The organism is Kluyvera sp., assembly GCF_047971185.1.
In the GTDB taxonomy this organism is placed as follows: Bacteria; Pseudomonadota; Gammaproteobacteria; order Enterobacterales; family Enterobacteriaceae; genus Kluyvera.
The window spans coordinates 57,672-103,597 of record NZ_JBKDZH010000052.1; the positions used below are offsets into that span (position 1 = coordinate 57,672).

Genomic DNA, 45,926 nt, shown 5'->3' on the forward strand with positions numbered 1-45,926 from the left:
GGCCATTTTTGCGGCCTGGGCGCGTACAGCGGCTTCATCAAATTTTTCTGCGGTGACAAGGCGATGCATTGCCTCCTCTTCGCTAACATTAACGGGTGGGCGATCGTGTCGCGCCCGTTGCATCAAATCGCGCATTTGCTGGCGTTGATGTTCGGTTAAACTAATACCGTCGAACATATGGCCCTGGCCACTTCGCAGCGAAGTATCTTCCGCTGGGTGCCAGTTAACGCTGGTGACGACTTCATCGGCCTGGCTTAGTGCACTGAATGCCAGCGTTGAGGCCATGACGGCAGCGATAACATTGCGCATCACATGCTCCCAAAAACTTTTGTGTCGCGATTCAACGAGAGACAGTTTACGATTCAGGCTGCAAACATGCGTCAGGGGGTGTAAAACAACGTAAAGTCATGGATTAGCTGGCTCTGATGACGTAATTTCTGCCTCGGAGGGATTAAAATATGAATAAAATTTTGTTAGTTGATGATGACCGAGAGCTGACTTCCTTACTTAAGGAACTGCTTGATATGGAAGGCTTTAATGTCCTGGTTGCCCACGATGGCGAGCAGGCGCTGGCGCTTCTCGATGACAGCATCGACCTACTTTTACTCGACGTGATGATGCCGAAAAAGAACGGTATCGATACGCTGAAAGAATTGCGACAAACACACCAGACTCCCGTCATTATGCTGACCGCCCGCGGAAGCGAGCTGGATCGCGTTCTGGGCCTTGAACTGGGCGCAGATGACTATTTACCTAAGCCATTTAACGATCGCGAGCTGGTCGCGCGTATCCGCGCTATTTTGCGCCGTTCGCACTGGAGCGAACAGCAGCAAAGTAGCGATACCAGTTCGCCAACCGTAGAAGTCGACTCCCTGAGCCTGAATCCAGGTCGCCAGGAAGCCAGCTTCGACGGCCAGACTCTGGAGCTTACCGGCACTGAATTCACCCTGCTTTATCTGCTGGCGCAGCATTTAGGTCAGGTGGTGTCGCGTGAACATTTAAGCCAGGAAGTGCTGGGCAAACGCTTAACGCCGTTCGATCGCGCGATCGATATGCACATTTCCAACCTGCGTCGGAAGCTGCCGGAGCGCAAAGACGGTCATCCGTGGTTTAAAACCCTGCGTGGGCGCGGCTATCTGATGGTCTCCGCTTCATGATAGGAAGTTTAACCGCCCGCATCTTCGCCATCTTCTGGTTAACCCTGGCGCTGGTGTTGATGCTGGTTTTGATGTTACCCAAGCTCGACTCGCGCCAGATGACCGAACTGCTGGAAAGCGAGCAGCGTCAGGGCATCATGATTGAGCAGCACGTTGAAGAAGAGCTGGCCAACGATCCCCCCAACGATTTGATGTGGTGGCGTCGGCTGTTCCGCGCAATTGATAAATGGGCACCGCCGGGCCAGCGTCTGCTGCTGGTGACCAGCGAAGGCCGCGTGATTGGCGCAGAACGCAACGAAATGCAGATTATCCGTAACTTTATCGGGCAGTCGGATAACGCCGACCATCCGCAGAAGAAAAAATACGGGCGCGTGGAGTTAGTCGGGCCATTTTCGATTCGCGACGGTGAAGATAACTATCAGTTATACCTGATCCGTCCGGCCAGCAGTTCACAGTCTGATTTTATCAACCTGCTGTTCGACCGGCCGCTGTTGCTGCTGATCGTCACCATGCTGGTCAGCGCCCCGCTGCTGCTGTGGCTGGCGTGGAGCCTGGCAAAACCGGCGCGTAAGTTGAAGAATGCGGCGGATGAAGTGGCCCAGGGCAACCTGCGTCAGCATCCCGAGCTGGAGTCCGGGCCGCAGGAGTTTCTGGCCGCCGGCGCCAGCTTTAACCAGATGGTGATGGCGCTGGAGCGCATGATGACCTCGCAGCAGCGTCTGCTTTCCGATATCTCCCACGAGCTGCGCACGCCGTTAACGCGCCTGCAGCTGGGCACCGCGCTGCTGCGTCGCCGCAGCGGTGAAAGTAAGGAGCTGGAGCGTATCGAAACCGAAGCGCAGCGTCTGGATAGCATGATCAACGACATGCTAGTGATGTCGCGCAATCAGCAGAAAATCGCGCTGGTCAGTGAAACGCTAAAAGCCAATCAGCTGTGGGGCGAGGTGCTGGATAACGCCGCGTTCGAAGCCGAGCAGATGGGCAAATCGTTTAGCGTGGATTACCCGCCGGGGCCATGGCCGCTGTACGGTAACCCGAACACGCTGGAGAGCGCGCTGGAGAACATCGTACGTAACGCGCTGCGCTACTCGCATACCAAAATCGCCGTGAGCTTCTCGGTGGATAAAGACGGCGTGACCGTTCATGTGGACGATGACGGCCCGGGCGTTAGCCCGGAAGATCGCGAGCAGATTTTCCGTCCGTTCTACCGCACCGACGAGGCGCGCGACCGCGAATCTGGCGGCACCGGGCTGGGGCTGGCGATTGTCGAAAGCGCCATGCAGCAGCACCGCGGCTGGGTGAAGGCGGATGATAGCCCGCTCGGCGGCTTACGGCTGACGCTGTGGCTACCGCTTTACAAGCGCACCTAAAACACCCTCGGCCTGCCTCTGCAGGCCGATTTTTTTGGCAATGTAAGAACTGCGTGTAGCCCGGCCAAGCGAAGCGCCGCCGGGGACGGTGACGAAGCCTGAGTTCAGAGCCAACCCGCGGCCCTCGCCCGGGCTACTTGCCCCACAACCTTCTGCTGTTATCTTCAATTTTGCCGCTCAGACGCCGCTTCTGCATCGTGCGGCTCCAGCTCGCCGACAGCCCGGCGGCGCTCAGCAGCCGATGATATTGCTCATCATCAAACGGCATCGACCAGGCGATAACGCCAGCTTCATGAACCGAGACATCGCTCAGACGCGACGCCAGCTCTAGCGGCGCATCGCTGAAAACGTTGCCCGGCGCAATCACCCGATACAGCCAGCCGGTTTTGCCGCTGCTCTGCATTACAGAGGCCATATCGCTGATGGCAAAGTGAAAATTGAGTTTAAAACACGGAGAGCGCGGCTGGGTGACCTGGATCAGCGTCTCGCCCCAGCGGTAGATATCGCCGATAAACACGTTGTGTTCGGTCATACCGTCCGTCGACAGATTCTCGCCAAACGCCGGGGCGCAAAACAGCGCCGCCTGCTCGGGGAACTGGCGCACCCAGTCAGCATAATGTTCGCGGGGATAGTGGCACAGCGCGCGGTCGGGGCCGCCGTGGATTTTCTTTTCGGCCTGTTCATCGCCGAGCAGTCCCCGCTCGGTCAGCTCCAGCTCGCCGTCTACCTGGACCTTAGCAATCGCGCTAGGGCGGCTGCCGTCGTAGTCGCGGATTTTGCCAATAAACACGTCAACCGGATAATGCATCTGCTGCTCCTTACGCGGATACAAAAAAAGCGAGTCATCAGACTCGCTTCTACAGACGTGCAATGCAAATTATTTTTTAGCGGCGAAACGCGCGGCAGCTTCGTCCCAGTTCACCACGTTCCAGAACTCTTTGATGTAGTCCGGGCGGCGGTTCTGGAATTTCAGGTAGTAAGCGTGCTCCCACACGTCAAGGCCCACAATCGGGAAGCCAGACGCGCCAGAAACGGCTTCACCCATCAGCGGGGAGTCCTGGTTAGCGGTAGAAACCACGGCCAGTTTGTCGCCTTTCAGCACCAGCCACGCCCAGCCGGAGCCGAAGCGGGTCGCTGCTGCTTTTTCGAATTCAGCTTTGAAGTTGTCTACGGAACCGAAGTCACGCTCGATAGCCGCTTTCAGGTCGCCCTGCAGGGTGGTGCCCTTTTTCAGGCCTTTCCAGAAGAAGCTGTGGTTAGCGTGGCCACCTGCGTTGTTACGCAGAACAGTTTTTTTATCAGCCGGCAGCTGATCCAGTTTCGCGATCAGTTCTTCCGCAGACAGGGAAGCAAACTCCGGCAGGCTTTCCAGCGCTGCGTTAGCGTTGTTGACGTAAGCCTGGTGGTGTTTGCTGTGATGGATTTCCATCGTCTGTTTGTCGAAGTGCGGTTCCAGGGCATCGTACGCATAAGGCAGTGATGGCAGGGTATAGCTCATAATCATCTCCATTATTGTCGGGCGGCAAACCTGTAAACGCCGCGTAATCAGTTGGTTCATTATAGTTAATTAAATGATATTGAAAATGATTATCAATGCCGTAGTTTTTATAAGGTTATAACGAATTGTTATGTTCCTGAAATTCTGAAGGGTTTACGTTAACTAATTTGATGAATTCTGAAAAATTCACAGTTTGACATAGCCCGATACAAGTACGTTTTTTTTGCCATCTGAAGCCATACCCTGGCAATAACCACAAGGTCTTTATGCATATTAAGCGGTAATTTCGCCCCGGAACTATCAAACGTTGAGGGCTATATGAAATTACTACGGACAGTCAAAATGCTTTTGCTGTGCTGCCTGTCGCTGCCTGCGCTGTCGCATGCCGAGACGGTGCTTCGCCTCGCCTATGCAGAAAACAGCCAGCCGGTGAAAGACGCGCTGCGCTTTCTGGGCGATCGGATAGAAGAACAAACCCATGGCGACATCAAAGTCATGTACTTCCCGGACGGCCAGCTGGGTGGCGAGCGTGAGCTGGTCGAACTGACTCAGGTTGGGGTGGTGGACATCACCAAAGTGTCATCCGGGCTGATGGAAAGCTTTTCCCCCATGTACGGCGTCTTCTCCCTTCCCTACCTTTTCGCCGATCGCGACGAATACTACAAAGTCATGGATAACCCCGACGTAATGACGCCGGTTTATCAGTCTACCCAGGCGCAGGGCTTTGTCGGCGTTGGCTGGTACGATTCCGGCGCGCGCAACTTCTATATGAGTAAAGCGCCGGTACGCAGCATTGACGATCTGAAAGGCAAAAAAATCCGCGTCATGCAGAGTGACACCGCTATCCGTACCCTGAAGCTGCTCGGCGCCTCACCGATCGCCATGAGCCAGGCCGAAGTCTACACCTCATTGCAGCAGGGCATTCTGGACGGCGCGGAGAACAACGAATTTGCGCTCACCATCGCCCGCCACGGTGAAGTCGCACGCTTTTACACCTACGACATGCACACCCGTATCCCCGACATTCTGCTGATGAGTTCGCTGACGCTGGAAAAACTCAGCCCCGAACAGCAGCGTATCGTTCAGGACGCGATTAAAGCGTCGATTGAGTTTGAGAAGTCCGCGTGGGACGCCGAAATCGAAAAGACCAAACAGCAGGCGGTGAAAGACTTCAACGTCGAGTTTTTTGATATTGATATCAAGCCGTTCCAGCAGGCCGTGCAGCCCATTTACGCCGATCTGAAGAGCAAACCGCAACTGGATACGCTGTATCAAAGAATCCAGGCTGCGAAACATTGATACGTAAGGATAAAAAATGGAAATAATCAGAAAAGGACTCGATCGGCTGCTGGAAGCCGTCTGTTGCCTGGTTCTGGCAATGATGGTCGCCGTTTCATGCTGGCAGGTGATCAGCCGCTATATCGTCGGCCAGCCCAGCACCATCACCGAAGAGCTGCTGCGCTTCTCACTGGTGTGGATCTCCATGCTCGGCATGGCCTACGTGGCGGGCAAGCAGCAGCATATCAGCCTGACGATTCTGGTCGATAAGGTTTCGGCGCAGGTTCGCCACGCGTGGATGATCATCCTGCAGCTCACCTTTATGGCCTTCTCCACGTGGATTTTGATTATCGGCGGCCTGAAAATCTCCGCTATTTCAATGCTGCAAATCTCACCGGCGCTGGGCATTCCGATGGGCCAGGTGTACTACGCGCTGCCGATTGCGGGCGTGCTGATCATTATCTACAGCATCCTGAATATCATTGATTCGCTGCGCGCCATGCAGCACGTGGAGAAATAACATGATTGATCCGATTACCGCTTCGTTAACGCTGATCGGCGTTTTTGTCGTCCTGCTTGCTATGGGCGCACCGATTGGTATCTGTATCGTCATCGCCTCCTGTAGCACGATGATGCTGGTGCTGCCGTTCGATATCTCGATGTTCGCCACCGCCCAAAAGATGTTCTCCAGCCTCGATAGCTTTGCCCTGCTGGCAGTACCGTTCTTTGTCTTGTCAGGGGTGATTATGAACAGCGGCGGTATCGCCGCCAGGCTGGTGAACTTCGCCAAGCTGTTTACCGGCCGCCTGCCCGGCTCGCTCTCCTACACCAATATCGTCGGCAACATGATGTTCGGCGCAATTTCCGGTTCGGCCATTGCCGCCTCAACTTCCATCGGCGGCGTGCTGGTTCCCATGAGCGCGAAAGAGGGCTACAACCGCAACTTCGCCGCGGCGGTCAACATCGCCTCGGCGCCAACCGGCATGCTGATCCCACCAACCACCGCCTTTATTCTGTACGCGTTAGCCAGCGGCGGCACCTCCATTGCGGCGCTGTTTGCCGGTGGGATGGTCGCGGGCGTGCTGTGGGGCATCGGCTGTATGGCGGTGACCTGGGTGGTGGCAAAACGCAATAACTACCGCGTGTTTTTCGCCCTGCAAAAAGGGATGGCGCTGAAGGTGACGCTGGAAGCGGTGCCGAGCCTGCTGCTGATTGTGATTATCGTCGGCGGTATCGTGAAGGGCATCTTTACGGCGATTGAGGCCTCGGCGATAGCGGTGGTTTACACGCTGTTCCTGACCTTAGTGTGCTATAAGACGCTGAAGTTGAAGGACATGCCGTCGGTGTTCATCCAGACGGTGGTGATGACCGGGGTCATTATGTTCCTGCTGGCCACCTCATCGGCGATGTCGTTCTCGATGTCGATCACCAATATTCCGACCGCGCTGAGCGAGATGATTCTCGGGATTTCAGAAAGCAAGGCAATGATTTTGCTGGTGATTACCCTGTTCCTGCTGATTATCGGCGCATTTATGGATATCGGCCCGGCGATCCTGATTTTCACCCCGATTCTGCTGCCGATTATGACCAAGCTGGGCGTGGATCCGGTGCATTTCGGCATCATCATGATCTACAACCTGGCCATCGGCACCATCACACCGCCGGTGGGTAGCGGCCTGTACGTCGGTGCCAGCGTCGGGAAAGTAAAGGTGGAAGACGTGCTGAAACCGCTGATGCCGTTCTATATCGCGATTATCACCGTGCTGCTGTTTATCACCTACGTACCAGAGCTGACGCTGTTCCTGCCGCGCCTGCTTGGGGTGATGTAAGCCACACCAGACCTATCGGTTACCTGCAAAGGTAACCGATAACCCTTATCAGGCTATACCGGGATCCGGCTGCGCTGCCGCCACTGCCCCGGCGTCATGCCAATCTCGCGGTTGAACACCACGGAAAAGTAGTTACTGTCCTCAAACCCGCACCGCATCGCCACTTCGCCAATCAGCAGCTCGGTGTGCTGCAGCAGGTATTGCGCATGGCAGATGCGCAGCTGGCGCAGATAGTGGTTGACGGTCATCCCGGTCTGGCTGCGGAACTGCTGGCGGAGCGCACGTTCGCTGCATCCCTGTTGCTCACAGAAGGTATCCAGCACGAAAGGCCGATTCAGGCTCCCCGCCAGCGCGGTAAGCAGCTTGTCCAGCAGGGCTTCGCTTTCCGTCGCCGCCAGGTTGTCAGTGGCGTAACGATGGCGTTTCAGGCAGACCACCAGCTGGGCAAACAGCAGCTCTGACATCTGATTGGCCAAAGCGTCGTCCTTGCGGCTCTCGTGCTCCAGCTGAGTCATAATCTGCCGCGCCTGCGTCATGCCGGTGCTGCCAATGCGCCAGTGCGGCACCCAGGGCGAGCCGTGCAGTCCAGGGATGTGGTTCACCCAGTCGAGATTGAGCTTCAGCCGCTCGGGACAGTAGATAATATTCTGCAAAACCAGATCGTTAACCGACGCGTAAGAATGCTTATCTTCGGCGCGGATGTAGAAGAGATCGCCGCGGGTAATGCGGTAGGGACGGTCATTGAGGATATGCAGGCCATTGCCGCGCCAGACCATCACCAGCTCGCAGAATTCGTGCGTATGTTCAGCGAAAACGTTCTGCGGATAGCGATCCGCCACCGCGACGGCCTGCGCCGGGCTGGCGAAAAAATCGGCTTTTCGAAGGATTAACTGGCCTGACACGCTGATACCTCAACGACTAACAACTCACTATTATTAGCCGTTTTCCGGTAAAAAACGGTGACTCCCTTCGCGTTACTGAAGCATCGTATCCCGCCCCTGGCGGATATCGCGCGGCGACCAGTTAAACTCGCGGCGGAACAGCGTGGAGAAGTGGTTACTGTCGCCAAAACCACAGTGATAGGCGATATCGGTGACGCTTTCATCGCTGTGACGCAGCAGATGGCGCGCTTTAATCAGGCGCAGGCGGTTCAGATAGCGCTGCGGCGTCAGCCCGGTGCAGTGCTTCAGCTGGCGATGCAGGGTGCGCAGCGACAGCGAGAACCGATCGGCCAGCCCTTCCCAGCACACGTCCTCCGCGAAGTGGTCTTCCAGCCACGCCATCAGTTGGTTTAACCGCGCGTCGTTGTCCACCGCGCCCTGCTCCTGGCTGCTTTTACGCAGCAGCACCAGCAGCTGCATAAACAGAATTTCGCGGTTGGCCAGCGACATCATATCGGTGCTGTCATTGGCTTCTTCCATCTGGCCAACAATCGCCCGCACCTGCTGGAGCGTGTTCTGGTTAACGCGCCAGTGAGAAGGATAGTGACCGTCCTGCTCCTGCGGCAGCAGTTTGTTAAGACCTGACAAGAACTGGAAAGCATCCGGTGCACGATATAACACATTGGTCAGGCATAGATTATCGGTATGTTCATACAGATGGCGATCGAAGTCGCGCACGAAGCAGACCGTGCCGCCGCAAATGGTATGCGGCTGACCATTGAACACATGAATGCCCGTACCGTGCTCAACGATAACAATCTCATTAAAATCATGATGATGCTCAGGAAATGCCGCCTGAGGAAGTCGGGGTTCGATCGCAACGGGCAACTTACCGGAAGAGAAGAAATCCACGCTGTGTAATACGGTCATAACGACTCCCGCCAGATGAGAAATGTTATCAGAATAGTAATATCCGCTGAGACATATCACCTTGACGTTTTGACAGCAAAGCGCGCAAACCCGGTCGTTTTTTCAAGAAACAGCCGGAAAGATCGGGAAATGCGGTCAGTATCACACCCCCATCCACCTGCATTATCGCGGGAATATGTGAACTCTCTCACGTTCATCTTTGCTTTCTTGCCAGTGCCCAATCGCGCCTGTCAGTAACGAGAAGGTAGCGGCGGTGTCCTTTTTTTAGACTGAGCGGTAATGACTCTAAGAAGGACTTTTGCCATGACTTTTCGCCATTGTGTGGCCGTCGATTTAGGCGCCTCCAGCGGACGCGTAATGCTGGCGCGCTACGACGCCGAGCCGCGTTCGCTTTCACTGCGCGAAATCCACCGTTTCACCAACAGCCTGCATCAGCAGCAGGGGTTTGATACCTGGGATATCGACAGCCTGGAAGCGGAAATCCGCACCGGTCTCAACAAGGTGTGCGACGAAGGGATCTGCATCGATAGCATCGGTATCGACACCTGGGGCGTTGACTACGTGCTGCTGGATAAGAACGGCCAGCGCGTTGGCCTGCCGGTCGCCTACCGCGACAGCCGCACCGACGGCGTGATGGCGATGGCGATGGAGCAGCTGGGCAAAGAGACGATTTACCGTCGTAGCGGCATTCAGTTCCTGCCGTTCAATACGCTGTATCAGCTGCGCGCGCTGGTTGAACAGCAGCCGGAACTGGTCGCCCAGGCCGCCCACGCGCTGCTGATCCCCGACTATTTCAGCTATCGCCTGACCGGCAAGATGAACTGGGAGTACACCAACGCCACCACCACGCAACTGGTGAATATCGACAGCGACAACTGGGATGAAGACCTGCTGAACTGGACCGGCGCGCCCGCCGCCTGGTTCGGTACACCGACGCATCCGGGCAACGTTATCGGCCACTGGATCTGCCCGCAGGGCAATCAGATTCCGGTGGTGGCAGTCGCCAGCCACGACACTGCCAGCGCGGTGATCGCCTCACCGTTGGCCAGCGCCGACGCCGCCTATCTCTCTTCCGGCACCTGGTCGCTGATGGGCTTTGAGAGCAAAACCCCCTACACCAGCGAGCTGGCGCAGCGCGCCAACATCACCAATGAAGGCGGCGCGGAAGGCCGCTACCGGGTGCTGAAAAACATTATGGGCCTGTGGCTGCTGCAACGGGTGCTGAAAGAGCAGAACGTCAGCGACCTGCCGGCGCTTATCGCCGAAACCGGCCAGCTGCCCGCCTGCCGCTGGCTGATCAACCCGAACGACGATCGCTTTATCAACCCGCATAACATGAGCGCTGAAATTCAGGCCGCCTGCCGCGAGGCCGCGCAGCCGGTGCCGTCTACCGTCGCCGAGCTGGCACGCTGCATCTTCGACAGCCTGGCGCTGCTGTATGCCGACGTGCTTAACGAGCTGGCACAGGTGCGCGGCAAACCATTCAGCCAGCTGCACATTGTGGGTGGTGGCTGCCAGAACCAGCTGCTGAATCAGCTGTGCGCCGACGCCTGCGGCATCACCGTGGTGGCGGGCCCGATTGAGGCCTCAACCCTCGGCAATATCGGCATCCAATTAATGACGCTGGATGAACTCACCAACGTCGATGATTTCCGCAAGGTGGTGACCCATAACTACGGTCTGACTACCTTCACCCCTAATCCTGACCATGAAATTGCCCGCTACGTTGCGCAGTTTCAGCAACAACGACAGACAAAGGAGCTTTGCGCATGACCACTCAACTTGACCAGGCCTGGGAACTCGCGAAACAGCGCTACGCCGCCGTCGGCATCGACGTCGAAGAAGCCCTGCGCCAGCTGGACCGTTTACCTGTTTCTATGCACTGCTGGCAGGGCGATGACGTCGCGGGTTTTGAAAACCCGGAAGGCAACTTAACGGGTGGGATCCAGGCAACCGGTAACTATCCGGGCAAGGCGCGTAATGCGACCGAGCTACGTGCCGACCTTGAGCAGGCGCTGAGCCTGATCCCAGGGCCGAAGCGCCTGAACCTGCACGCTATCTATCTGGAGTCTGATACCCCGGTCGCGCGCGATGAAATCAAACCTGAGCACTTCAAAAACTGGGTTGAGTGGGCGAAGAAACACCAGCTGGGTCTCGATTTTAACCCGTCCTGCTTCTCGCACCCGCTGAGCGCCGACGGTTTTACCCTGTCTCACGCCAACCCGAAAATCCGCCAGTTCTGGATTGACCACTGCAAGGCCAGCCGCCGCGTTTCCGCCTACTTCGGCGAACAGCTGGGCACGCCGTCGGTGATGAACATCTGGATCCCGGACGGCATGAAAGACGTCACCGTTGACCGTCTGGCGCCGCGCCAGCGTCTGGCCACCGCGCTGGATGAAGTGATCAGCGAAAAACTGGACCCGGCGCACCATATTGACGCCGTGGAGAGCAAGCTGTTCGGTATTGGCGCCGAAAGCTACACCGTGGGCTCCAACGAATTCTACATGGGCTACGCCACCAGCCGTCAGACCGCGCTGTGTCTGGATGCCGGTCACTTCCATCCGACCGAAGTGATCTCCGACAAAATTTCCGCCGCCATGCTGTACGTGCCGCGCCTGCTGCTGCACGTGAGCCGCCCGGTTCGTTGGGATAGCGACCACGTGGTGCTGCTGGATGACGAAACTCAGGCCATCGCCAGCGAAATCATTCGCCACGATCTGTTCGACCGCGTGCATATCGGCCTCGACTTCTTCGATGCCTCCATCAACCGCATTGCGGCATGGGTTATTGGCACCCGCAACATGAAGAAAGCGCTGCTGCGCGCGCTGCTGGAGCCAACCGCCGAGCTGCGCAAGCTGGAAGCCGAAGGCGACTACACCGCGCGTCTGGCGCTGCTGGAAGAGCAGAAGTGTCTGCCGTGGCAGGCGGTATGGGAAATGTACTGCCAGCGTAACGACACCCCGGCGGGTAGCCAGTGGCTGGAAAACGTACGCAGCTATGAGAAAGAGATTCTGAGCAAGCGCGGGTGATTGACCCTCATCCGGCACCGAACAGTCCCCTCTCCCCTCCGGGGAGAGGGCTAGGGTGAGGGGAAACACCTCACCAATACAACAGGAACCACAAGACTATGCAGACTATTATCGACTCCTGGTTCGTCCAGGGCATGATCAAAGCCACCTCCGACGCCTGGTTAAAAGGCTGGGACGAACGTAACGGCGGCAACCTGACCCTGCGTCTGGACGAAGCCGATATCGCCCCGTTCACCGCCGATTTCCACGCCGAGCCGCGCTATATCGCCCTGAGCCAGCCGATGCCGATGCTGGCGAACACCCCGTTTATCGTCACCGGTTCCGGCAAATTCTTCCGCAACGTGCAGCTCGACCCGTCCGCCAACCTTGGCGTGGTGAAAGTCGATAGCGACGGCGCGGGCTATCACATTTTGTGGGGCCTGACTCACGAAGCGGTGCCGACTTCCGAGCTGCCGGCGCATTTCCTGTCACACTGTGAACGTATCAAGCTGACCGGCGGTAAAGACCGCGTCATCATGCACTGCCACGCGACCAACCTGATCGCCCTGACCTACGTGCTGGAAAACGACAGCGCGCTGATCACCCGCAAACTGTGGGAAGGCAGCACCGAGTGTCTGGTGGTCTTCCCGGACGGCGTCGGCATTCTGCCGTGGATGGTGCCGGGCACCGACGAGATCGGCCAGGCCACCGCCGTGGCGATGCAGCAGCATTCACTGGTGCTGTGGCCGTTCCACGGCGTCTTCGGCAGCGGCCCGACGCTCGACGAAGCCTTTGGCCTGATTGATACCGCCGAAAAATCAGCAGAAGTGCTGGTGAAGGTGTACTCGATGGGCGGCATGAAGCAGACCATCACCCAGCAAGAACTGATCGCCCTCGGCCAGCGTTTCGGCGTGACTCCGATGGCCAGCGCATTAAATCTGTACAAGTAAGAACATCGCATAACCCCTGCGGGCAACGATCCGCAGGGGAAAAAATTCTGTTACCTGCAAACCTACTAACTCAAAAACCGTGGAGTACAAGCAATGAAAATAAAAGCAAGCTTTATCCTCACCGTTGCCGCCCTGGCGTTGTCCGGTTCCGCATTAGCTGAAGTGAAAATTGCCCTCGTGGCGAAGTCCTTAGGTAATGGCTTCTTTGAAGCTGCGAACGTTGGCGCACAGGAGGCTGCCAAAGAGTTAGGCGATGTCAAAGTCATCTATACCGGCCCCACCACCACCACGGCTGAAGCGCAGATCGAAGTGCTCAACGGGCTGATCGCCCAGGGCGTCGATGCGATCGCGATTTCCGCCAACGATCCCGACGCGGTGGTGCCGGTGCTGAAAAAAGCCATGCAGCGCGGCATTAAGGTCGTCTCATGGGATTCCGGCGTGGCCGCCGGCGGGCGTCAGATTCACCTGAACCCGTCGAACAACCAACTGATTGGCGAGACCAACGTCAAGCTGGCCGCCGACGCATTGAAAGCGCTGAACGTCGAGAAAGGCGACGTCGCTATTCTCAGCGCCACGCCAACCTCGACCAACCAGAACATCTGGATTGGCGAGATGAAAAAAGTGCTGCCGAACTACCCGTCCATCAATCTGGTGACCGTCGCTTACGGCGACGACCTTTCCGATAAGAGCTACCGCGAAGCGGTGGCCCTGCTGAAATCCTACCCGGACCTGAAAGTGATCGTCTCCCCGTCATCCGTCGGCATTGTCGCCGCCGCGCAGGCGGTGAAGGATCAGGGCAAAATCGGCAAGGTCTACGTGACCGGGCTGGGGCTGCCGTCGGAAATGGCCGGGGCGATTAAGTCCGGTGCCAGCAAGAGCTTCGCCATCTGGAACCCGATCGATCTGGGCTATGCGGCGACCTATCTGGCCGACGATCTGGTGAAGGGCACCGCAACAAAAACCGAAGCCAGCATGGGTAAGCTGGGTAAAGTGAAGCTGGATGCCGACGGTAGCGGCGCAATGGCCGAGCCGTTCGTTTACGATGCCAGCAATATTGATAAGTTCTCGAAGATTTTCTAATCCATCGACCCTCACCCGCCCTCTTCCTGATAGGAAGAGGGCGAATGCGAGAGGCGGTGAGGGGAAATTCTCCGGAGAACTATCATGACCGCATCCACTCCGCTGCTGCAGCTTAAGGGGATCACCAAAGTCTTCCCCGGCGTGCGCGCCCTTGAAAACGTACAGCTCGATCTCTGGCCCGGCAAAGTCACCGCCTTAATTGGCGAAAACGGCGCGGGCAAGTCCACGCTGGTTAAAGTGATGACCGGCATCTATCAGCCCGAAGCGGGCGAGATCCTCTACAAAGCCATCCCCATTTCCCTGCCGACGCCGGACTCCGCGCACAAGGTCGGGATCACCGCCATCCATCAGGAGACCGTGCTGTTCGACGAACTGTCGGTCACCGAGAATATTTTTGTCGGCCAGTACCTCTACAAAGGCTGGCTGAAGAAGCTTGACTGGCCCGCTATGCACCAGAAGGCGCAGGCGATCCTGACCCGCCTCGACGTGCAGATTGACCCGCGCGCGGTGCTGAAAACGCTGAGTATCGCCCAGCGCCATATGGTCGCTATCGCCCGCGCGCTGTCGTTCGAGGCGCAGGTGGTGATCCTCGATGAACCGACCGCGGCCCTCTCTCAGCATGAAATTATGGAGTTTTATCAAATTGTTGAGCGCTTAAAGCAGGAAGGCAAAGCCATTCTGTTTATCTCGCACAAGTTTGATGAAATCTTCGAGCTGGCGGACCACTACACCATTTTGCGCGACGGCGTGTACGTTGGCTCCGGTGAGATTAGCGACATCACCGAAGAACGCATCTTCTCCATGATGGTGGGCCGGGCGATCACTCAAACCTACCCGAAAGTCGACTGCGATAAAGGCGCGGTGGTGCTGGAGGTGAACGACCTGTGCCACCCCACCGAGTTCGCCCATATCAACTTCAGCCTGCGCAAAGGAGAAATCCTCGGCTTCTATGGCCTGGTCGGCGCCGGGCGTACCGAGCTGATGCAGGCGCTCTCCGGCGTCTCGCATCCTTCATCCGGCGAGATCATTCTGAACGGCCAGGCGATGCATTTCCGCCAGCCCGCCGACGCGATTCAGGCCGGGATTGTCTGCGTGCCGGAAGAGCGACAAAAGCAGGGGGCGATTATCGAACTGCCGATCGCCCAAAACATCAGCCTGCCGCAGCTTAGCAAACTTAACCCAGGCGGCGTGCTGAACGACGCGCGGGAATGGCAGCTGGCTGACGAGTATGCCCGCCGCTTGCAGGTGAAGGCCTTTAGCTGGCGTCAGCCGGTGGAGACGCTCTCCGGCGGCAACCAGCAGAAGGTGGTGATCGGCAAATGGCTGGCAACGCATCCGGACGTCATCATTCTCGATGAGCCGACGAAAGGCATTGATATCGGCTCTAAGGCCGCGGTGCACCAGTTTATGTCCGAGCTGGTCGCGCAGGGGCTGGCGGTGATTATGGTGTCGTCGGAGCTGCCGGAAGTGATGGGCATGGCCGACCGCATTATCGTCATGCATGAAGGGTTAATGGTCGCCGAATATCAGGCCGGTGAAGCCACCGCGGAAACCATCGTCAGCGCCGCCAGCGGCGCGGGTAAGGAGGCAGCATAAATGTGGCAATCCTTATTTAAACATCGTGAAGCGCTGCTCGCGGGCGTCATTATCGTGATGGTGGCGGCAATCGGTAGCCGCGTGCCGTCGTTTGTGTCGCCGGGCAACCTGGTGGAAATGTTTAACGATACCGCCATCTTAATCATCCTCGCGCTGGGGCAGATGATGGTGCTGCTGACCAAAGGTATCGACCTCTCCATGGCCGCCAACCTGGCGCTCACCGGGATGATCGTCGCCCTGCTTAACTTCCACTATCCGGCGATTCCGGTCTGGGCGCTGCTGCTGCTGGCCACCGTGCTGGGCTTGGTGATGGGAATGATTAACGGCCTGCTGGTGTGGAAGCTCGGTATTCCGGCGATTGTGGTGACGCTTGGCACCATGAGCATCTATCGCGGGATTATCTTCCTGCTCTCCGACGGCGGCTGGGTGAACTCGCACCAGATGGGCGCGGATTTCCTTGGCCTACCGCGCACGTCGCTGCTGGGCCTGCCGGTGCTGAGCTGGTTCGCCGTCGCCGCGCTGCTGCTGGTCGGCTACTTCCTGCGCTTTAGCCGCACCGGGCGCGCACTGTACACCGCCGGGGGCAACGCCACCGCCGCGTACTACACCGGCATCAACGCCGGGAAAATGCAGTTCGTCAGCTTCTGCCTCTCCGGCGCGCTGGCCGGGTTCTGCGGCTATTTGTGGATCTCGCGCTTCGCCGTCGCCTATGTCGACGTGGCTAACGGCTTCGAATTGCAGGTGGTCGCCGCCTGCGTGATTGGCGGCATCAGCACCATGGGCGGCACCGGGCGGGTGCTCGGCTGCCTGTGCGGCGCGCTGTTCCTCGGCATCATCAACAACGCGCTGCCGGTGATCGGCATTTCGCCGTTCTGGCAAATGGCGATTTCCGGGGCGGTGATTGTGATCGCCGTGCTGCTCAACGAACGCGGTAATAAACGCAAAGGCCGACTGATTCTGCGCGACGCCGCGCTGGCCCGACAAAAACAGGCGGTGCGCTCATGAGTAAAATACTGATGCCTGAAGAGATTAATGCGCAAGCCGCAGCGCCGTCGATGTTTAAACGGCTGCTGTGCTGGGAAGGCTTTCTGCTGGCGGTCACCCTGCTGGTGTTTGTGATCAACGCGCTGGCCTCGCCCTATTTCCTCAATATCTGGAACCTGTCGGACGCCACCTTCAACTTCACCGAGAAGGCGATCATCGTGCTGCCGATGGCGATGCTGATTATCGCCCGGGAAATCGACCTTTCCGTCGCCTCCACCATCGCCCTGAGCTCGACGCTGATGGGCTTCTGCGCCGTCGCCGGCGTGGATACGCCGCTGCTGGTGTGCGTCGGGCTGGGCGTCGGGCTGCTGTGCGGGCTATTCAACGGCTGGCTGGTGACGCGTTTTAACCTGTCGTCCATCGTGATCACCATCGGCACCATGAGCCTGTACCGCGGCATTACCTATATTTTGCTCGGCGACCAGGCGTTGAATAAATACCCGGAGAGCTTCGCCTGGTTCGGCCAGGGCTACGTGTGGGGGGCGCTATCGTTTGAGTTCGCACTGTTCATCGTGCTGGCCGCGCTGTTTGCCTTCCTGCTGCACAAAACCAACTTTGGCCGCCGTACCTACGCCATCGGCAATAACCCGACCGGCGCCTGGTATTCCGGCATTAACGTCAAGCGCCACAACCTGATGCTGTTCGCGCTGGTCGGGCTGATGTCCGGTCTGGCGGCGGTGCTGCTGACCTCGCGCCTTGGCAGTACCCGTCCGACGATCGCCATGGGCTGGGAGCTGGCGGTGGTCACCATGGCGGTGCTCGGCGGCATCAATATTCTGGGCGGCTCCGGCAGCATGGTCGGCGTAATTATCGCGGCCTTTCTGATGGGACTGGTCACCTTCGGCCTGAGCCTGCTTAACGTCCCCGGCATCGTGATGTCGATCATCATCGGCGCGATGCTGATCGTGGTGATCTCGCTGCCGATTATAACTCGCCGGCTGATCCAGCGACGACGCATTTGAATTCGCCCCTCCCCCACAGGATGAGGGGCAAACAGGATTAAACAAAATAGGTATCAAGGAGATACACCATGAGCTTTATGTTAGCACTGCCAAAAATCAGCCTGCACGGCGCGGGCGCCATTGGGGATATGGTTAACCTGGTTGCCGGTAAGCAATGGGGCAAGGCGCTGATCGTCACCGACGGCCAGCTGGTAAAACTGGGTCTGCTGGACAGCCTGTTTACCGCGCTTGACGCGCATAACATGTCTTATCACCTGTTCGATGAAGTGTTCCCGAACCCGACCGAAGAGCTGGTGCAGAAAGGCTATGCGGCGTACCAGGCCGAAGCCTGCGATTACATCATCGCCTTCGGCGGCGGCAGCCCGATCGACACCGCGAAAGCGATCAAAATTCTGACCGCTAACCCTGGCCCGTCTACCGCATACTCCGGCGTCGGCAAAGTGCTGAACGCTGGCGTGCATCTGGTTGCGATCAACACCACCGCGGGCACCGCGGCGGAGATGACCAGCAACGCAGTGATCATCGACTCCGCGCGTCAGGTGAAAGAGGTCATTATCGATTCCAACATCATCCCGGATATCGCCGTTGACGATGCCAGCGTGATGCTGGATATCCCGGCCTCCGTCACCGCGGCGACCGGGATGGACGCGCTGACCCACGCGGTGGAAGCCTACGTTTCCGTCGGGGCGCATCCGTTGACCGACGCTAACGCGCTGGAAGCCATTCGTCTGATTACCCTGTGGCTGCCAAAAGCGGTCGACGACGGCCACAACCTGGAAGCGCGCGAGCAGATGGCTTTCGGCCAGTATCTGGCGGGCATGGCGTTCAACAGTGCCGGTCTGGGCCTGGTCCACGCGCTGGCGCATCAGCCGGGTGCGACCCACAATCTGCCGCACGGCGTGTGCAACGCCATCCTGCTGCCGATCATCGAAAACTTTAACCGCCCGAACGCGGTAGCGCGTTTTGCCCGCGTCGCGCAGGCGATGGGCGTCGATACCCGCGGTATGAGCGACGAAGCGGCCAGTATGGAAGCCATCAACGCCATCCGTAAACTGAGCGCCCGCGTTGGCATTCCGGAAGGATTCAGTAAACTGGGCGTCACCAAAGAAGACATCGAAGGGTGGCTGGATAAAGCGCTGGCTGACCCCTGCGCACCGTGCAACCCGCGTACCGCCAGCCGCGATGAAGTTCGCGAGCTGTACCTGGAGGCATTATGATCCGTAAAGCCTTTGTGATGCAGGTTAACGCCAACGCACACGAAGAGTACCAGCGTCGCCACAGCCCTATCTGGCCGGAGCTGGAAGCCGTACTGAAATCTCACGGCGCGCATCATTACGCGATTTATCTCGATGAAGCGCGCAATCTGCTGTTCGCTACGGTAGAAATTGAGTCTGAAGAGCGCTGGAACGCGGTGGCGAATACCGACGTGTGCCAGCGTTGGTGGAAACACATGACCGACGTGATGCCGTCAAATCCGGATAACAGCCCGGTAAGCGCAGAGCTGAAAGAAGTGTTTTACCTGGAATAAATAATGATTGTCCTGTAGGCCGGATGCTCCGGCCTACAATCAAAAAAGGCCTCTGTTTACAGAGGCCTTTCGTATTTTTAGAAGTAGTATTTGAAGCGAACGCGCGCGCCGTAGCGATCGTCGTCAGAGGAAATTTTCTGATCGCTCTGGATTTTAGAGTAGTAGGTACCCAGATAAATATTAAAGTTTTCCATATTCATTACGTTCTTAATCCAGTATGAAGCATGAACGGTATGAATATCGTAGGTGCCTTCTTCCTGAATAATGCAGTCGTTTTCGCAGACAACATCCTCGAATTCACTAATTTTGTTATGCGCGTAAATATAACCCAGCTCGATATTTCTCCACCAGATATTGGTAGCAGCGGTGAAGTCATCTTCGTTATTCGCGTCTAAATAGGCGGTATTCAGGTTAAATACCACACCATTTTCCGGATCGGTTTTGGTGTTATCCCAGGTCATGGTTAAGCCATAGCCGGTACGGTCGGACTGATCGACAAACTCACCTTTGCTATTGGTATAACCGTAAGCATTGTTGACCACGTTAGATTCCATCGCCGCGGAGAAGGAGAGCTCAGACGTTGGCTTCCAGTTCACTACCGGGCGCAGATAAACAACGTTCTTCTCTTTTTCCATCTCGCGACCGTGGTAAGCACGGCCGTTAATATTGTCGTTATCACTATCAGAAAATAGCGTCGTACCATCTTCAATCAGCGAGTTCAGCTCGAAGTACCAGTTATCAATCTGCTTACTCATCAGGAAGTTGCCGCCCGCATCGGAACGACCACGACCTTCTTTCATCATATAGATATAACCCTGGCCGTCGGTGTACAGATCGTTAGCGGTATTACCCGAGTGCTCAACGAAGGTATCCTGATTCAGCGGGAACATATCAGCGGCTTCAAAACGGCCCACTTCAATTTTCCAGTCATTTTCCTGGCCGAAGTTAAAGCGCGCATCATCGAGGTTCATGGTGCCATACATATCGGCCAGCGGCTGGATGGAGAAACCGGCAAACTGGCCGTTATCCATCTTACGGATACCGTCAAAGCCAATCAGGATACGACCGTCCATATCCCACTGTTCGGTAGAACGATCTTCATTAAGCTTGGTCAGCGTACCGCGACGACTTTCAGCATCCATGTTGAATTCTACGTCGCCGTAGATTTTCAGATCGCCATACCCCGACAACACCAGGTTAGGCGTGGTGAGGTTCTTTTTGGTTTCTTCCGCTGGGGTTTGGCCATTCACCGGCGTATTACCCTGGGCAGCTTTCATTTCTTTAATTTCAGCAGCCTGCTGTACCTGCAGATCCTGAACTTTTTGCTCCGCCTGGTCGGCGCGACTTTCTGCCGCTTCCAGACGCGATTCTAACTGTTCCAGCCGCTGTTCCAACGTCATTTTTGTTGTTTTAGCAAAACCGGTATTGGCCACTAATAATAATCCAATAGCAATCGCTAACGTCGATTTCTTCATTATTCGCTTTCCTTGAAATAAAGAATAACCTGGAAACCTCAAAAGAGATTTCGTGCGCATTTGTATAGCAGCGATGAATATATTTTTATACTTTACCTATTCAACGGAATAACAAGCTAAAAAAAGATACATTCCCTTACAGGCAGAAGAACACTAGCTAATAATGTTTAGCGCGTAAATCGTCGTTGTTTAAAGATCGTGAGCGAGGTAACACTGAAAGGTGATAAAACGGAAATTAGCCCGAAAGATATAAATGAAATTAATTAAATAAAAAGACCAATACAAATATAATATTATGAAGACAATATAGAAATTAAAGAAAGATGCAGTAGCGTATATATTACTGCATCTTTTAACGTTTAATTTTGCTCAGCCACCAGAATCGCCATGGTATCCGGCTCAAGTGCTTTAAACAGATGTGGTTCATCGGCGGGGTAACAAATGTAATCCCCGGCGTTCAGCTCTTCCGGTGCGGAGGTGAGACCGACCAGCGCTCTCCCCTGGGTCACAATAATATGCTCAACGGAACCGGGCGGATGCGGTTCCGAGAGGCGATCGGCGCCCGGCTGCGTCGTCAGCAGGTAGATATCGCGACGTGCGCCCGGTGGGCAAGCGGCGAGCAGCGTCGCCTGATAGTGCGCCAGCTCGGCGATCACTTTGGTGCCCTCACCCAAGCGAATGACCTGCGTTTTATTCGGCTGCGGCTCCAGCAGACGCGCAAAAGGGATATCCAGCGCAACGCAAAGCGCCCACAGGGTCTCCAGGCTCGGGTTACCGTTACCCGCTTCAAGCTGTGACAGCGTCGATTTAGCAATCCCGGCACGGCGGGCGATTTCGGCCAGAGAGAGGCCGGTTCTCGCCCGCTCGCGCACCAGGCTTTTGGCAATCACGCTGATTGGCTGTGTCATACACAACTCCATCGTTTTATATATCGAACGTATCGTTCGCCTTGAACTACCACACTGATTCGTTCATTATAATGGATATAGTGTTCGATCTGGTAAATTTACATGTCTCTGAAAATGTTCTCCTGCCTGAAAGGAAGCACGATTAAGGCTATCTTTCTGGTTTGCCTGGCGGTGGGCGTCGTGGCGGTATCCTACGGCTCGCTGGCGATGGCGTACGGTTTCCCGCTGTGGGTGCCGCTGCTGCTTTCTATTTCCGTGCTGGCGGGTGCCTCTGAATTTATGTTTATCGGTATCGTCGCCAGCGGCGGTAACCCGTTAGCGGCGGCGGCGGCAGGTCTGCTGGTTAACGCGCGACATATTCCTTTCGGGGTCACTGTACGCGACCTGGTGGGCCACCGCGCGGCCAGTTTTCTCGGTTGCCATATCATGAATGATGAGAGCGTGGTGTTTGGCCTTTCGCAGCCTACCCCAGAGCAGCGGAAAGCCGCATTCTGGCTGTGCGGTATGGGTGTAGCCCTTTTCTGGCCGCTGGGAACGCTGCTCGGTGCAGCGGTCGGCAAACTGCTTCCCGCACCGGAAACGATTGGCCTCGATGCCGTATTCCCGGCCATTCTGCTGGCATTAGTGATCCCTGCGTTTAAGAACCGCACCACGCTGATGCGTGCCTGCAGCGGCGCGGCGCTGTCGCTGGCTTCGGTGCCTTTTGCACCGGTCGGCCTGCCGGTGCTGCTTTCCCTGTTTGGCCTGCTGGCGAGGAAAAAATAATGGGTAATATGACGCTGTTTCTCGCCGGGATTGCCATTCTCTCCATCGGTACCTACCTGATGCGCCTGGGCGGCGCAAAACTAGGAAACCGGCTGGCGTTTTCCGAACGCTCACAGGCGCTGCTTTCCGATGCCGCGACGGTGCTTCTCTTTTCCGTCGCGCTGGCCACGACGTTTTATGAAGGTGAACATTTCGCCGGGATGGCGCGAGTGCTGGGCGTGGGTTTTGCGGTTTTTCTTGCCTGGCGCAAGGCACCGTTAATCGTCGTGATTATTGCCGCCGCGATCGTTACCGCATTACTACGCCTGGCCGGCATAAACTAAAAAAGCGCCCCTTGGGCGCTGCTTCAGCGTGTAACGCGGTTAGTCGTACATGGCGTTGAACCAATTTACCATAAGGTTATACATTGCCATCACGTTCTCATAACGACCATCAACCATCTGTGGAGCACCTTCCATATCCCCCGTATAAGGAACATTATCCCGGACATGGCGAATGCGTTTTTTCACCGCAAGCTGATATTTTTCCGCAGCCTCTATGAAGGTGGGCATCCGTAGCAACCGCATCCGGGGTCCTTTCTCCGCCTCTTCTTTCTTCGTACCTAACTGGGTGATTTGATCGCTAAGGGCCTGTACTTCTTTCATGGCGCTATCGGTATCAAATTTTTCCGACTCGAGAATTCTGTTCAATTTTTTGCTGGTTAACATAATCGAGAGCGCGTAATAATCATACGACTTGCCCTCTTTTGCTTCTATATTCTTCAGTTGTTCGGCCTGACGACGATCATTTATTTCATGAATAGCATCAGCATACGCATCTGATGCGGGCTTAAATTCGCTAAATGCGGCCATAAATTGAGTATGTAACGCTTTCGCTTTGACAAAATTATCATCTTTATAATCCTGCTGCTCATAATATTTATTCATTTCATTTATTATATTAGCCATAACAACAGAAGAATTAATATAAGACACCGCGAGTTTATCAATAGGTTCAAGTGCGGGCTTTAACGAAGCAACCTTTGCTATTCTGGCTTTGCATTCTGCAACATTAGCCGTCACAGCCGATATGCCATCGTCCGCATCCTCTTCAGTTCCCGTTGGACCGTTTTCCATATCCTCAACCCAGTCGGCATAACCATCAACAGCACGATAAATATCAGCATCGACTTCGTTATAACATTCGATATAAACACTCATCTTAGTTTGTTCGGTATCGCCCTGAGCTATCTCATCACGGCTTTCCGTTGATGAAGCCGGCTGTACTTGAGATTGTTCGGCCTGTTGTGATGCCGTTTTATCTTCTGCTGGTTTCTTATCATCACAAGCTGAAAGTGAAAGTAATAATGAACAACCAATTAACACAGATAATAAATTCCTTTTCATGCATTTATTCCCTATATATTAACAACCGAAGTTAAAACATTATAGAATAACTCCCCATGGTCAGAAATAGAAAAAAGCGCCCCTGGGGCGCTCAGATGGCTGAAAAAAAATAAATTCACGTGTATACCGCCGTGTAACAGCAACGACTCGCCTGAAAAATAAATATGAGTTATTAATAAATAAAGTCGATTGATAAGCGAAGCGACATCAGACAGCAGCGCGGCCAGTTCTGGGGGAATGTCATTCCACACCTCCAGGGCTTTCTCTATCCCCGCCTGTTGTACCAGGCACGGCAGCATTTCCCGCGGCTGAAAGCCAAACCAGGCATCAATCCGCCAGACGCAACTGGCGGGGGATTGCCCGACTATCGACCAAACGAAAAAAGCGCCCCTTGGGCGCTCTTTCGACAGTAACGGCTGGCTTATTTGGTCAGTTCAGCGGTCATATGTACGCGGTTACCGGTGTAAGCCTGGGTAATTTTGTAAGAACTGGCACCCGCCTGTTCCGCCTGGGCGGCAATTTTCGCTTCGGCGCCGTCAATCGTCGCGGCGGTTGCGGTCACGGTCTGAGCAGCGAATGAACCGAAAGAAGCGGCGAGAGTCATAACTGCGACAAAAGTTTTGATGCTTTTCATGATATAAACCCTTTAATTTAGTTGTCTGGATAAGGCGATTTGCCTTGATGTGATAAATAACAGGTCACATCTCGATCAGCTAAAAGCGGACAAATTTGTCGTCATTAGTCAAATTTTCTGAATTACATTTACCCCATTCATTACGGCCATTTCCCTAAACTTTTCCGCAATAAAAACAACGGTCGATCGCGATCACATTCCGATTAAAACAGGGTTTTACTTTGCTGAATAAGCGAGGAAAGTATTAAGTGTCTAATAATATTATTAGTGTCTAGTGTCCAATTAATTTCGACGCTATTTTCTACTCTATGCAGGACATTGAAAAATGGCGCTGTCAGCAAAAGAAAAACTGTTCCATAAAATACTGACCCATTATGCGGAAAGCCCTTCTGGATTCACGGCTCAGGACTGCGCAGACTTCATGCAGGTAAACCGCAGTGTCATTAGTCATTATCTGAACAGGCTCTGCGATGACGGTCGCCTGAGTAAGGAAAATACCCGACCAGTACGCTTTTTTGTGCAGCGTAACGGCACGCCAACGTCACCGCCGTCCCGGCTAGTGTCGAAAATGGCCGATGCGTTTATGCATTTGATCGGCGCACAGGGTAGCCTGAGCGAAGCCGTCGCGCTGTGCCGCTCGGCGGTTGACTACCCGGGAGACGGATTGCCCATTTTACTCTCGGGGGAAAGCGGCGTCGGTAAAAGCCATCTCGCCTCGCTTATCTATCAATACGCCTTAGAGCGCGGCGCCATCGCCGCCGATAAACCTTTCGTCGAGCTTAACTGCGCCGACTATGCCAATAACCCCGAGCTGCTTTCCGCCACGCTTTTTGGCTATACCCGCGGCGCATTCACCGGTGCCGATCGCGATAAACGCGGCGCGTTTGACGACGCCGACGGAGGTTTTCTGTTCCTGGATGAAGTGCATCGACTCTCCGCAGAGAATCAGGAGAAGCTGTTCCTGTTTATGGATAAAGGCTATTTCTACCGGCTGGGCGATAACCGCACCCGCCACCCGGCTTCGCTGCGTTTTATCTTTGCCACCACGGAAAATATCGACACGGTACTGCTCAACACTTTCCGCCGCCGTATACCGGTGCGGGTGACGCTCCCCAATTTTATTTCACGTCCGTTGACCGAGCGAATTGACCAGGTGAATCAGTTTCTGCGTCAGGAGGCGATAAGCCTGCGCAGGGATATTCATCTGGATAATCAACTCATGCACCAGCTTGTTACCTCACCGGTGCGCGGCAATATTGGCGAGCTGAAAAATCAGGTCAAAGTGATGTGCGCCAGCGCGTGGAGCGATAACCGCGAGGCGGATGTCATCACGTTACATGGCGCGCATCCCGGCGGGGAAACGCTGGTTGTTTCAGCCACTAAGCAGGCAAGCGAGCCGGATATTCACGCGCTGCTGCCCAAAGCCATGCATGACGACGTCATTTTTCGCGAGTTTTGCCATAGCGGCAATATCATGCTGCTGAATCGGAAAATGGAACACCTGCTCACCACCGTGAACGGCGTCGTCTCTCAGGAGAAGCTGTATAGCGGCTACCTCTGGCAGAACACCATGCACGCCGTCAATGAGCTGGAAAACCTGACCGGCGTGCCCTGCGGGCAGGAAATCCGCAAGGCTATCTGGCTGTGCCTGACCTACGCGCTGCACACCCCGCAGCAGTCTGAACAAGTCGATGAGCTCCAGACCATCGCCGACTATGTCTCCGGCAAGGCGCGCCTGCTGGCGGAAGAGTGTATCAGTCTGCTGGCGAAACACGTGGTCCATACGCCTTTGCCGCTGCTGCTTCCTTTACTGAGCTGCACCTTCCATTCGCTGGCCGGAGAAGACTCGCCCATTCAGGGCATTATCGTCTCACACGGGCGTTCGACCGCGTCCAGCATCGCCGGCATTGCTAACCAGCTAACCGGCGGTTACTACTTCAAAGCCTTTGATATGCCCAACGCCACCTCCACGCGCGAGATTATCGATCTGCTGATCGCCCATCTATCTCGCCTCAAGCAAGGGGCCGGGCTGATCATCCTGGTGGATATGGGCTCGCTCAAGGAGATCTACGAGGAGATTAAGCTGCATCTCCACGGCGAGCTGCTGGTGATTAACAACGTCAGCACCGCCATGGCGCTGGATATCGCGGCAAAAATCCAGGATAAGCTGCCGATGGAGGCGATTATCGAGGGCGCAAAGGGGGCGTATGACGTCGAAACGCGCTATTACGCCGGCATGTTACCGGGCAATAAAATCATCATCTCCTGCATTTCTGGCGAAGGGATATCGCGCAAGCTGAAGGACATTGTCCAGCGCTACCTGGCACAGGAAGAGATCGACATCCTTACAATGGAATATGACGATCTGAAGTGGAAAATCGCCCGCGCCGACCCGGCGCTGAACGGCACGCGGCTGATCATCACCACCACGGATCTTGAAGCGGGCTATATCCCGCTGATTAGCGTTGAACAGCTGATCAAAGAAAAAACCCAGGTGCTGAAGCGCGACTACTTCAACGGCCTGTTGATGGAGGGCGGGCTGGAGCCAATGGTCGAAGAAGTGGTGAAACTGTTTACCGTCGAGGGCGTCGCCAGCCGCCTGAACTTCCTCAACCCGGTGGTGATTATCGACGAGGTGGAGGCGGTGATTAAACAGTACGAGGCGTTCTACAAAATTCATTTTGAGAGCTACCTGCGTATCAACCTGTTTATGCATATTGCGCTGATGATTGAACGCGTGATGGTCAACAACGGCGTCCGTCATCGCGAAGAGGCGGAACTCACGCTCGATCAGCAGGCTTTTGTCGCGGTCCATGACACCTTCTTCCAGGCGCTCAACCGTAAGTACAACATCACGCTACCGCTCACCGAGGTGCTGATGATCTATGAAATTATGGAACCGTGGATTGCCGCCGATCCCCGCAACTAAACGCTCTGCCAGCACCGGCTGGCAGACGCTTCGACACTTGCCTTATTGCCGCTTCCAACACAACAAACAGGTACAGACACTACATTATTTATCATTTAAATCATGTAGATAAAAACATGGCACGGCGGTTGCAATATCCCCAACAGTTACCGAAAAAATGAAGGAATGTGCAATGCGAGAGATGTACATCGCAACCCACGGCCGTTACGCGGAAGGGATTATCTCAGCGCTGAATCTGTTGGTTGGCGACGATCACGGCATAACGCCCATCTGCGCCTACTGCGGCGAGATTGGCTCCACGGCCGAACTGGCGGTGCGCTTTGAGGCCATCGCCCAACAGGCGGCCAGCCGGGGAAAAGAGCTGGTGCTGTTTACCGATATGCCCGGCGGGAGCGTCAACAACACCGCCGTACAGATGCTGATCAAATACCCGCATGTTCATGTTATTAGCGGCGCCAATCTGATTATGCTGATGGAGTTCTGTCTCTCGGAGCATACCGATACTCCATCACGCCTGCAGGATGCCATCACCGCCGCCAGCGGCGCGATGCAGTACATGAACGTGCAGCCAGAAATTATCGCCGCTCGCCAGACCATACAGCCAGCCGTTGACGATGATATCGACGACTTTTTTGCCGCGGAGACACAGCCATGACCGTTGCGCTGGAAACGCTCGACAGCCGCTATCTTGCGCCACAGCCGGGTTTAGACTCGCGCTGGCTGAGCGAAGCACTCCGCGAAGTGCTTGCCAAAGTTGACGAGATGATGCCGCGTTTTACCATGACTTTTCCCGCAGCCAGCGCGACTGATGGTCACTACCCGGCAGTAGAGAAGGTCGACTGGACCGAAGGATTCTGGACCGGCATGCTGTGGCTGGCCTGGGAAGTCACCGGCGATGATAAATACCGCACGGTGGCAGAGGGTCTGCTCGACAGTTTTGAAGAGCGCCTTGATAAGCAAATTAAAGTCGATACCCACGACCTGGGTTTTCTCTATTTGCTCTCCTGCGTTAACGCGTGGAAGCTCACCGGCAACCTGCGCGCTCGCGGTCTGGCTCTACGCGCCGCAGAGCTGCTGTATCGTCGCTTTAACGCCACCGCGGGCGTCATTCAGGCCTGGGGCGATCTTAACGACCCGGCGCGTCAGGGGCGCATGATTATCGACTGCAATCTCAACGTCCCGCTGCTGTTCTGGGCCGCCGACGAAACGGGCAACGCCGCGTGGCGCGAAGCGGCGATGCAGCATCTGGCGCAGGCGGCACGCTATCTGGTACGCGACGATGGCTCCAGCTTCCATACCTTCTACATGGACGTGCACAGCGGCCAGCCGCTGCGTGGCGATACTCATCAGGGCTTTAGCGATAGCTCCTGCTGGGCACGCGGCCAGGCCTGGGGGATTTACGGCTTTGCGCTGGGCTTCCGCCATACCGGCGATATTACCCAGCCCGAGCTGGCACGCAAGCTGGCGCACTATTTTCTCAACCGTCTGCCGGAAGATTTTGTCTGCTACTGGGATCTGATATTCACCCCGCAGGACAACGCCCTGCACGATACCTCCGCTGCGGCGGTCGCCGCCTGTGGCCTCGCGGAGCTGCTGACGCTGCTGCCGCTGACCGACCCGCTACGTCCCGCTTACGGCAACGCTATCGAACTGATGATGCGTAATTTGCGCGAGCACTATTTTGCCCACACGCAGGACGGCCTGCTGCGTGAAGGCGTTTATAACTTTGGCCGCAACATGGGCATTAACGAACCCAACCTCTGGGGCGATTACTTCTATTTCGAAGCCCTGGTTCGCCTTTCCCGCGTCTGGACACCCTACTTTTGCTAACTGGAGCTACACATGATTTCTTTAGTACGAATTGACGACCGCCTGATTCACGGCCAGGTAGCCGTAGTCTGGACCAAGCATCTCGGCGTAAACCGCATTCTGGTCGCCAACGATCAGATAGTGAATAACGAAGTGCAGAAGATGTCGCTGCGTATGGCGGCACCCGATACCGCGAAGTGCGCCATCATGGCGGTTACAGACGCGGGCGATATCCTCAACGACCCGCGCTCCGAGGCCATGAAAATTATGGTGATCGTTAACAACGCCGCCGACGCGCGTCGTCTGGTTGAGCAGGTTCCCGGTATTAAGACGCTGAACGTCGCTAACTTCGGGCGTATTACCGACAACCTGGCGGCGAAAAAGCGCATCAGCGACACCGTCTATGTTACGCCGGAAGATGTGGCTGATTTTCATGCCATCGCCGATCGCGGCGTGAAGGTCGAATACCAGGTCCTACCGTCTCATCCGGTGAAAAACCTGATTGAGATGCTGGATAATGCCGCCAGCTAAGCGAGGTCGCTATGTTAACGTCTGCATTACTTGTCGCATTGGTGATGTATATCGCCAAGTTCGCCGACCATACGCTCGGCCAACCATTAATCGAACGCCCGCTGATCTGCGGCGCGATGGTTGGCTTCGTGCTGGGCGATTTTCAGCAGGGCATCATTATTGGCGCCACGCTGGAGCTGATTTTCCTTGGCACCATCACCATTGGCGGCTCGGTGCCTGCCGATCTGGCGGTGGGTTCGGTTCTGGCAACCGCCTTTACTATTTTGACGAAAGCGGAACCGGCTGTCGCCGTCGCGCTGGCGCTGCCGATCAGCCTGCTGGCGGTGTTTGTTTACCAGGTGCTGAAGCTGGTTTATACCGCGCTGGTCGAAAAATATGATGCCTTGCTTGAGGAAGGGCGCGATCGCGCCGCGCTCGGCATCACGCTCGGGATGACGATGTTTTACGGCGTGCCGTTCGCGGTGCTGGCCTTCTTCGGCATTCTATTCGGCACCGACGTGATCCGCAGCCTGGTGGAGAGCATTCCGGATACCGTCATGCGCGGGATGACGGCGGTAGGCGGCATTCTGCCTGCGCTGGGCTTCGCCATCTTGTTGAAAGCGCTGTGGAACCGAAATATTGCCGCGTTCTTCTTTATCGGCTTCGCTATGGCGGCCTATCTGCAACTGCCGATTATGGGTATCGCGATTATTGCCGCTTCCGTTGCCGTTTACCTCTGCTTCAACGAATTCAACCAGTTGAAAGCCAATAAAAATGCCGCAACGCCGGCAACCGCATCGGTTGACGATAAGGATGGATTCTTCAATGACTGATATCCACAACAGCGCGGCGAGCGCGCATGACGACAGCAAGGGCGAGAAAAAGATGTTCCGCCAACTGTTCTTCCGCCAGTTCCAGCTGCTGGGCTCGATGAACTTCACCCGCATGGAGGGCCTGAGCTATGGCTGGATTCTGGCGCCGCTGCTCAAGAAAATTTATACTGGCAACCCGCACGGCTATCTTGAGTCGCTGAAGCGCAACAGCCAGTTCTTTAATACCAACCAGCATCTGGCGCCGTTTATTATGGGCCTGACGCTGTCGATGGAAAAAGAGAACGCTACCAACCCAAATTTTGATACCTCCAGTATTAACGGTATCAAAGTGGCCTTAATGGGGCCGTTTGCAGGCGTCGGCGACTCGTTCTTCTACGGCGTGCTACGCATTATCGCCACCGGGATTGCCATTGGCCTGGCATCACAGGGGAACCCACTGGGGCCGCTGCTGTTCCTGCTGATTTACAACATCCCAAGCTACCTGTTGCGCTACTACGGCGGGGTCATGGGCTACCGACTGGGCTCGAAGTACATCGCCGAAGCCACGCAGTCTGGCCTGCTCTCCTGCATCACCAAAGCCTCGGCCATGATGGGCCTGATGATGGTGGGCGCGATGAGCGCCAGCATGGTGAAATTTACCACCACCTTTAAAACCACCATCGCCGGGCAACCGTTCGTGTTGCAGGAAATCCTCGACAAAATCTGCGTCGGGCTGATTCCGCTGCTGCTGGTGTTGGGCTGCCTGAAGCTGTTGAATAAAAAGGTAAGTCCCAACAAGGTGCTGATTATGCTGATTGTCTTTGGCTTTGCGGCTGCAGGCGTTGGGATTATTTAACCGCGGCCCCCATTATTGGGGGCCTGTTAACAACAGGATATCCAATGAAGAAAGCGCTCACCTGTTGTGCGTTAGCGTTGGCTCTCACAAGCCTGAGCAGCATGGCAAAGCAAGACAAAATGGCAGTAATCGATCATCAAATCGCGTCCTGGGTCGCCCAACACAACTACTCAGGCGCGGCGATTATTATCGTTAAAGATGATAAGCCCATTTTTGAGAAATATTACGGCGGCTACACATCACAGACTGAGGTTCATATTGCTTCGGCAGGGAAATGGCTGGCTGCCGCAACTATCGCCTCTCTCGTTGATGACGGCGTTCTTTCCTGGGACGATCCGGTCAGAAAGTGGTTACCTGCTTTTACCGATTCCAAAGGTGATGCCACCCTACGCCAACTCTTTTCACATACCTCAGGCTACCCAGACTATCAGCCTGCCAATAAGCCAGAAGATCACTATCAAACACTAAAAGAATCCGTTGCTCATATTTTACCCCTGCCATCCATGAACCCACCAGGCACGACATTCAATTATGGTGGACTCGCGATGCAGGTGGCTGGGCGCATGGCTGAAGTCGCCAGCGGAAAATCGTGGGAATCTCTGTTTCAGGAACGTATTGCCCAACCACTCGGTATGACCCACACCGGATTCACCCCGGTGAGCGAGGAGCAAGGATTTAGCCCAATGCTCGCCGGCGGCGCAAGAACAACGCTTGCAGACTATCGACGCTTTCTCCAGATGATTGCCCATAATGGGCAATTTGAAGGTCGGCGAATTCTGAGCACAGCAGCGATTACCATGATGCAGAGCGATCAGATCCAGGGCGCTAAAATATTGCCTGGCGCGGTCAATCGCTATGTGCAGGATGTTCGGGGACAAGCCCGGAATGATATCTATGGACTTGGCGAATGGCGGGAACAGGTCGACAACCAGGGCCGTCCGCTACTCATCAGTAGCCCAGGTTGGGCGGGCAGCTATCCCTGGATTGATAAGACCAATAATAGCTATGGCGTAATATTGGCAAAAGTGAATCTGTCGGTGGCACACAAAACAGGTTTTAATAGTTTTTATGCTGGACCGCAGCTTATTCCAGCTATTCGCGAGGCGCTCGCGACCCAGTAACGAAAAAAGCGCCCCAAGGGCGCTCTTTCGACAGTAGCAGATAGCTTATTTGGTCAGTTCTGCGGTCATATGCACGCGGTTACCGGTGTAAGCCTGGGTAATTTTGTAGGAGCTGGCGCCCGCTTGCTCAGCCTGTGCGGCGATTTTCGCTTCCGCGCCGTCAATGGTTGAGGCGGTGGCGGTGACTGTCTGAGCGGCGAAGGAACCGAAAGAAGCGGAAAAAGCGATAACTGCGACAAAAGTTTTGATGCTTTTCATGATGTAAACCCTTTAACTTAGTTGTTTGGATAAGGCGAGTTGCCTTGATGTGATAAATATTAGGTCACATCTCCATCAACTAAAAGCGGAATGATTTGCATTTGTCTTTCAATTTTTTTGAGATAAAAATATGCAGCTTAAGCAGAGGTTACAGGCGAGTCATAAGAAGCCGCTGCCCGCAGGAGCCTGGCTGCTGCATCAAGGCGAGATACAAAGCCAGTTTTACTATTTGCATCATGGCGTTGTGCGCGCCGTTTATCATTCCGCGCGGGGTACGGAGCGCGTGAAAGAGTTCTATTTTCCCGGTGAGTGCTGCTTTCTCTATCTGAACTGGCTAACGGCAACCCCGGCGGATTACAGCCTGCAGATGGTCACGGCAGGCGAGATAAGCGAAATTCCGCTCGCCTTTCTGGATGCCGCTGACAATCAGGATCTCAAAATGCAGTTGCTGATTCAGCAAGTTATCTACAAAGAAAAAAAGGAACAGATGCTGCTGCTCAATACACCAGAGCAGCGCTATCAGTATGTCCAGACTCAGTTCCCGGACTGGGAAGCGCAGCTCACGCAGCGGGATCTCGCCAGCTATATCGGAATTACGCCCGTCAGCCTCTCACGAATTCGCCAGCGTCTTAACAAAGGTTAACGCCAGCACCGAGTGCTTCGCCTATTGTTCCGTCATTCATTCGCGTATGGCGTCCGTTATGACTGCATTTCTGATTTCCCAGGTCCTCGCAGGTATCAGCTTTATGCTGGATATTTCCGCCTTCCACTTCCGCCGCCGGGCGATAACCTTAAGCGTGCTCGCTTGCTCAACCAGCCTGCTGGCGCTCCATTTTTATCTTTTACAGCAGCCCGTTGCCGCCGGATTGATGGCGATTGCCGCCTGTCGCTTTGCGGTGGCCATCCTGACGCGGCATCGATGGGTAATGTGGTTATTTATGGCGGTATCGGTAATCTGCAGCGCCTATTACTGGCAGGGGCTGAGCAACCTGTTACCGCTGGCCGGCAGCCTGCTGATGACCTTCGCCTCTTTTCAGGGGAAAACCGGTAAACTGCGCGTATACACGCTGTGCGGCAGCCTTTGCTGGGTGCTGAACAATATGATTGTCGGCTCGCCGGTGGCCATTGTTATGGAGATAGCGTTTTCAGGCAGCATTGCGCTGGCCGCCTGGCGCCATCACGCTACCACCAGACGCTCAGGATGGGTATAAATCGTCGCTCTTCCCGGCTTACAGAACCCCACCAGCGTGAGGTTGCAGCGATCGGCCACTTCAACCGCCAGCGTTGTGGCGGCAGAGACGGCGAACAGAATTTCGACGCCGCACATCGCGGACTTCTGCACCATTTCATAGCTGGCGCGGCTGGAAACCAGCGCGGCCCCCTGCTGCCACAGCGCGCCTTCTTTCGCGCGGCGCCCCAGCAGTTTATCCAGCGCCACGTGACGACCGACATCTTCATGGCCGCCCACCAGCTCGCCGGAGGGCATAATCCATGCCGCCGCGTGCGTACAGCCCGTTTCACGGCCAACAGGCTGGACGTCATCTAAATGCCTGAGCGCGTAATCGAGATGAGCCAGATCGAACGTCTGGCTAAAGGGCAGCGGTTTTATCGGCCTGCCAATATCGTTAAGCTGCTCAACGCCGCACACGCCGCAGCCCGTGCGCCCAGCCAGCGCGCGACGACGCTCTTTTAGCCCCATAAAGCGGCGGCTGGAAAGCTCGATGCGAACCTCCATACCGTTACAGGCGGGAACGACATCCATCCCGAAGATTTCCCGGGGATGTTCAATGATGCCTTCCGACAGAGAAAAGCCGATGGCAAACGCTTCCAGATCTTTTGGCGTCGCCATCATCACCACGTGCGAAATGCCGTTGTAGACCAGCGCAACGGGAACTTCTTCAGCAAGAATATCCTGTGTCGGTTGCATAATCTGTGGCCTTCTGAAGACGGTACGCTCCGCTGCGCCAACCAGCTGCAACGAGGGCTCGGCTTCATCTTTAACATTAAACACGGCAAATACTCTGAACGGCGTAAAAAATAAGGGACGTCTATTCCATCACAACATGAGGGAATTGAGGCTTATTATGGATCAAGTTTGTGGTGCAATAACGCACAACCACCATTTATTTCGCCACTATGGCTACAAATCGGCGGCTAAAACCATAAGTAACCCTTAATGGTTAAACTCATAAACGCCGCGACAAACCGGGATTTCATTTAGCTGTAATTGTGATCGATATCACGGTTCGATGTTAATGCATACAAAATCAATTCACCTGCCGTTAACCGCGTTGGAACAAGCCTACCGATATTGTGGTATTCTGATTCAAAGCCCTCCAGGAATTGAGGGCATCGCATTATTCAGCATCTTTGCCAGGCTTTGGCGAAGAACAACTACAAGCAATGACAATGTCGAAACAAGGAGTGAACCATGCAGGTCAGCAGAAGGCAGTTCTTTAAGATCTGCGCTGGCGGTATGGCAGGAACCACGGCGGCAGCACTGGGCTTTGCCCCGAGCATCGCACTCGCGGAAACACGGCAGTATAAATTGCTGCGCACCCGTGAGACCCGTAACACCTGCACTTACTGCTCTGTCGGCTGTGGGCTTTTAATGTATAGCCTCGGCGACGGCGCAAAAAACGCGAAAGCCTCGATTTTCCACATCGAAGGGGATCCGGATCACCCGGTTAACCGCGGCGCACTGTGCCCGAAAGGCGCTGGTCTGGTGGACTTTATCCACTCAGAGAGCCGTCTTAAGTATCCTGAATACCGCGCGCCAGGCTCCGATAAATGGCAGCAAATCAGCTGGGATGAAGCGTTTGATCGCATCGCGAAGCTGATGAAGGCCGACCGTGACGCCAACTTCATCGAGAAAAACGATGCCGGCACCACCGTTAACCGCTGGCTGACGACAGGTATGCTGTGCGCTTCGGCGTCCAGTAACGAAACCGGTTTTTTAACGCAAAAATTCACTCGCGCGCTCGGTATGCTCGCGGTCGACAACCAGGCGCGTGTCTGACACGGACCAACGGTAGCAAGTCTTGCTCCAACATTTGGTCGCGGTGCGATGACCAACCACTGGGTCGACATCAAGAACGCCAACCTCATCGTTGTGATGGGTGGGAACGCGGCAGAAGCGCATCCGGTGGGATTCCGCTGGGCGATGGAAGCCAAAATCCATAACGGCGCGAAGCTGATTGTTATCGATCCCCGCTTTACGCGTACCGCGTCGGTGGCGGATTTCTACGCCCCTATTCGCTCCGGTACTGACATTACCTTCCTGTCAGGCGTCATGCTGTACCTGTTGAACAACGAAAAGTTCAACCGCGAGTACACCGAAGCCTACACTAACGCCAGTCTGATCGTTCGTGAAGATTTTAGCTTCGACGACGGCCTGTTTAGCGGCTATGACCCGGAAGCACGCAAGTACGATAAGACCTCCTGGAACTACGAGCTGGATGAGAACGGTCACGCCAAACGCGATACCACCCTCACCCATCCACGCTGCGTGTGGAATCTGCTGAAGCAGCATATTTCCCGCTACACGCCGGAGATGGTTGAGAAAATTTGCGGTACGCCGAAGGCCGACTTCCTCAAAGTCTGCGAATACATCGCCGAAACCAGCGCGCACGACAAAACCGCGTCGTTCCTCTATGCACTGGGCTGGACACAGCACTCCATCGGTTCGCAAAACATCCGTACCATGGCGATGATTCAGCTGCTGCTCGGCAACATGGGCATGGCGGGCGGCGGCGTTAACGCCCTGCGCGGCCACTCCAACATCCAGGGTCTGACCGACCTCGGCCTGCTGTCCACCAGCCTGCCGGGCTATATGACGCTGCCCAGCGAGAAACAGGCCGATCTGCAAACCTATCTGACCGCCAACACGCCAAAACCGCTGCTGGAAGGCCAGGTTAACTACTGGGGTAACTACCCGAAATTCTTCGTCTCGATGATGAAGACCTTCTACGGCGATAAAGCGACGGCGGAAAACAGCTGGGGCTTTGACTGGCTGCCGAAGTGGGATAAAGGGTACGACGTCCTGCAGTACTTCGAGATGATGAACGAGGGCAAGGTCAACGGCTATATCTGCCAGGGCTTTAACCCGGTGGCCTCATTCCCGAACAAAAACAAAACGGTCGCCGCGCTTTCTAAGCTGAAGTACCTGGTGACCATCGATCCGCTGAATACCGAAACGGCAACCTTCTGGCAGAACCACGGCGAGTCGAACGATGTCGATCCGTCAAAAATCCAGACCGAAGTGTTCCGTTTACCGTCCACCTGCTTCGCGGAAGAGAACGGTTCTATCGTTAACTCTGGGCGCTGGCTGCAGTGGCACTGGAAAGGCGCGGACGCCCCGGGGCATGCGGTCACCGATGGCGAAATCCTTGCCGGTATCTTCCTGCGCCTGCGCAAGATGTATGCCGAAGAGGGTGGCCCGGTGCCTGAAGCGGTGCTGAACATGAGCTGGAACTACTCAACGCCGGATGAACCCGCGTCTGAGGAAGTGGCGATGGAAAACAACGGTAAAGCGCTGGCCGATATCATCGACCCGGCCACCGGTGCGGTTCTCGTCAAGAAAGGCCAGCAGCTCAGCTCGTTTGCTCAACTGCGCGACGACGGCACCACCGCCAGCGGCTGCTGGATCTTCGCCGGTAGCTGGACGCCGGAAGGCAACCAGATGGCGCGTCGTGATAACGCCGATCCATCCGGCCTGGGCAATACGCTGGGCTGGGCCTGGGCGTGGCCGCTCAACCGCCGCATTCTGTATAACCGTGCTTCCGCAGACCCGCAGGGCAACCCGTGGGATCCGAAGCGTCAGCTCCTGAAATGGGACGGCGCGAAATGGGGCGGCGTGGATATACCAGACTACAGCACCGCCGCGCCGGGCACCAACGTCGGGCCGTTTATCATGCAGCCGGAAGGGATGGGTCGCCTGTTTGCCCTCGATAAGATGGCGGAAGGTCCATTCCCGGAACACTACGAGCCGTTTGAAACGCCATTGGGTACCAACCCGCTGCACCCGAACGTCATCTCCAACCCTGCCGCCCGTATCTTTAAAGGCGACAAGGAAGCGTTGGGTAAAGCAGATAAGTTCCCGTACGTCGGTACCACCTACCGTCTGACCGAGCACTTCCACTACTGGACCAAGCATGCGCTGCTTAACGCCATCGCCCAGCCGGAACAGTTTGTGGAGATCGGTGAGAAGCTGGCGGATAAGCTCGGCATCGCCCATGGCGATACCGTGAAGGTCTCCTCTAATCGCGGCTATATCAAGGCCAAGGCGGTGGTGACTAAGCGTATCCGCACGCTGAAAGTAGACGGCAAGGATATCGATACCATCGGCATTCCAATTCACTGGGGCTATGAAGGCGTGGCGAAGAAAGGGTTTATTGCCAATACCCTGACACCGTCCGTCGGCGATGCGAACTCGCAGACGCCGGAATTCAAGTCCTTCCTCGTGAACGTGGAAAAGGTGTAACGGAGACGACCTATGGCTTATCAATCGCAAGACATCATCCGTCGTTCCGCCACTAACGGTTTCACCCCCGCGCCTCAGGCGCGGGATCACCAGGAAGAGGTGGCGAAGCTCATCGACGTCACCACCTGTATCGGCTGTAAAGCCTGTCAGGTGGCGTGTTCGGAGTGGAACGACATCCGTGATGAAATCGGCAGCAACGTCGGGGTGTACGACAACCCCGCCGATCTGACCGCCAAATCCTGGACGGTGATGCGTTTCTCGGAAGTGGAGCAGAACGACAAACTGGAGTGGCTGATCCGTAAGGATGGCTGCATGCACTGCGCCGATCCGGGCTGCCTGAAGGCTTGCCCGGCAGAAGGGGCAATCATTCAGTATGCGAACGGTATCGTCGACTGCCAGTCCGTGCAGTGCATCGGCTGCGGCTACTGCATCGCCGGCTGTCCGTTCAACGTGCCGCGCCTCAACCCGGAAGACAACCGCGTCTACAAATGTACGCTGTGCGTCGACCGCGTCAACGTCGGGCAGGAACCGGCGTGCGTGAAAACCTGCCCTACCGGCGCTATCCACTTTGGTTCTAAAGAGGATATGAAAGTGCTGGCGGGAGAGCGCGTGGCCGAGCTGAAAACCCGCGGTTACGACAATGCGGGCCTGTACGATCCGGCAGGCGTTGGCGGTACGCACGTGATGTACGTGCTGCACCATGCCGACAAGCCGAATCTGTACCACGGTCTGCCGGAGAACCCGGAAATCAGTGCCACCGTGAAGTTCTGGAAAGGCATCTGGAAACCGCTGGCAGCGGTTGGCTTTGCTGCCACCTTCGCCGCGAGCATCTTCCACTACGTCGGGGTCGGTCCGAACCGCGCGGAAGAGGAAGAAGACAACCTGGATGAAGAGAAAGACGAGGTGCGCAAATGAAAAGACGTGACACCATCGTGCGCTACACCGCGCCGGAACGCATTAACCACTGGGTCACCGACTTCTGCTTCATGCTGGCGGCGATAAGCGGGCTGGGATTTTTCTTCCCATCCTTCAACTGGTTAATGCAAATCCTGGGCACTCCACAGCTGGCGCGTATTATGCACCCGTTTGTTGGCGTGATCATGTTTGCGTAATTTATCATCATGTTTTTCCGCTACTGGCACCACAATCTAATCAATCGGGATGATATCTTTTGGGCGAAGAATATTCGTAAGATCGTCGTCAACGAGGAAGTAGGTGACACCGGGCGTTATAACTTCGGCCAGAAATGCGTATTCTGGGCGGCGAGTATCTTCCTGGTGCTGCTGCTGGTGAGCGGTGTGATTATCTGGCGTCCGTACTTTGCGCCTGCTTTCTCAATCCCGGTGATCCGATTTGCGCTGATGCTGCATTCATTTGCCGCAGTGGCGTTAATTGTGGTTATCATGGTGCATATCTACGCCGCCCTTTGGGTGAAAGGCACCATTACCGCGATGGTGGAGGGATGGGTTACCAAATCGTGGGCGAAGAAACATCACCCGCGCTGGTACCGTGAAGTCCGCCAGAAACAGGAAAAGTCATCTGAATGAGTATTCGCATAATCCCGCAAGATGAGCTGGGTTCGAGCGAAAAACGTACGGCGGAAGTCATTCCGCCGTTGTTGTTCCCCAGACTCAAGAACCTCTACAACCGCCGCGCCGAACGTCTGCGCGAGCTGGCAGAGAACAACCCGCTGGGTGATTACCTGCGCTTCGCCGCGCTGATCGCCCACGCACAGGAAGTGGTGCTGTACGATCATCCGCTGCGGATGGACCTCACCGCGCGCATTAAAGACGCGAACGATCAGGGCAAACCGCCGCTGGATATTCACGTTCTGCCGCGCGACAAGCACTGGCATACGCTGCTGCACTCGATGATTGCTGAACTGAAGCCGGAAATGAGCGGCCCGGCGCTGGCGGTTATCGAAAACCTGGAGAAAGCCTCCGAGCAGGAACTGGAGCAAATGGCGAGCGCGCTGTTTGAATCCGACTTCTCTTCCGTCAGCAGCGATAAAGCGCCGTTCATCTGGGCCGCGCTGTCGCTCTATTGGGCGCAGATGGCCAGCCTGATCCCCGGTAAAGCGCGCGCGGAGTACGGCGAACAGCGTCAGTTCTGCCCGGTATGCGGCTCTATGCCGGTTTCCAGCATGGTGCAAATTGGTACCACGCAGGGGCTGCGCTACCTGCACTGCAACCTGTGTGAAACCGAGTGGCACGTGGTGCGCGTGAAGTGCAGCAACTGCGAACAGAGCCGTGACCTGCATTACTGGTCGCTGGACAACGAGCAGGCGGCGATTAAAGCCGAAAGCTGCGGCGACTGCGGCACCTACCTGAAGATTCTCTATCAGGAAAAAGACCCGAAAGTCGAAGCCGTAGCCGATGACCTCGCCTCGCTGGTACTGGACGCGCGGATGGAGCAAGAAGGGTTCGCCCGCAGCTCGATCAACCCGTTCCTGTTCCCGGGGGAAGGGGAGTAAGGTTGTGTGATAAACCGGGTGGCATCCCCGCCCGGTTTACAATGCGTAGGGTACAATGACGCCCGGAAGCTCGGCGAAATCCTTTGTATTGCGCGTAACCAATGCTCGTCGGTGTACATGCGCGGTAGCCAGAATGATGGCGTCTGGCAGCTTCATGCCATATTCCTGCCTCAAATTAACACTTTGTTCGGCAATCTCAGGCGATATCGCGATGACCTGAAAGGCATTCAAAGCCATTCTTGTACGTTGTTCCTGATGAAATCGCTTTGCGCCAACCATCACCTCCATCCAGGTAATCAGGCTAATAGCATGCTGAGATGGATACAAATCCAGCGTTTTTTTAGCTTCAACCCGCCCACTAAACAGATCGATTAAAATATTCGTATCAAAGACGACCGGGCCGTTCATCGCGTCCACTCCTCACGGAGCTTTCTTTCAAACTCAACGCCATCTTCTTCACACGCTTGCCAAATCCCCAGCGCGCCGGCAATCGCCTGCTCTGCCTGATTTTGCTTCTCCAGATACATTTCTACCGCTTCGCGCAACAGCTCCGCCCGTGGCTGATTCCGCTGCTGCTTGAGTTCATCGAGACGCCTGATCGCGTCATCCGACAAATCGAGAAGTATTCTGCCCATATCCCTTTCCGCCACCATGCTCATATATACCTCCAGTATATCATCCGTGTTCAATAAGCGAACAAAATACACGCAGTTCGCTAAATGTGACATGCTCATTTTGTAGAAAACGTCATTTTTGCGAGCGGCTATCCAGAATAATGCTGCAACTTTATTTACCCGTTTCTCTTCTCATTAAACCAGGTTATAAACTGTACATCCATACAGCTTAAGGAGCGTAACATGCCGCTGGAAAAAGGAATTGCCCAACTGGTCGCCGGGTTTATCGCCGCGGGCCGCCCCTCTGCGCGTGAGCAGAATATTGATGACCGGAGGGCGGGCTACATCGCCAGCACGGCGCTGGCGGGCGAGAAAGAAATTCGTGTGAAATCGGAAGATATCGTGCTGGAAGGGATGACGTTTCGCGTCGTTTCGCCGCTGAACGCTGCCGGTTCGCTGCCCTGCATCATCTACTATCACGGCGGCTGTTTTGTTAGCGGCGGCTTTCTCACCCACGACCCGCAGCTGCGGCAGCTGGCCTGGAACAGCGGCTGTCGGGTGATAGCCATTCAGTATCGTCTGGCACCAGAGCACCCTTTCCCCGCGGCGCATGACGACGCCGAACGCGGGGCCAATCTCGTTCATCAATATGCGGAACAGTTGGGTATCGATCGCGAGCGTATTACGCTTGCGGGTGACAGCGCGGGCGGGCATTTGGCCCTGGTTAGCGCACTACGCCTGAAATCCACGGGCCAATGGTCTCCGGCGAAGCTACTGCTAATCTACCCAATGCTTGACGCTACCGCCAGCTTCCCTAGCTATGCCAGCAACGGGCAGGATTACATCATCACCCGCGATACGCTGCTCTCGGGCTTTGAAATGTATCTCCAGGAGACTGACTCCCGTCACGAGGAAGCCAGCCCGCTGTGGCGCAACGATTTCGCCGGTTTGCCGCCGGTGCACATTATCACCGCTGAATTCGACCCATTGCGCGATGAAGGCGAAGCGTTATATCACCGTCTGCTCGACCAGGGCGTAGACTGTACCTGCCAGCGCTATCTCGGCGTCATCCACGGGTTTTTCCAGCTGGGCGGTGTGAGTCAGGCGGCTCGGGATGCCATGCGCGATGTGGCCTGGCGTGCGACCACTCGCGAATAAATAGCGTCAGGCGTTGCGGGCTGGCGCTACTCCTCTTCGTTGCCGCCTTCTTCGAAGGCGCCAAACGGCTTAGCCGGAAGCACGATATAAGTGCCTTCAAATACCACGCCCGCTTTCTCATCACCGAACAGCTCAACCTGCAGCTGGACGCGGGCTTTACGGCCGCGGGCCAGACGGTCGAGATCGCCGCTCAGCGACCCCAGATCGGCGATAGCCGTTGGTCTGCCGGTGATCGGCCGGCTGTAGCGAATATGCGCGTCGGCGAGGATAATCGTGCCGCCCAGATGGCGTTCACGCAGCATCAGCCAGATAAGCCCCCAGCCGGTCAGCGTCGCAAGTGAGAACAGGCTACCGGCGAACAGCGTATGGTGTGGGTTCTGGTTGCCGGTTTCCGGCATGGTGGTGATAAATTTTTGCCCAGTATACTGCTGAATGCGTACGCCCATTTTCTCGCTGAGCGGAATATGATCGTACCAGGCCTGTTGCAGCTGGGCACACCAGTCGCCACGATGCAGAATGTCATCCAGCGAGGCGACCGGTTTAATCATCAGGAAGTGGCGCACCGGCGTGGTCTGCGGGGTGGTGATCTCCCCCTGGTTCACGAAGCCGAGCTTGGCGAAGAACGGCACGGCGTCCTCGCGCGCGCTACAGGTCACGCGCTTCACGCCTTCCTGGCGCGCAACGGACTCGAGGGTCATGGCAATGAGTGTTCCCAGGCCTTTGTCCTGCACGTCGGGATGGACGGCCATAAAACGCATAGACGCTTCGTTATCGGCGTTGATGTACAGCCGCCCAACGGCGACCAGCTTTCCCTGTTCATCCACCACCATCTGATGGTGCGCCATCGCGTCCCAGGCGTCTCGCTCGGAGCCCTTTGGCTGATGCAGCGGCTTACGCAGCATTTCCCAGCGAAACTGATAATATTCCTCTAACTCTTCTGCCGTTTGCGGTACTCGGAGATGGTACATAATTGCGCTCTCTTTTGCCCCCCGCGTTCTACCGGGAAGTGGATTCATACCTGTAACCAGAATGTCACGGGGCCATCATTGACCAGCGACACCTGCATATCCGCAGCAAATCGTCCCGTTTGGGTGTTCATCTCCTGCTGCCGACAGCGCTGCACAAAATATTCATACAGCGCTTCAGCGCGATCCGGCGCGGCGCCTTTGGAGAAGCTCGGGCGCATCCCGCGTTCAGTATCGGCCGCCAGCGTAAACTGCGAGACCACCAGTACGCTGCCGCCAGCCTGCTGTACGTTCAGGTTCATTTTCCCGTCAGCATCGCTGAAGATGCGGTAGCCAAGCACGCGCTCGCACAGGCGATTCGCTTTCTGTTCGTCATCATCTTTCTCTACGCCCAGCAGTACCAGTAGCCCTGGGCCGATTTCCCCGGTAACCTCATCCGCCACGCTCACGCTGGCGCGGGTTACGCGCTGAATTAATGCAATCATGATTCTTCTGCTTCTTGTTCTGTTTTCAATTTTCGGTATTCACCGAGAGTGACAGTAATTTCTGCGCCAAGCAAGACGATACACCACGTCCAGTAGACCCAGACAAACAAAATGGGGATCACCGCCAGCACGCCGTAAATCAGCTGGTAGGAAGGGAACGCGGTGATGTAAAGGGAGAAGGCTTTCTTGCCAAGTTCATGCAGCAGCGCGGCGACTAGCGCCCCAACAATCGCATCGCGGTTCGGCACCTGCGTTGTCGGCACGATGCTGTAGAGCAGCCAGAAAGAGAGCCAGGAGAGCAGCAGCGGGAACACCCGCAGCAGGTTATCAATCGCGCCATGAAGCTCGCTGGCCCAGCGCAGCGAAAGCAGATAAGAGCTAATTGCCATGCTCACCCCCGCCAGCAGTGGACCGAGGGTCAGAATCATCCAGTAGACCGCAAACGAGTAAAGATGCGGGCGCACGCGCTTGCTGCGCCAGATCGTGTTCAGAGCGCTATCGATGGAGTACATCAACAGCAGCGAGGTGATGATCAAGCCGCAGGCGCCAAAGGCGGTCATTTTATTGGAGTTGGCGACAAACTGCTCGATATAGCGCTGAATAACGTCGCCGGTTGCGGGCAGGAAGTTGGCAAAAACGAAGTGGCGAATCTGTAGACTCACTTCCGAAAACATCGGAAAGGCCGCGAACAGGGCGAAAATGACCGCCACCAGCGGCACGAGTGAAAGCAGCGACACGTAGGCCAGGTTGCCCGCCAGCGTCGTCATATTGTCTTCATCAATGCGCCGCCAGAGTATTTTGAACCACACCACCAGCGGCCGGGTATATTTTTGATGACCGGTTTTTAGCATAACGTCTTCATAAAATAGTCGGGTAGGGTTTCACGCCCCGTCACCAGCACGCTGGTTATCCCCAACCGGCTAGCACCCTCTATATTATCGGCGTTATCGTCAAAAAAGACCGCATCGGCGGCGGAAAAACCTTCCAGTTCAAGTACACGCTGGTAAATACGCGCTTCCGGTTTGCGCATGCCCATCTCTTGAGAAAGGTAGACGTGGTCGGCTGCGGCATGGATTTGCGGATATTCGCTCGGCCAGAAGGTGGTATGCAGCGCGTTAGTATTGGAGAGCACCACCACGCGATGCCCCTGCTCGCGCAGCTTGCTCATGATGTCGATGACTTCCAGGCGCAGCTCAACAAAAATTGCCTGCCAGCCGTGGGCAAACTGCTCATAGCTGAGCGGCAGATCCATGTCGTGACACATCGCTTTAGCGAACGCTTCATCCGATATTTCACCGCGCTCGTGCTGATGGAAGGCCTCGCCCATGGTGAAGCTTTGCTTTAGCTGAGCGAGCGGTACGCGGGCCAGATCGCTCCACGTCCCCAGGACGCGGTTAAAATCAATGTCGACAATCACATTACCTAAATCAAAGATATAGAGCATTTGTGCCTCCTTTCGCGCGGTGGAGATTTCACTGTAGCGGGAAAGGGGGAATTTGACTATGAACAAACGCGCGCTATTTCAAAAGAAAAAACCCCGCCATAAGGCAGGGTTTTAGAGGATAAGAAGAGCGTAAATTACTCTTCTTTCGCACCACGCATCGCGCGACGACGGTCGTTTTCCGTCAGGTGACGCTTACGGATACGGATAGACTGCGGAGTCACTTCTACCAGTTCGTCATCATCGATGAACTCCAGAGCTTGTTCCAGAGTCATGCGGATAGGCGGAACCAGAATAACTGCTTCATCCGTACCAGATGCACGCATGTTGGTCAGTTTCTTACCGGTCAGGCAGTTTACGGTCAGGTCGTTAGAACGGCTGTGAATACCGATGATCTGGCCTTCGTAAACTTCTGCGCCGTGGCCCAGGAACAGCTTACCGCGGTCCTGCAGGCTGAACAGTGCAAACGCAACCGCTTTACCCTGACCGTTGGAGATCAGTACGCCGTTCTGACGCTGGCCCACATCGCCCTGACGGATATCGTCGTAGTGGCTGAAGGTGGAGTACAGCAGACCGGTGCCGGAGGTCATGGTCATGAATTCTGAACGGAAGCCGATCAGACCACGGCTTGGGATCACGTAGTCGAGACGTACGCGGCCTTTACCGTCCGGATTCATGTTTTTCAGGTCGCCTTTACGCTCGCACAGTGCCTGCATGACAGAACCCTGGTGCTGC

General features: G+C 55.7%; 46 protein-coding genes and 3 pseudogenes (1 of these 49 only partly in view). 30 read left to right on the plus strand and 19 right to left on the minus strand.

Annotation, left to right across the window (positions count from 1 at the left end; translation table 11 throughout):
- Positions 1 to 309, minus strand: the 5' portion of a protein-coding gene (gene cpxP, locus ACK5JN_RS15185) for a cell-envelope stress modulator CpxP (RefSeq protein ID WP_416870936.1). The gene continues 192 nt to the left of window position 1, outside the view; the window shows 309 of its 501 coding nt (coding positions 1–309); it begins with the start codon at positions 307 to 309; its stop codon lies beyond the left edge, outside the window.
- Positions 310 to 458: 149 nt separating this feature from the next.
- On the opposite strand from cpxP, the gene cpxR reads away from it, so the two are divergent.
- Positions 459 to 1,157: an envelope stress response regulator transcription factor CpxR gene (cpxR, locus tag ACK5JN_RS15190; RefSeq protein WP_416870937.1), complete on the plus strand. Its 699-nt coding sequence runs from the start codon at positions 459 to 461 to the stop codon at positions 1,155 to 1,157.
- Positions 1,154 to 2,527, plus strand: a complete 1,374-nt coding sequence (gene cpxA, locus ACK5JN_RS15195; RefSeq protein ID WP_416870938.1) for an envelope stress sensor histidine kinase CpxA — start codon at positions 1,154 to 1,156, stop codon at positions 2,525 to 2,527. Before cpxR ends, cpxA begins: the two co-directional genes overlap by 4 nt.
- Before the next feature lie 133 nt (positions 2,528 to 2,660).
- Here cpxA and yiiM read toward each other — a convergent pair whose 3' ends face one another.
- Positions 2,661 to 3,398, minus strand: coding sequence for a 6-hydroxyaminopurine reductase (gene yiiM / locus ACK5JN_RS15200; RefSeq protein ID WP_416870939.1), 738 nt, complete (start codon positions 3,396 to 3,398; stop codon positions 2,661 to 2,663).
- 6 nt (positions 3,399 to 3,404) lie between these two features.
- Complete coding sequence (gene sodA / locus ACK5JN_RS15205; RefSeq protein ID WP_052284210.1) at positions 3,405 to 4,025, minus strand: superoxide dismutase [Mn]; 621 nt, start codon at positions 4,023 to 4,025, stop codon at positions 3,405 to 3,407.
- A gap of 318 nt (positions 4,026 to 4,343) precedes the next feature.
- Between sodA and ACK5JN_RS15210 the strand changes: the two genes are divergently transcribed.
- The 3 genes from ACK5JN_RS15210 to ACK5JN_RS15220 are packed head-to-tail and all read left to right on the plus strand — an operon-like array spanning position 4,344 to position 7,132.
- On the plus strand, positions 4,344 to 5,324 hold the full coding sequence (locus ACK5JN_RS15210) for a TRAP transporter substrate-binding protein (protein WP_416870940.1): 981 nt from the start codon (positions 4,344 to 4,346) through the stop codon (positions 5,322 to 5,324).
- Between the two features lie 16 nt (positions 5,325 to 5,340).
- Positions 5,341 to 5,823, plus strand: coding sequence for a TRAP transporter small permease (locus tag ACK5JN_RS15215; RefSeq protein ID WP_416870941.1), 483 nt, complete (start codon positions 5,341 to 5,343; stop codon positions 5,821 to 5,823).
- A gap of 1 nt (position 5,824) precedes the next feature.
- The gene (locus tag ACK5JN_RS15220; RefSeq protein ID WP_416870942.1) at positions 5,825 to 7,132 is read left to right on the plus strand and encodes a TRAP transporter large permease; all 1,308 of its coding nucleotides are present in this window, start codon (positions 5,825 to 5,827) and stop codon (positions 7,130 to 7,132) included.
- A 53-nt stretch (positions 7,133 to 7,185) separates the two neighbouring features.
- Here the strand turns inward: ACK5JN_RS15220 and rhaR are convergent, their stop codons facing one another.
- Positions 7,186 to 8,034, minus strand: coding sequence for an HTH-type transcriptional activator RhaR (rhaR, locus tag ACK5JN_RS15225; protein ID WP_416870943.1), 849 nt, complete (start codon positions 8,032 to 8,034; stop codon positions 7,186 to 7,188).
- 72 nt (positions 8,035 to 8,106) lie between these two features.
- Positions 8,107 to 8,943, minus strand: coding sequence for an HTH-type transcriptional activator RhaS (rhaS, locus tag ACK5JN_RS15230; protein ID WP_416870944.1), 837 nt, complete (start codon positions 8,941 to 8,943; stop codon positions 8,107 to 8,109).
- Positions 8,944 to 9,246: 303 nt separating this feature from the next.
- On the opposite strand from rhaS (ACK5JN_RS15230), the gene rhaB reads away from it, so the two are divergent.
- From rhaB to rhaM, 9 genes are all read left to right on the plus strand, one after another.
- Positions 9,247 to 10,716 carry a rhamnulokinase gene (gene rhaB / locus ACK5JN_RS15235; RefSeq protein ID WP_416870945.1) on the plus strand — a complete coding sequence of 490 codons (1,470 nt, stop codon included), beginning with the start codon at positions 9,247 to 9,249 and terminating at the stop codon, positions 10,714 to 10,716.
- Positions 10,713 to 11,972, plus strand: coding sequence for an L-rhamnose isomerase (gene rhaA, locus ACK5JN_RS15240; protein WP_416870946.1), 1,260 nt, complete (start codon positions 10,713 to 10,715; stop codon positions 11,970 to 11,972). The genes rhaB and rhaA overlap by 4 nt, the downstream gene beginning before the upstream one ends.
- A 98-nt stretch (positions 11,973 to 12,070) precedes the next feature.
- Positions 12,071 to 12,901, plus strand: coding sequence for a rhamnulose-1-phosphate aldolase (gene rhaD / locus ACK5JN_RS15245; protein ID WP_416870947.1), 831 nt, complete (start codon positions 12,071 to 12,073; stop codon positions 12,899 to 12,901).
- Positions 12,902 to 12,994: 93 nt separating this feature from the next.
- Entirely contained in the window at positions 12,995 to 13,981 is a 987-nt protein-coding gene (gene rhaS, locus ACK5JN_RS15250; protein WP_416870948.1) for a rhamnose ABC transporter substrate-binding protein, read from the plus strand.
- An 84-nt stretch (positions 13,982 to 14,065) separates the two neighbouring features.
- The gene (locus ACK5JN_RS15255; RefSeq protein WP_416870949.1) at positions 14,066 to 15,577 is read left to right on the plus strand and encodes a sugar ABC transporter ATP-binding protein; all 1,512 of its coding nucleotides are present in this window, start codon (positions 14,066 to 14,068) and stop codon (positions 15,575 to 15,577) included.
- Positions 15,578 to 16,582, plus strand: coding sequence for an ABC transporter permease (locus tag ACK5JN_RS15260; RefSeq protein ID WP_416870950.1), 1,005 nt, complete (start codon positions 15,578 to 15,580; stop codon positions 16,580 to 16,582). It abuts the gene before it with no gap.
- Positions 16,579 to 17,583: an ABC transporter permease gene (locus tag ACK5JN_RS15265; RefSeq protein ID WP_416870951.1), complete on the plus strand. Its 1,005-nt coding sequence runs from the start codon at positions 16,579 to 16,581 to the stop codon at positions 17,581 to 17,583. Before ACK5JN_RS15260 ends, ACK5JN_RS15265 begins: the two co-directional genes overlap by 4 nt.
- A 68-nt stretch (positions 17,584 to 17,651) precedes the next feature.
- A complete protein-coding gene (gene fucO, locus ACK5JN_RS15270; RefSeq protein WP_416870952.1) occupies positions 17,652 to 18,800 on the plus strand; it encodes a lactaldehyde reductase in 1,149 nt (382 codons plus the stop codon).
- On the plus strand, positions 18,797 to 19,111 hold the full coding sequence (gene rhaM / locus ACK5JN_RS15275) for an L-rhamnose mutarotase (RefSeq protein ID WP_416870953.1): 315 nt from the start codon (positions 18,797 to 18,799) through the stop codon (positions 19,109 to 19,111). Before fucO ends, rhaM begins: the two co-directional genes overlap by 4 nt.
- Before the next feature lie 77 nt (positions 19,112 to 19,188).
- Here rhaM and ACK5JN_RS15280 read toward each other — a convergent pair whose 3' ends face one another.
- Positions 19,189 to 20,586, minus strand: a complete 1,398-nt coding sequence (locus ACK5JN_RS15280; RefSeq protein WP_416870954.1) for a carbohydrate porin — start codon at positions 20,584 to 20,586, stop codon at positions 19,189 to 19,191.
- 359 nt (positions 20,587 to 20,945) lie between these two features.
- Complete coding sequence (locus ACK5JN_RS15285; protein ID WP_416870955.1) at positions 20,946 to 21,494, minus strand: helix-turn-helix domain-containing protein; 549 nt, start codon at positions 21,492 to 21,494, stop codon at positions 20,946 to 20,948.
- Positions 21,495 to 21,608: 114 nt separating this feature from the next.
- On the opposite strand from ACK5JN_RS15285, the gene ACK5JN_RS15290 reads away from it, so the two are divergent.
- The gene (locus ACK5JN_RS15290; protein ID WP_416870980.1) at positions 21,609 to 22,259 is read left to right on the plus strand and encodes an AzlC family ABC transporter permease; all 651 of its coding nucleotides are present in this window, start codon (positions 21,609 to 21,611) and stop codon (positions 22,257 to 22,259) included.
- Positions 22,259 to 22,582, plus strand: a complete 324-nt coding sequence (locus ACK5JN_RS15295) for an AzlD domain-containing protein (protein WP_416870956.1) — start codon at positions 22,259 to 22,261, stop codon at positions 22,580 to 22,582. The genes ACK5JN_RS15290 and ACK5JN_RS15295 overlap by 1 nt, the downstream gene beginning before the upstream one ends.
- Positions 22,583 to 22,621: 39 nt before the next feature.
- Here ACK5JN_RS15295 and ACK5JN_RS15300 read toward each other — a convergent pair whose 3' ends face one another.
- The 3 genes and pseudogenes from ACK5JN_RS15300 to ACK5JN_RS15310 form a co-directional block, all read right to left on the minus strand.
- Positions 22,622 to 23,644 carry a YiiG family protein gene (locus ACK5JN_RS15300; RefSeq protein WP_416870957.1) on the minus strand — a complete coding sequence of 341 codons (1,023 nt, stop codon included), beginning with the start codon at positions 23,642 to 23,644 and terminating at the stop codon, positions 22,622 to 22,624.
- A gap of 221 nt (positions 23,645 to 23,865) precedes the next feature.
- Positions 23,866 to 24,021 (minus strand): annotated as a pseudogene (locus tag ACK5JN_RS15305) (AAA family ATPase); the annotation flags it as partial.
- 44 nt (positions 24,022 to 24,065) lie between these two features.
- The gene (locus ACK5JN_RS15310) at positions 24,066 to 24,278 is read right to left on the minus strand and encodes a DUF1471 domain-containing protein (RefSeq protein ID WP_416870958.1); all 213 of its coding nucleotides are present in this window, start codon (positions 24,276 to 24,278) and stop codon (positions 24,066 to 24,068) included.
- A gap of 325 nt (positions 24,279 to 24,603) precedes the next feature.
- Between ACK5JN_RS15310 and ACK5JN_RS15315 the strand changes: the two genes are divergently transcribed.
- The 7 genes from ACK5JN_RS15315 to ACK5JN_RS15345 all read left to right on the plus strand — a co-directional run bounded on the left by ACK5JN_RS15315 (position 24,604) and on the right by ACK5JN_RS15345 (position 32,315).
- Positions 24,604 to 27,207, plus strand: a complete 2,604-nt coding sequence (locus ACK5JN_RS15315) for a sigma 54-interacting transcriptional regulator (RefSeq protein ID WP_416870959.1) — start codon at positions 24,604 to 24,606, stop codon at positions 27,205 to 27,207.
- A 172-nt stretch (positions 27,208 to 27,379) separates the two neighbouring features.
- Positions 27,380 to 27,862 (plus strand): PTS sugar transporter subunit IIA, encoded by a 483-nt coding sequence (locus ACK5JN_RS15320; RefSeq protein WP_416870960.1) that lies wholly within the window; start codon positions 27,380 to 27,382, stop codon positions 27,860 to 27,862.
- The gene (locus ACK5JN_RS15325) at positions 27,859 to 29,037 is read left to right on the plus strand and encodes a glycoside hydrolase family 88 protein (protein ID WP_416870961.1); all 1,179 of its coding nucleotides are present in this window, start codon (positions 27,859 to 27,861) and stop codon (positions 29,035 to 29,037) included. Before ACK5JN_RS15320 ends, ACK5JN_RS15325 begins: the two co-directional genes overlap by 4 nt.
- Positions 29,038 to 29,049: 12 nt before the next feature.
- Positions 29,050 to 29,547 carry a PTS system mannose/fructose/N-acetylgalactosamine-transporter subunit IIB gene (locus ACK5JN_RS15330; RefSeq protein ID WP_416870962.1) on the plus strand — a complete coding sequence of 166 codons (498 nt, stop codon included), beginning with the start codon at positions 29,050 to 29,052 and terminating at the stop codon, positions 29,545 to 29,547.
- An 11-nt stretch (positions 29,548 to 29,558) separates the two neighbouring features.
- Positions 29,559 to 30,359, plus strand: a complete 801-nt coding sequence (locus ACK5JN_RS15335; protein ID WP_416870963.1) for a PTS mannose/fructose/sorbose/N-acetylgalactosamine transporter subunit IIC — start codon at positions 29,559 to 29,561, stop codon at positions 30,357 to 30,359.
- Positions 30,352 to 31,194: a PTS system mannose/fructose/sorbose family transporter subunit IID gene (locus ACK5JN_RS15340; protein WP_416870964.1), complete on the plus strand. Its 843-nt coding sequence runs from the start codon at positions 30,352 to 30,354 to the stop codon at positions 31,192 to 31,194. The genes ACK5JN_RS15335 and ACK5JN_RS15340 overlap by 8 nt, the downstream gene beginning before the upstream one ends.
- 44 nt (positions 31,195 to 31,238) lie before the next feature.
- Positions 31,239 to 32,315, plus strand: coding sequence for a serine hydrolase domain-containing protein (locus ACK5JN_RS15345; RefSeq protein ID WP_416870965.1), 1,077 nt, complete (start codon positions 31,239 to 31,241; stop codon positions 32,313 to 32,315).
- A 45-nt stretch (positions 32,316 to 32,360) separates the two neighbouring features.
- On the opposite strand, the gene ACK5JN_RS15350 is transcribed toward ACK5JN_RS15345, so the two are convergent.
- The gene (locus ACK5JN_RS15350; RefSeq protein ID WP_416870966.1) at positions 32,361 to 32,573 is read right to left on the minus strand and encodes a DUF1471 domain-containing protein; all 213 of its coding nucleotides are present in this window, start codon (positions 32,571 to 32,573) and stop codon (positions 32,361 to 32,363) included.
- Positions 32,574 to 32,703: 130 nt separating this feature from the next.
- Between ACK5JN_RS15350 and ACK5JN_RS15355 the strand changes: the two genes are divergently transcribed.
- Both ACK5JN_RS15355 and ACK5JN_RS15360 read left to right on the plus strand, forming a co-directional pair.
- Complete coding sequence (locus tag ACK5JN_RS15355; RefSeq protein ID WP_416870967.1) at positions 32,704 to 33,216, plus strand: Crp/Fnr family transcriptional regulator; 513 nt, start codon at positions 32,704 to 32,706, stop codon at positions 33,214 to 33,216.
- A gap of 58 nt (positions 33,217 to 33,274) precedes the next feature.
- Complete coding sequence (locus ACK5JN_RS15360) at positions 33,275 to 33,784, plus strand: YgjV family protein (protein ID WP_416870968.1); 510 nt, start codon at positions 33,275 to 33,277, stop codon at positions 33,782 to 33,784.
- Here ACK5JN_RS15360 and fdhD read toward each other — a convergent pair.
- Complete coding sequence (fdhD, locus tag ACK5JN_RS15365; protein WP_416870981.1) at positions 33,751 to 34,500, minus strand: formate dehydrogenase accessory sulfurtransferase FdhD; 750 nt, start codon at positions 34,498 to 34,500, stop codon at positions 33,751 to 33,753. The two genes, ACK5JN_RS15360 and fdhD, sit on opposite strands and share 34 nt — an antisense overlap.
- 504 nt (positions 34,501 to 35,004) lie before the next feature.
- Between fdhD and fdnG the strand changes: the two genes are divergently transcribed.
- The 4 genes and pseudogenes from fdnG to fdhE all read left to right on the plus strand — a co-directional run bounded on the left by fdnG (position 35,005) and on the right by fdhE (position 40,528).
- Complete coding sequence (gene fdnG, locus ACK5JN_RS15370) at positions 35,005 to 38,055, plus strand: formate dehydrogenase-N subunit alpha (protein WP_416870969.1); 3,051 nt, start codon at positions 35,005 to 35,007, stop codon at positions 38,053 to 38,055.
- 12 nt (positions 38,056 to 38,067) lie between these two features.
- Positions 38,068 to 38,970, plus strand: coding sequence for a formate dehydrogenase subunit beta (gene fdxH, locus ACK5JN_RS15375; RefSeq protein WP_416870970.1), 903 nt, complete (start codon positions 38,068 to 38,070; stop codon positions 38,968 to 38,970).
- Positions 38,967 to 39,602, plus strand: a pseudogene (gene fdoI / locus ACK5JN_RS15380) (formate dehydrogenase cytochrome b556 subunit). Before fdxH ends, fdoI begins: the two are co-directional and overlap by 4 nt.
- Complete coding sequence (gene fdhE, locus ACK5JN_RS15385; protein WP_416870971.1) at positions 39,599 to 40,528, plus strand: formate dehydrogenase accessory protein FdhE; 930 nt, start codon at positions 39,599 to 39,601, stop codon at positions 40,526 to 40,528. The pseudogene fdoI and the gene fdhE overlap by 4 nt, the downstream one beginning before the upstream one ends.
- Positions 40,529 to 40,564: 36 nt before the next feature.
- Here the strand turns inward: fdhE and ACK5JN_RS15390 are convergent, their stop codons facing one another.
- Positions 40,565 to 40,936 carry a type II toxin-antitoxin system VapC family toxin gene (locus ACK5JN_RS15390; protein WP_416870972.1) on the minus strand — a complete coding sequence of 124 codons (372 nt, stop codon included), beginning with the start codon at positions 40,934 to 40,936 and terminating at the stop codon, positions 40,565 to 40,567.
- Complete coding sequence (locus ACK5JN_RS15395) at positions 40,933 to 41,187, minus strand: CopG family transcriptional regulator (RefSeq protein ID WP_416870973.1); 255 nt, start codon at positions 41,185 to 41,187, stop codon at positions 40,933 to 40,935. The genes ACK5JN_RS15390 and ACK5JN_RS15395 overlap by 4 nt, the downstream gene beginning before the upstream one ends.
- A 198-nt stretch (positions 41,188 to 41,385) precedes the next feature.
- Between ACK5JN_RS15395 and ACK5JN_RS15400 the strand changes: the two genes are divergently transcribed.
- Complete coding sequence (locus ACK5JN_RS15400; RefSeq protein ID WP_416870974.1) at positions 41,386 to 42,300, plus strand: alpha/beta hydrolase; 915 nt, start codon at positions 41,386 to 41,388, stop codon at positions 42,298 to 42,300.
- A gap of 26 nt (positions 42,301 to 42,326) precedes the next feature.
- On the opposite strand, the gene fabY is transcribed toward ACK5JN_RS15400, so the two are convergent.
- The 5 genes and pseudogenes from fabY to ACK5JN_RS15425 all read right to left on the minus strand — a co-directional run.
- Entirely contained in the window at positions 42,327 to 43,268 is a 942-nt protein-coding gene (gene fabY, locus ACK5JN_RS15405; protein WP_416870975.1) for a fatty acid biosynthesis protein FabY, read from the minus strand.
- A 44-nt stretch (positions 43,269 to 43,312) separates the two neighbouring features.
- Complete coding sequence (gene dtd, locus ACK5JN_RS15410; RefSeq protein ID WP_416870976.1) at positions 43,313 to 43,750, minus strand: D-aminoacyl-tRNA deacylase; 438 nt, start codon at positions 43,748 to 43,750, stop codon at positions 43,313 to 43,315.
- Complete coding sequence (locus ACK5JN_RS15415; RefSeq protein ID WP_416870977.1) at positions 43,747 to 44,601, minus strand: virulence factor BrkB family protein; 855 nt, start codon at positions 44,599 to 44,601, stop codon at positions 43,747 to 43,749. Before ACK5JN_RS15415 ends, dtd begins: the two co-directional genes overlap by 4 nt.
- Positions 44,595 to 45,194 carry a glucose-1-phosphatase gene (yihX, locus tag ACK5JN_RS15420; protein WP_416870978.1) on the minus strand — a complete coding sequence of 200 codons (600 nt, stop codon included), beginning with the start codon at positions 45,192 to 45,194 and terminating at the stop codon, positions 44,595 to 44,597. The genes ACK5JN_RS15415 and yihX overlap by 7 nt, the downstream gene beginning before the upstream one ends.
- Before the next feature lie 134 nt (positions 45,195 to 45,328).
- Positions 45,329 to 45,926, minus strand: a pseudogene (locus ACK5JN_RS15425) (translational GTPase TypA); the annotation flags it as partial.

Bases quoted from the DNA above. Each gene is read 5' to 3' on its own strand.
- ACK5JN_RS15350 (WP_416870966.1), bottom strand. From the start codon at position 32,573: ATGAAAAGCATCAAAACTTTTGTCGCAGTTATCGCTTTTTCCGCTTCT.
- ACK5JN_RS15345 (WP_416870965.1), top strand. From the start codon at position 31,239: ATGAAGAAAGCGCTCACCTGTTGTGCGTTAGCGTTGGCTCTCACAAGC.
- ACK5JN_RS15340 (WP_416870964.1), top strand. From the start codon at position 30,352: ATGACTGATATCCACAACAGCGCGGCGAGCGCGCATGACGACAGCAAG.
- ACK5JN_RS15310 (WP_416870958.1), bottom strand. From the start codon at position 24,278: ATGAAAAGCATCAAAACTTTTGTCGCAGTTATGACTCTCGCCGCTTCT.
- ACK5JN_RS15400 (WP_416870974.1), top strand. From the start codon at position 41,386: ATGCCGCTGGAAAAAGGAATTGCCCAACTGGTCGCCGGGTTTATCGCC.
- rhaS (WP_416870944.1), bottom strand. From the start codon at position 8,943: ATGACCGTATTACACAGCGTGGATTTCTTCTCTTCCGGTAAGTTGCCC.
- fdhD (WP_416870981.1), bottom strand. From the start codon at position 34,500: ATGCAACCGACACAGGATATTCTTGCTGAAGAAGTTCCCGTTGCGCTG.
- rhaD (WP_416870947.1), top strand. From the start codon at position 12,071: ATGCAGACTATTATCGACTCCTGGTTCGTCCAGGGCATGATCAAAGCC.
- ACK5JN_RS15210 (WP_416870940.1), top strand. From the start codon at position 4,344: ATGAAATTACTACGGACAGTCAAAATGCTTTTGCTGTGCTGCCTGTCG.
- ACK5JN_RS15415 (WP_416870977.1), bottom strand. From the start codon at position 44,601: ATGCTAAAAACCGGTCATCAAAAATATACCCGGCCGCTGGTGGTGTGG.
- ACK5JN_RS15390 (WP_416870972.1), bottom strand. From the start codon at position 40,936: ATGAACGGCCCGGTCGTCTTTGATACGAATATTTTAATCGATCTGTTT.
- ACK5JN_RS15355 (WP_416870967.1), top strand. From the start codon at position 32,704: ATGCAGCTTAAGCAGAGGTTACAGGCGAGTCATAAGAAGCCGCTGCCC.
- fdxH (WP_416870970.1), top strand. From the start codon at position 38,068: ATGGCTTATCAATCGCAAGACATCATCCGTCGTTCCGCCACTAACGGT.
- ACK5JN_RS15320 (WP_416870960.1), top strand. From the start codon at position 27,380: ATGCGAGAGATGTACATCGCAACCCACGGCCGTTACGCGGAAGGGATT.
- rhaM (WP_416870953.1), top strand. From the start codon at position 18,797: ATGATCCGTAAAGCCTTTGTGATGCAGGTTAACGCCAACGCACACGAA.
- ACK5JN_RS15285 (WP_416870955.1), bottom strand. From the start codon at position 21,494: ATGACACAGCCAATCAGCGTGATTGCCAAAAGCCTGGTGCGCGAGCGG.
- ACK5JN_RS15290 (WP_416870980.1), top strand. From the start codon at position 21,609: ATGTTCTCCTGCCTGAAAGGAAGCACGATTAAGGCTATCTTTCTGGTT.
- fucO (WP_416870952.1), top strand. From the start codon at position 17,652: ATGAGCTTTATGTTAGCACTGCCAAAAATCAGCCTGCACGGCGCGGGC.
- ACK5JN_RS15325 (WP_416870961.1), top strand. From the start codon at position 27,859: ATGACCGTTGCGCTGGAAACGCTCGACAGCCGCTATCTTGCGCCACAG.
- rhaB (WP_416870945.1), top strand. From the start codon at position 9,247: ATGACTTTTCGCCATTGTGTGGCCGTCGATTTAGGCGCCTCCAGCGGA.
- rhaA (WP_416870946.1), top strand. From the start codon at position 10,713: ATGACCACTCAACTTGACCAGGCCTGGGAACTCGCGAAACAGCGCTAC.
- ACK5JN_RS15280 (WP_416870954.1), bottom strand. From the start codon at position 20,586: ATGAAGAAATCGACGTTAGCGATTGCTATTGGATTATTATTAGTGGCC.
- dtd (WP_416870976.1), bottom strand. From the start codon at position 43,750: ATGATTGCATTAATTCAGCGCGTAACCCGCGCCAGCGTGAGCGTGGCG.
- rhaS (WP_416870948.1), top strand. From the start codon at position 12,995: ATGAAAATAAAAGCAAGCTTTATCCTCACCGTTGCCGCCCTGGCGTTG.
- yihX (WP_416870978.1), bottom strand. From the start codon at position 45,194: ATGCTCTATATCTTTGATTTAGGTAATGTGATTGTCGACATTGATTTT.
- ACK5JN_RS15255 (WP_416870949.1), top strand. From the start codon at position 14,066: ATGACCGCATCCACTCCGCTGCTGCAGCTTAAGGGGATCACCAAAGTC.
- ACK5JN_RS15395 (WP_416870973.1), bottom strand. From the start codon at position 41,187: ATGAGCATGGTGGCGGAAAGGGATATGGGCAGAATACTTCTCGATTTG.
- fabY (WP_416870975.1), bottom strand. From the start codon at position 43,268: ATGTACCATCTCCGAGTACCGCAAACGGCAGAAGAGTTAGAGGAATAT.
- ACK5JN_RS15295 (WP_416870956.1), top strand. From the start codon at position 22,259: ATGGGTAATATGACGCTGTTTCTCGCCGGGATTGCCATTCTCTCCATC.
- fdhE (WP_416870971.1), top strand. From the start codon at position 39,599: ATGAGTATTCGCATAATCCCGCAAGATGAGCTGGGTTCGAGCGAAAAA.
- cpxA (WP_416870938.1), top strand. From the start codon at position 1,154: ATGATAGGAAGTTTAACCGCCCGCATCTTCGCCATCTTCTGGTTAACC.
- ACK5JN_RS15260 (WP_416870950.1), top strand. From the start codon at position 15,578: ATGTGGCAATCCTTATTTAAACATCGTGAAGCGCTGCTCGCGGGCGTC.
- ACK5JN_RS15220 (WP_416870942.1), top strand. From the start codon at position 5,825: ATGATTGATCCGATTACCGCTTCGTTAACGCTGATCGGCGTTTTTGTC.
- ACK5JN_RS15360 (WP_416870968.1), top strand. From the start codon at position 33,275: ATGACTGCATTTCTGATTTCCCAGGTCCTCGCAGGTATCAGCTTTATG.
- ACK5JN_RS15265 (WP_416870951.1), top strand. From the start codon at position 16,579: ATGAGTAAAATACTGATGCCTGAAGAGATTAATGCGCAAGCCGCAGCG.
- ACK5JN_RS15300 (WP_416870957.1), bottom strand. From the start codon at position 23,644: ATGAAAAGGAATTTATTATCTGTGTTAATTGGTTGTTCATTATTACTT.
- ACK5JN_RS15330 (WP_416870962.1), top strand. From the start codon at position 29,050: ATGATTTCTTTAGTACGAATTGACGACCGCCTGATTCACGGCCAGGTA.
- sodA (WP_052284210.1), bottom strand. From the start codon at position 4,025: ATGAGCTATACCCTGCCATCACTGCCTTATGCGTACGATGCCCTGGAA.
- ACK5JN_RS15335 (WP_416870963.1), top strand. From the start codon at position 29,559: ATGTTAACGTCTGCATTACTTGTCGCATTGGTGATGTATATCGCCAAG.
- ACK5JN_RS15315 (WP_416870959.1), top strand. From the start codon at position 24,604: ATGGCGCTGTCAGCAAAAGAAAAACTGTTCCATAAAATACTGACCCAT.
- ACK5JN_RS15215 (WP_416870941.1), top strand. From the start codon at position 5,341: ATGGAAATAATCAGAAAAGGACTCGATCGGCTGCTGGAAGCCGTCTGT.
- cpxR (WP_416870937.1), top strand. From the start codon at position 459: ATGAATAAAATTTTGTTAGTTGATGATGACCGAGAGCTGACTTCCTTA.